The following is a 50,658-nucleotide window of genomic DNA, read 5'->3' on the forward strand; positions in this document are numbered from 1 at the left end:
GATCCCTCTTGTTTTTTAAACGGAACATTCTCTTTTTTTAGAAATCAAAAAAGTGAGGCAACAATCAGATGTATTTCTGACTATTGTCCCACTCTCTTTAAAATTTTCAACGCTTTTACGCTTGACTATATCTGGTTCGATAGAAGTAATAGGACCCCCCCATTAAGCATAGACCTATAATGAAGTATAACATTGTACCAATACCACCTGTGATTGGAATAGAAGGTGAACTGCTATTTATTATAAGTATTTGCCCCGCAGTTCCATAGCTACCTTGATTAATCACGAATGATTTAGGTCCTGAAAGCAAATTGTATCCTTGAGGTGCCTTGGTTTCTTCTAAATAATAGGTACCATATGCTAGTCCATATAATTCAAAGGTTCCATCTGATGCAGAAACAAAGGTCGTCGCTGATCCACTATCTTCTGTCCAAGACACTGTCTTATCTTGATTACGTATCAAAAACATTTGGGTATTACTGACCGTTTTATAGATAAGAAATTCCGCACCCGCTAACGCTTGGTTAGAGGGATTTTGTTTTACAAATTGTCTGCCACCCGTTTGAACATTTGGTGGACTTGCGACTCTTGATGTTGCACTTACATAACCATTATTCATAGTTAAAACAGCCGTATTGGGTATAGCAGCTCCTGGTATAGCTGTGGAATTGATTACCGTATCAAAGGTTATTTCTAATTCCTTTTTCCCTAAAAGCATCGTTTCACCGATTTCATTCATACTATCCAAAAATGTAATAGTTAGCTGCCCATTATTTACTGTTGCTAAATAATTCGTTGGATTTACTTGTACGCCATCTGCACTCACTACGAGATTACCTTTATAGCTCAATTGACTATCTAAAGTATCCGTCACAATATATTGCGTGTACTCTGCGATATCCGTTGGTACATCCGCTGTAATTTCCCATGAAACAGTCGCCCCTAAGTCACTACTAGCATTTGTTAAAAGAGTTTTATTAATTTGTGGCTGTAGAAAGTTTTGTAAACTACTGACTTTGACTTGGCTATTGATTAAATTCCCATTAGTGTCATAGGCTTGATCAGACATCGTTATAGAGAAACTACTCTTACTCTGATTCACTAAATATCCACTTGGCGCACGAGTTTCTAAGAAATAGTAGTCCCCTAATACTAAATTACCAACAATATCAGTATAGCCATCATTATGTGAAGTAAGACTACTCATCACAAGCTGATCTGGTCCTGAATCGTTTACTTTGTATAGGGAGAAAATAGCTCCAGCAAGTGGTTGATTATTGTCAGAGGTTTTCATTACCTTCGCAGCCCCTAAAAGAACTTCATTTTTCGTGTAGACATGGACTTGGTCATTCCACCCAGTACCATCTGCTAACATCATAGGCAAGCTTACGATAACTGGCGCTGCCGTTTGAATCGTTCCTGGTTCCGATTGAACGTCAATCACTAAATACTGCCCAGCAGGCAACGTCTTCGTTTCAAAAACACCATTTTCATCTGTCACACCAGTGTCTTGTGGAACATTGGCTTGTCCCTTCACACTTTGATAATAATTATTGGCATCCACTAAGCTAGGTGTTGGTCCCAAAGAATTGCCAGTAACAGCAACAACCGCTACTTCGACACCTGGAACAGGCTGTGCATTCGGTGGCAATTGTGAAAGTTCTTCGCCATTTCCCGCAATACTCGGAATCGTTGCCCCTTCTGGGAAACCAAGCTTATGAACAAATATATTCCCTTGCTTCATTTTTTCAGCATTAGAAATATCATTAAATGCTTCCACATTAACTGGACCATTACTATTTGAAACAATAGTGAAATCTATTGTATTCTCATCTCTTGCATAACCTGCTGGAGCACTAATTTCAATAAAGCTATAGTTGCCTGGTTTTAAATTATCTACTTGAATTGTTCCCTGACTATCCGTGATTAAATTCGTTTGAATCACGTTATTATTAGAATCAACAAGCTTAAATTTAGCTCCTGGTAAAAATTTTGTTTTTGTATTAATATCTGCTAATACAAGAATTACCGAACCAACATCTAACTTGTTCGTTAAAGAAAGATTACTTTGTGTACTATCAATAGAGATTGGCATTCCTGACTTTAATGCAGAGGAAATTAGATAGCCATCAGCCGCTTGAGTTTCTTTTAATAGGTAATTACCAAACCTTAAGCCTCCAAGCTGTAGCTTTCCTGACGCATCGGTTGTTCCCGTTCGAAATAGATTCACACCGGTTGAATCATACAATTGGAACTCGACACCTTCAAGAGGTAGACTGGTATTTACAGAATCACTCTTTTGAATGGTCAGTAAGCCTTGTTCGCCTTCACCCGTTCCAGTTCCTCCAGACACCTCAACGACAATATTCGAGGTAGTACTAACATTCTCCGTCGTAATATTCGACCCAGATAAGGTGACTGAATTACTTAAAGTGTCCTGATCATTAGCATCAATAAAGGTTTGATACGTAAGGATATAGGGCTTAATGATAGTGTTAGCAAACGTGATAGTCATCGTTTGTTTTCCTGTTAAGTTATCTGTCGCAACATTTAAAGAGTAATCTTTATTAACAACTAATGGACTAGCTTGAGTATAGGACCCATTACTCTGCACAGTTGTATCATATAATTGGACAGTAGAGGCTACAATCACTTGATTTTGACTAGGATTATCAGTGATTTTTGCGGCATTAATGGTAGATTGCCCTTCATTGATCGCCACTTTCCAATCTACATAGCCACCACTTTGAACTGCTGATTTATCTACGTAGACACCGCCATTTGGAACAGTGACACTTGCATTATAGGTTTCTTGCAACTGACCGCCATCACTTAAGGTGGCTGTATTACTGTATTTCGGCAACATCTTGCTATTTGAAGAAACGGTACTGTAAACAATATAGTATGCTCCTTGAGTCGGTGCATTAAATGTGACTAGAACGGACTGATCTGTAATTGCTAAAGAATAACTATTAGGATCTACCAACCCACCATCCGTATAGCCATTTTGTCCACTACTTAATTTCATCTTATGGACTTGAACAGATGTTGGAATTAGCTTATGAGTGGCATCCCAAGTATCTGATATTTTTAACTGGTTAATTGGATACAAATTATAATTCGCTCCAACCGTCCAGTTTAATTGTCTTTTTACTGCATCATAGCTTCCGCTCTTAAACCCGTTGTTTTCTGTATAGCTTCCAGGATTTACCGAAGCATTCATTGAACTCGTTTTTGGAACACCATTTGTAGACCAGGTTAAGGTTGCAGTATTCAGAAAATTCGTTCCAGAAATTAACTGTGCATAATTGAAGGTTGTATCATAGTTAAGTTGTAACGTACTAGTCATTCCACTTTGATAGCTACCAATAAATTGAATAGTAAAGCCATTGCCAGCTGGATCTGGTGTAAATACATAGTCCGTACCTTGTAATAATAACTTATTGCCTAAAAGAGTATCTTTTATAGTTACAGAATTGTTTATCAAGGATAAACCACCTGCCGTAAATTGATCCCTTAGAAACGGACTGTCCATGACATAGTTATTATTATTAATAATTTGCTGCCAACTGATTTTCTTTTGAGAATAGTCCGTTTCGGTTACACTTTTCATGATATTTCCTTGCTGAATTGAGCGACTGGCATTAGCTACTTCTTCAACACCAAAAGAGCTAACCACTTTATTATTGATTACTAGGTTTGCGAGTAAATCCGCAACAGGAACAGTCTCGTAAACAATTTGATACGCACTATTTACGCTAGAATTAAAAGATAATTTAAATCCATTGACAGATGATGTGCTGGCATCCGAAATCACATATTGATCTGAAGAAACAAGGGCGCCAATCGTTGCATTCCCACTTCCATCAATTGAAACATTCCTGACTTCAATTGAACCTGGCTGTAAAACATGCGTATTACTAAAGGTATCTGTAAAATCAGTTTTATCTACAGGAATCGTTTCCTCATCATAGTTGTATTGAATTGCCCATTCAATCGTTTGATTTTTTTGTGTATAGGTTGAGGATTTATTAATATGTTTTGCTCGATTGATACTGACTTTGGAAGTAGCATTGACAGTTGCCGTACTTTGAGCGGACATACTGATGCTATTAGTGAAACTAGTTTGGCTTAAATCCTCAATCGTCGTAGAGTAGTCAATCTGATAGGCTTGGAAAGTCGGTGACTTGAACGTCACGGTTAAATCTCCTGCACCAGAAATATTCACTGTATATTGACTAGGATCAACTACATTCCCTAGTGTATTCGTTCCATTTGTAAAAACATCTAAATAGTAAACACTCACAGAATTAGGAATGATGCTTAAACCTGCTGGAACGTTATCGCTTAATGTCAGCCCAGTTAAATAATTTTGATTCCCATTAGCATTGATTGTCCAATTAATTTGCTTTGGATTGTAGGATGTATCAGTAGTCCCTGTTTTGGTGAGACTACTTCCTCCACTAGGAACAAAATTTAAAACAACCGTCTCAGCCACCTGAATAGGAAAAGTTATTAAGACCGTGGTGCTTCCGATTATCTTTTGTTCATTGAAATTAGTTGTAAAATCCAAAGTTCCATGAACGTCAGAAGAATCCTGAGTATTTTGATTAAAGGTCATCACAACTGTTCCATCTAACCCAACAGAAAAATCCCCATATTCTCCCAAGGTTCCATTGATAGGCTCATAAATAGCAAAAACATTTGGCAACATAAAACTGTAAGTATCCCCTGCTTGTACATTTAGTTCATCTGGAATACTCCAAGTAAAATTAATTTTGACTTCCTCGGTTAAAGTCGGGCGATTTTGGTCTGTAAATGCATTTGACTTGGAATCTGTCATAGTAACATCCGTTAAAATATTGGTGGCAATTGAAGAATAAGTGGTAATACCTTTTGTTTGTTTTCCGTTTTTTAGAAACTTCTCCAAAGATGGAACAAAATTAGTTGGAGTTTCCACTTTATCCGGTGTTTTAAAAAGATCATTTAGCGACAAATTAGCAGCCTCTGTTTGCTGTGGAGAAATAAATAGGAAGCAAACAAGGAACAGTAACATAGTCAGCACTTTTTTCATGTTTTTACTCCTCCTCTTAACTATAATTAATACTAGAAAAATCTACCTAACAATTTTATTCTTCCCCTATGTACTTGAAACACATCACGTCATAAAAATTAAAATGGTGCCTTTCAACACTTCTGCTCTTATTCAGCTTCTGTTTATTCTTTTTGACCATTACTTTGAAATAATATAAACAGGTATACTCTATATTTAACACAGAAAACGTTTTTTTTAAAAAGATAGCCATCGAAAACCCGCTTTTTTATACTTACTTCTTATTATTTTAGAATTACGGAAAGGTATAGTTCTTAATTAGGACTACCTAAATTTTATTTCTAGTAAAAAAATGGAGGAACCCATTTTAAAGGTCCCTCCAATTGATATGCAGAATTGATATTTTTACAGTCGTCTATTAGAACCTCCAGGTGTTCGAGTAATCTGGGAAAGATCGGCTTTTGTAAACGATAATGTTGCTAAAAATAAGAAGAATAAGCCAAAAATAAGTACTACGATACCGCTCATCCAAGGAGTTACAATAAACCCATTAATGTCAAAAGCTAAACCTAATTTTACTTTTGCAGCATTAGACAAACCGCCTTGCTCTAAAATAATCGTTCGAAATAGCGCGGTAGTATAAGTCATCGGGTTAAAATAAGCAACAATCTGTAAAGCTTTCGGTAACAACGTCAGTGGTAAATACGCACCCGAAATAAAGGTAAAAGGAAGAACAATTGCTTGCTGAACGATTTGGAATGTTTGCGCATTTTTAACAATCGTCGCTAAAAACAGCCCAAAGCTAGAAAAAACAATACCCACACCAATCATACATAAAACAACATAAACAGGTGTTGTCCAACTGGTAAATTTCAAACCCACGAATAAACCAATAACTAAAATTAAAACGCCCTGCATGGTTGCAATTGTCGCCGCAGACAACAGTTGACCTAAAGCAATGTAAATTCTTTTAACTGGACTCACTAAAACCTCTTTCATGAATCCTGAAACAATGTCATCGATCGTTGAGGTGGCCACACTTAATGACGTTTGAAAGACTGTCGCAATAATTACTCCAGCCATTAGAAACGCGGTAGGATTTTTGACCGCATCATTTTTAAAAATTGAACTGAACACATAGATAAAGAAAAATGGAATTAAAATTGAAAAAATTAATCGCACACGATCACGTATAAAGTTTTTCAAATTTCTTATCCATAACGCTTGAATGGTTCTCATGTGTTACCCCCCTCTCTAATATCCTTGCCAGTAATCGCTAAAAAGACATCATTCAATGTACCATTTTCAATCTCTAAATCTATAATATCTTGTTTAATAACCGATAGAATGTCTATTAATGCACTAACCTCTTTAACTTCCACCGTATACAGCTCTTCTTTTTTAGAGAAATCCATTTGTTCTCTTTTTAAAATTTCTTCTAATGCTTGTGGATTAGAAGTTGTAATGTACGCTTCATCCTTTGTATATTTTCGTTTGAGTTCCTTCGGTGTATCATTAGCAATGATTTTTCCACCATCCATAATCGCTACTCGATCACAGATTTCTGCTTCATCCATGTAGTGAGTCGTTAAAAATATCGTAATATTTTTTTCTTTTTGTAGCTTAACAATGTATTCCCACATCCGATTGCGTGTTTGCGGATCTAATCCTGTTGTGGGTTCATCTAAAAATAGCACTCTTGGATAATGACACAAGGCACGAGCAATCTCGACGCGACGTTTCATTCCGCCAGAGAGACTACCCACAGGAGCATCTTTCCAGTCAATTAAATCCACTAATTCTAAAGAAAACGTCACTCTTTCATCTACTATTTTTTTGGGTACGTCATAAAATGTACAGTGCATCTTTAAGTTTTCCGCAACCGTCATTTTCTGATCGAGTGTCGGGTCTTGAAAGACAATGCCAATGGCTTTTCGTACGGCATCTTTTTGCGTTTCTAAATCTTTACCGTCAATTGTTAACGTTCCCGAAGTTTTATCTAAAATCGTACATAGTGTATTAATCGTCGTACTCTTCCCAGCGCCATTAGGACCTAGAAAAGCAAAAATAGATCCTTCTTCAACTTCAAAAGAAACATCATCAACAGCAACAAAATCGTGGTATTTTTTTGTAAAATGTTTGACTTCAATAATTGGTTTCATTTTCACACACCCTTCCTAAAGCTTATTCTGTCACAGAAAACTTTTTCTTTCAAAAGTTTCGACCTACCTTTAACCACTAAAAAAAAGAAAAACCACAGAAAGAATTTTTGCATTCTCTCTGTAGTTGCTACTCCTATTTATTTTTTACTCGTTTATTCCATATAAAACGAATCAGAAGGTACTACTCTGGCACCAAACGGCATTAATGCTAATTTTGCTAATTTAAAAGATTGCATGCCAAAAGGAATCCCGATAATCGTTACACATAGGATTATTCCACTGACACAATGCACCAACGCTAACGGTAGTCCACTAATAATCAACCAAATAATGTTTACCAAAACAGAAACGGTGCTAGTGCTATATACTACTTTCTTACCAAATGGCCAGAAACTCAATCCTGCCAATTTAAAACATTGCATTCCTATAGGAATCCCAATAATCGTTACGCACCAAATTGCTCCTGCGAGTAACCAGCCTAGCCCCGAAATAAAACCACCGAAAATAAACCAAATGATATTACCTAAACAACCCATTAAAAAAACCTCCAATTTCATTCATTGTTTTTTAGCAACACCTTCTAATTATACTATAACAAGTAAAACAATAGCTATTTTTTGCTGTTGCACAAAGGTAACATAGGTTATATAGGTATAAAAGAGTGTAGTATCGCTAATTTAGCACTGCTTCACTCTTTTTGCAACTACTGTTCTCTATTAGGGCCATTCATCTCTTAAAAAATATAACCCCAAATGTAGAGTTGATTTATCTTGCTATGGAAGCTCAAAAATAACCTTCAGGTCTCCTTTGTAGGCAGCATCTTTCTTGAAGTGACTTTTTTGAGCAACTAAATCAAAGTCAACGCTTGTCTTCGATTTTGTCAAATCAGTTAACCATTCCCCCTTCTTCAAAGGGGTGTTATTTTTATAAACATTCAAATCAACAGTGTCGTCCCCTTGATCTGTTTTTAATTTAATGATTGGAGCTGTTTTAACTGTAATCGTTACATCCTCATCGCCACTATAACAGACTTTCCCAGTGCCTTTAACAATTCTATCTTCCGCTCTCAATTCAATTTTTTCGGTAACACTGACATAAGTTAGAGGCGCTTCAATGACCTTTACGGGTACTTTTACTTCTCCCTCAACACCAGTTTTCTGGCTTTTTACTTTAACCCTCACTTTTGTTTCACCTAGCTTATTAAATTCTACTTTTTCACTAAATCCTACTACTTCTATGTTGTCAAAAGGCAACATGCTTTTTAAATCTTTGACAAAATGGTTAGCAACATAATTATCGGTAGTCGTTCCCCGATCCACAACTAATTTATCCACTGTTCTTCCTGTTGGCGGTAACATTGATACTAAGGCAAAATCTTCATTCCTTTGCTCTTCACTAGTATGATTAATGACTTCAACAGGAATCTTAAACTGCTTTTTTACTGAATCATAGCAAGCCATGACTTTCTTGTCCTCAATTAGTGGGGCTTCAATTTCAATCCTTAAAACAGTACTTCCACTTGTCTTTCCTATACTTCTTAGCATATCTTTTGACAGCCTAAATTTTATTTCGCCATTTTTACCTAGGGATATGTTCCTTTTCATCTTAGCTTGTCTATTCCACTCTTTATCATCTACTTCAGATATAACTTTGATTTTCGTATTTTCAGTGGTCATGTTTCTAGAGAAATAGTCACTTTTCACTGTTATTTCAAGCTCTGATGGAACAGACTGCTTGCGCGAACGCTCTGGTAAATATTGAAAAACAACTGCTTGAACTGTCCCTGTTTTCAAGTTTTCTTTCCCCTCTACTTCCAATGACTGCAAGTGATTATCCGCCTCATTTGCGTATCCCACTATGGATAACTCCAAAAAAAGCAAAATGCATAGCAGACTGACAATAATAAAATGGTAATTAAATTGAAATGATTTATTTCCGATCCTTGGGTTCATTTACTCTACTCCAGTTTCTTAATAATTTTTATTTTTTCACTACCTTAAAATTTGCTTTTAAAATTACTTTTTCATAAATAGTATTAATTGATCCTATCTACCAAAGTAGAGGGAAATTGGGATGCTTTTTACTCGGTTGTTACCAAAAAAATTTTAGAGCATATTTATAGAACCCTACTGATAATCTATGATATAATGCCTGTTCAAAACTACGTAATATCAGAAAGCGCACAACAACGAATATTTTCATGATTCATATACCATTCGTCGTTAGTAATACTCTCTTAATGGATTTTATAGAATTTCCACTTCCATTTACAACAATTTGAAAGAGGAACAAAATGGATAAGCTAAGCTACAAATTAATTATAGATAAAATCAATAAACGTCACGTGGATCTCCTGCATTTAATGTTAGAATCGAATAAACCAATTTTATTAACCACACTAATGAACTACTGTAAAGTCTCAATGAGAACCATTAAATCAGACTTTGAATTTTTTAAAGAAATGTTTCCAGATAACATTTACTTTACAAAGTATCATGGTCATCTAGCTATTGAGCTAATTGGTACCCTTGACCCCATTGAAGAATACCAAAAAAGCTTAATCGAAAATAACCCATTGTTTTTAGTTATCGAGAACTCTTTCTTTTCTGAACACGAAACGGTAGATTCTTTAGCTGAAGAACTTTTCATTTCTAGCTCTACGCTCCGAAAATATCTCAATCACTTAAAAAACGTTTTGTCAGATTATGATTTATCTCTAAATTTGAATCCCATTCAAATTACTGGGAATGAATTCAATATTCGCTTTTTTTATTTTTCTTATTTCGAGCAGCACCCAGAGGCGCGAAAGCTTAATGTTCTCTCAGCAGAAAAAACAGCCTATAATACAATCAGCTTGCTGACTGAACGATTTAAAAAAATTCTAACTATTGACTATCATAGACTGACTAATTGGCAAATTATCGTTGAACACCGATTGGCTCAAAAAAGATATGTTCATTTTGACGAAACAGTCTATTTAAATTATTGTAATGACCAAGCGTTCATTATGTTACATGAAGCCCTGCAAGAAACATTCAGCGAACATATTCTAGGCGAACTCAATAAACACGAAATGCTGTATTCTTATTTGATTATTCTCGATACCGTTCTCTACGATAAAGAGGCTTATTTTTTTGTAAACGACTTTTTTGAAAGATTAATCGTTTTTGAACCCATGACTACTGCATTTTTTAAAGAAAGTAATTTACCCTTTAGTTCCCATATGGAGTTAAAAACTATGCTACAAGCCTTCTTAGCTAATTTAACCGCTCTAACAGACTTAACCCCTCTATTTCAAAAAAATGATGCTCAGTTGACGATTTTTGCAAAGGAGAAGTATCCAGAAATAATGAATAGGTGGTTATCACTACTTAATATATACTCGACATTTGTTTATAAAGAAGAGGTTGCTGTTAGTTTGACCATCTTAACAATTGCAAACATAAAAAGAAACAAGCGCGTATTGCTCTCCTTATCAGGCACACCTGCTACGATCAATTATTATAAAATACTTGTTGAAAAACTTTTACCTAGAGAGGTCGACTTGCTCTGTCATTCAAATCAACCTTTAGATAACTCTTTAATAAAAAAAATGGAAATTGACCTCTGTATTTATAACTATAAACCTGAAGCGCCGATTACATTTTGTAAAACCGTAGACATCTCAAAAATGTCTTTAAAATCTGAACTAGAAAAACCAGAACTCACTTCGTATTTCTATAGTTTATAGGTAATAAAAGAGGTGGAGATAAACCTCTTTTAGGTTTGAACAATTGGATAAAAAAACGAGCAATACGCTTTTTAGTATTGCTCGTTTTTGCGGAATTGTCGAAAAAACTGACTTGTGGCCACTGTTTATTAAGAGATAAAACTGGTCTTTAGCTTTGTCCTGGACTCGGCTTTTTTACAACAATCCCCTCGAAATTATTCATTCATACTCCTCTAAAAAAGCAATTTCACTTTAATTCAGTAGCATAAAAGTGTGATGTGAAGATCCTCTCTCTCATCGATTTTCTTCAGCTAATCTCTGCAAAAGAGTTGGCAAGCATTTCAATACTTGCTAGACAATCTTTCTGAGTTTCTCTAAAATGTCGTTTCTTTTCATATTGCAAGTTTTTCTCTGATTCCATTTGATTTTCTAAAAATTGTTGTTTCAAATGCAATAGCTTTTTCTCACATGTGCTGATTTTTTTCATAAGTTCCCATTTATAGGTCTTGTTCTCGTTCCCAATTTCTTCTATTGCAAAAAGAGTCGTTTTATTTAAATGGAATTTTTTATGAAGGCTCTCAAATGTTTCAAGTTCTCCAGATACTGGATTCTTTAAACTGTCATAACAAGCGTAGACAGAATCCATCAACTCTATGAAGGAGTTACGCCATCTTCTTTTCTCATCAATTACAGATGTTTTAGACTCGAACGTCGGTTTTGTTGTTATGGATACTGTTTCTTTATTAAAAGTCATTAATTGTAACATTTCTTGTTCAAATAATTTTTGCTTTTTTTCGACTACATTGAGCTTAGCAATAAAATAAATAACTAGTACCGATAAAACAGAGCTCACGGCAAGATAAAAAATAGACATCAAAAACTCTCCTTTTTTGCATATATACGGTCAGGTAACCAAATTACCTGCAACTATTAATCAATAATTTTTTTCTGTTTTAACAAGATTACTAATGATTGAGCGACTCATTCGCTTAAAATCATTTCGGTTTTTATTATCCATTACCTTTAGCAATTAAAAACTAACCACGGCTTATCTTCTCTAAAAGATGGTTTTCTCTTTGAATTAAGTCAAAATAAGAAGCTTTATTGGTTAAGCTGTCGAAATCCATTTTCATTATGCGGACACTTGGTTGGACAAACCACCAACCTTTTCTAATTTTTACTCTAGACTCAATAGACTTGCATTCATCCAATAATAAGTATATTTCATTCGTTGAAATTTCCTGTTTTAAGGATCGGATTTGTTCTCGTTCATAAATTAGTTTTTTCTCTTGGATGGTTACTTTTTCTGATTCTTTAATCAGCTCATGATTCTTAACCCAAGTCTGTTCTAAAAACTTTGCTTTTCTAAGTAATAAGGAATAAACTTTTAAGTCAATAGACATCATCTGATGCCAGTCATCTGATTTTCCTAACACTTGTTTCTGAAACTGCTTGATAGCAACAGAAGCATTATATCGTTCCATTTGCTCAATCAATGTTTCCAATTTTTCATTGGCGATGGATAAGTGCTCCGTTTTATGCTGTTCTTTTTTTAGCTCCCTTTGTAATTTTGCTACTTTTGTCTCCATGACTTCAATTAGATTAGCAGACTCTTTCAAAGTTTCATCCAACAACAAGTGTTCGTCTGTATCAGAATTAAAATAGTCTATCTTTAAAAGATGTTTGGAAATCAGTTCCTTGATTTCTTCGAGAAATAACTTAGCGAGCTCTTCCTTGTGGTCAGGATACATTTGTTGTAACGACAAAGTATAATTAATCGTAAAAGGGAATGTTTTCTCACGATAGGCCACAGGAATAAAATCAAAATAGTAAATAACTTTATTCTTTTTTTTCTCTTTTGAAGCACCCGTCCAAGCAATTTGCGGAAAAGAAGCGATTAGTTCGTTGGAAAATTTTTCCCAGTTCAACTCTGCTCCTTGTATCTGTATCTCCATATGTCTAAAAAAAGAAATAACTGTATGAAACTCTTCAAAATAGTCTTGTACCTCTTGCTTAGGGTAAGAGACATCTTTCTTTCTTTTTTGAAAAATCTCTTCACAAATATAATTTATATCTTTTAGAATATCATCATCAAAAAGACGTTGTCCGACAGCAGGTGCGGCAGATTGATAAATATCTACTAAAATGTTTTTATCTATCATTCCTACAACTCCTTTCAACTGTTATATCGTTCTTTTAGATAAATAGTTGGATTTTTCTAACAATTCGGTCATTAATTCGCTTGTCTCTTCTTGAACCCTAAGAATTCTATCATGGTAGGCTGAAGCCTTTCGATTAATATCATTTAACTCAACAGATGCATCGGAAATTGTTTTTTGGACTTGATCTTTGGCTGACTCAACAATTGTGTTCGCTTCTACATTGGCTTTTTCAATCATTGAATTGGCTTTTGCTTTAGCATCAATTAGAACTTCTGTAATTTGATTTTTCATCGTGTATTGGCTAGTTAACTCTTGTTTCATTCTTATTCCCGCAGCCTGTTCTTCTTCCAATTCTTCGGTCTTTTTGAAAAGCTCAATTTTTAGTTCTGCCAGTTCTTGTTTCAGATTTGTATATCGATCTCCTTCATCCAAAACTTTCTCTAATTCTTGCTGAGTTCGTTCCAATTCATTTTGTTTTGACTGAATATCATTTTGTCGTTGTTCTAATACAAGACTCAACTTCTCATTATCTTCAATAATATTTTTATAGGTTGCTTCATCGGCTTCTCTTTGCGCTCTTTCTGTTTGCAACTGCTCTTCTAAAGCCTTGATTGTTTCTTTAGCTTTTGCTTGGCTAACCAATTGTTCAGATAGCTCTTCTAGCTCTTCTTGCTTGCTATCAAGTTCGTTTCTCAAACGATCTGCTAAAGAACTGTAATATTCTAATTCCTCTTGCAGATTTCTTTTTTCTTCTGATAATTTTTTTACTCTATTTTTAGAGTTGGGGCGTACAATCCTTAATGATTCTGAACCTTCTAATTCTTCATAATCGTCATATTCCTCATATTGACCAACAGCTATATTTTTTTTTCGATTAAACATCTATGATTCCTCCTAATTTTTTACTCTCCTATTACTTCACTCTTAACGATATTCCAGGAAGTATAGTATGATCATTTAGATTGTTCATTTGCATCAAAGTGGTTAATGATAGATTATTTTGTTCTGCAATTCTCGATAAACTATCCCCTTCTTTTACAACATAATGAGCAACCTCTTGTTGTGTACTACTTGACTCTGGATGATTATTATCCTCAAGAGCTGATTCTACCAAAGGAGCTGATTCTTGCGAATTCACATGACTCGTCTCTTGATTTTGACGATCTTTTTCATCTATTATTGGCTCTTTATTTTGTTCAGCAACAGAAGGATTTTCTTGATTCGAAAAATTTGTCAGACTAAAATTATTTAATTTTTCTTCAAATTCCGCAATTTTATGATTATGTATTTTCATATTTTCGTAAAAAAAGAGCAACACAAGAAAAATCCCAAGATAAGCTAAGCTATTCCCCAGAACAATCAATAGATACTGTCTAGCTTTAGATTTTTTCATTACTGCTATATCTTTTTGATATCTGTCTCTTCTTGTACTATTTTTGTTTTCCATAGAAGAATCATCCTTTACATTCTTTAAAACCAATTATTTTCTAGCACTTTTAGATCATGATATTTGTTATTTTGTGTAGGCCTACCGAAAAATATACCTTACTTCCATCGCTTTTTCTTATCAAAAAAATCCAAAAATTCTATTAAAGTTAAAAAAAACCATTAAGGCTTGATACTAAAAGGTTTCCAAAAAAGATGAAGCGCTTCCTAAAAAAATCAATCTTAAAGACCCTCTGAAACCAACCTAATTTTAATCATTTTGCAATCAAAAACACATTTTAAAACACGTTTTTTCAATTTATTCTGTTTTTTCATGAAAAATTTTTGTAATTTTTCTGATATTATATCCTTATAATAAAGAAGGAGTCTGATACATGAATGAATGAATTGAACTATCAATTATTGTTTGATAATACTCTCCGTAGAAGAGTAAAAATATTGTTACTTATCCTTGAGACTTCTAATCCGATAGAGATTACCTTTTTACAAGCACACTGCCGTTCTACCAAAAAAACAATTTATCAAGATTTACTTTTTTTGACTGAAGAGCTCCCTAATAGTGTAATCATTATTGAAAGCAAAAAAGTTTATGTCAAAAGAAATGATAACACCGCTGAAATTATTACGTTTCTGAATTCTATCAATATAAATAATCCCTTGCACATCATCATTGAATCTATATTTGAGAACTCTGGGGACACTATCTCAACCTTTTCTGAGAAGCTATTTGTTTCAGAGTCAACGATTAGAAAATACTTAAACCTACTAAAATCTGTCTTAAAGGAATATCGTTTGTCCGTTCTCACAAAGCCTGTAGAAATCATCGGAAATGAATTAGATATACGTTACTTCTATTTTCACTATTTTAGAAACATGAATATTGTCAATCGTGACTCTTCTTTAGCAACAGAGAGTAAAAAATTTTATGAGATAATCAATTATGTAGAGAATCGCTGGGGATTTATTCTTACGCTAGACTTTTACCGGATGATTCATTGGTGGACCATTTTCAAAAAAAGAATTGCTCAAAATAAAGTTGCTCACTTCGATTCCGCTATACTTGAAAAATATCGTAATACATCAGGATTTATTACCTCAAAAAACATCTTGTTAGATTTTTTCCCCGAGCTATTCTCTGAGAATTACTTAAATGAACATGAAATTTTACTTGCCTATATCATTATCTTAGACTGCGTTATTTATGGTTCAGGAAACAGATTTATTACAAATGATTTTTCAAAACATTTAGTTCAATATAACTACCTAACTACTGCTTATTTTGAAAAAGAAAAACTAGATTTTTGCTCATATAATGATTTCAAAATAATTATTGAAGCTTTTTTAACAAATTTGGCCATTTTGTCTGAGTTCTCGCCATTATTTCAAAAGAAAGAAAAAAGTATTACACAAATGGTTCTATCTAAATACCCAAATAAATTCAAAATCTGGTTGGATCTTTTAGAACATGAACCAACTTTTTCTTACAAAGAGGATGTAGCTGTTAGCCTAACCTTACTAACAGAAGCAAATTCCAATCAAATTATCCGAGTATTATTTGCTTTTACCGCTGAACCAGTATCTATTAATTACTATAAATCAATGATTTTGAACACGATTCCTCAAAACATAGAGGCCCATTTTCTATTTAACCAACCTTTGGATGCAAAAACGATTAAGAATCTAAAAATTAAAGTTTGTGTTTGCAATTTTAATTTTGCCTATGTTCCTGATACAGTTGATTTGATTCAATTACCTAACAATCCTTCAGAATCAGAATTTAAAAATCTAACTAGTAAAATTCTAAATTTAGCTAACAAGCTAGAACCTAAACGTTTTGCTTTAGAAAATAACTAACTACTTTGCCTCCTCATCATACTTAGTGTTTACTCTTTATTATCTCAACATTGATTTTTTGAGTAAGCCTCAACAACAGTTAAATATAAGAAAACTAAAAAAGTAAGAAAACATTGTAATTCGGTGTTTTCTCACTTTTTTATTCTTTTTCACCCCTTATCCTTCTAATAAGTCTAGAAAAATGGTTAAATTCCGTTTTTATCCATGTTTTTTTGTTTATCTTTTGTCTTTCATCAGTTACACTTTTAAGTGAGTATGCTAAATTAGTATATAGGAATCAATTATTTTGTTGCGAGGTTTATTATGAAGAAAAAAATGCAGTTATTTTTTAAAGAAAACTGGCCTTACATGGTCGCTAGCTTTTTTATTCCTTTCTTGATTATGGTCATTGTGTTTTTAAGTATCGGAATCTATCCTGGTAGCAGCCGGAGCGTGATGGCCAGTGATGCTTTTTCACAGTTTTCAAATTTTCACGCAAGCTTTAATAATGTTTTACATGGAAAACAGAGTATTTTTTATAGTTGGAATGCTTCATTAGGGTTAAATTATCTTTCCTTGATTTCTTATTATCTTGGCGGTTTATTTACACCACTTGTCCTATTTTTCAACAATCAAAATATTCCTGATGCATTGTATCTTATTACACTGCTAAAAATCGGTTCAGCGGGATTAGCCTTTTGGTTCTTCGCTAAGGAGACCTATAAAATTCCTAAATGGGCTCATGTAGCATTGAGTGTTCCTTACGCTCTAATGTCTTTTGCAACGGCACATTCAGAACTTATTATGTGGTTAGATGCGTTCATCTATTTACCTCTAGTTATTTTAGGCATCCATCGTCTGATGGATTTGCGAAAACCAAGATTGCTTTTCATTAGCTATTTATTGCTATTTGTCACGAATTTCTATATGGGTTTTATGATTGGTGTTTTCTCAGTTCTTTATTTTACCGCCCGAACATTGACGAACTGGAAACAATATAAAGGAAGAATATTACCCTATTTTATTACTTCCTTACTAGCTGGCGGTGCTTCAATGATTTTGGTTTTACCAGCTGTACTTGATTTACGAGCAAATGGTGAAACGTTGTCCAAAGTCAGTCAGTTCAAAACAGAGGCAACCGCTTTTTGGGATATTGTTATGAAAAATATGATTGGCGTGTATGATACAACAAAATATGGCTCAATTCCATTTATTTATGTTGGTTTACTTCCGTTAATCTTCTGTATCTTTTACTTTGTTACCAAACAAATTTCTTTGAAAAACAAACTTCTTTTCGGTAGCTTGTTTGTGGTCCTAATCGCTAGTTTTTATATTGTGCCACTTAACTTATTTTGGCATGGGATGCACGCCCCTAACATGTTTTTATTCCGTTACAGTTTTCTTTTCTCTTTCTTAGTTGTCCTCTTAGCTGGTTATGGTTGGGAAAAATTTGAAACAGATGATTTAGGATTACTTACAGGAACTATAATTATTATTGCCGCCGTCTTTTCCATTGCAGAAGGAACCAAAGGAACGACTAGCTATGACTATATTCCTATCTCAACGTTTATTATCACGGTAGTCTTTCTATTTCTTTACCTTGCTGGAATTGCTTTTTACCAATTGAAAAAGCTTCCGATGAAGCACTTGATTGTTTTATTACTGCTACTAGTAACTGGCGAAGCGCTGATTAATACACATTCTATGATTAACGGAATTTTAACCGACTGGAATTACGCTTCCCGTAGCTTATATTCTGAGCCTTTCCCAGATATTACTAAGTTAGTGGATAAAACAAAAAAAGAAAATGATTATTTTTATCGTTTAGAAAATTTAAATCCTGTCTCCTCCAATGATAGTATTAACTATGGATACAGCGGAGTTAGCTTATTTTCTTCTATTCGAAATCGACACTCTTCCGCTTATTTAAACGACTTAGGGTTCCGTTCTAGAGGAACCGCATTAAATATCCGTTACCCTAACAATACGTTGTTAATGGACTCTTTCGTTGGAATAAAATACAACCTTTCCGAAAATGATCCATTGAAATATGGATTCAACCAAACTGGAACAGCTGGGAAGTTTTCTCTTTACGAAAGTGACTATGCTTTACCATTAGGATTCCTAGCGAATAAAGACATCTATGATGTCAAACAACCAGCTAATGATAATTTAGGAAGTCAAACCAATTTATTCAACGCTTTATCAGAATTAGATCAAAACTATTTTACTTTTTACGAACCAACGATCATCGACCAAAAAAATGTAATCATCCAAAGAAATGGTGGCAATGTCACATACAGTGAACAACAAAATAATATCGCAAAAGATATCACTTGGACTGTTAGAGTCCCTGCAAATACGCAAGCTTACTTGAGCTTATTCCCCACTGATTTTAATCAATTGGAAAGCTCAACAGCGACCATGACTGTTAATGGTGTCAGCCAAAAATCACAAATTAACATTACTGGTCAATATTACAACATTGGCTACTATGCTAAACCAACAACCGTAACATTCAGCGTTAGCTTTTACGGAACTAAAGCAGTCAGCTTTATGGAACCTAAAGTAGTCGGTTTGAATATCGATTCCTTTGAAAATGCCATCCGAACGATTCAAAATAACGGTGCTGATTTAACCGTTGCAGGACGGAAAGCAACTGGAACTGTAACAGCTAAAAAAGATCAAGTGTTATTAACTACCATTCCTTATGATAAAGGCTGGAAAGCTTACGTAGATGGTAAAAAAGTGCCGATTAAAGCCTATAAAAAAGCTTTTGTTAGCATTCCTATCAGCGCTGGAGAGCACTCACTTGTCTTTACCTATTTACCAGAAGGATTTACTATTGGAGCAATCTTATTCGTAGGTTGTATTGGCGCTTTCGTATTTTATGAAAAAGTCATTAACAAACCAAAACTAACCTTAGTTTCTAATAAACGTAAAAAGAAAAAATCGAAACCAACTTCTTAAAACAAAAGATGATGCCGAGCTAAAAAGCGCTGCATCATCTTTTATTATTGTTTTTTGGAACATACCAATAACATTTCTAGCTTAAAATAGTTCCTGTTTCTAAAAAACTTATTGTTTCTCTCCACTTTTCAAAAACTCTTGGATCGCTTGTGCATTTTTTTCTGCATCAATTTCAATCACACTACCTGATTCAGTATAATCGTTAAAATCCCAACTTCCTTCTACAGGAACCGAAAGTGTTTCTAAGTTTTTGACTTTTCCAGAAAGAAAATCTTTAGCCAAATCAATTAACAAATCTGAAGGAATGTTGGTGTCTAAATAACCGACTGCTTCCCCAGCAATTTTTGGTAACTCTAAAATCGGTACCGCATTTTTAGCTTGTTGGGCTAACGCGTTCATGACTTGTTGTTGTCTTCTTACTCGACCAAAATCACTTTCTTCATCTTTACGGAAACGTGCATATTGAAGCAATGTGTTCCCATCCATCCTTTGTTTTCCCTTGAGAATATCGACACCGTCTAGATTAATATCTTTTTCAGCATCAATTTCTACTCCTTTTGGATAAATATCGTCAACTAATTTAACAAAATTACTGAAATCAACGACTGCATAATAATTGATTGGTAAGTTAAAGCTATCGTTTAAAACTGTTTTTGTTAACTGGGCACCCCCATAGGCATACGCAGCATTAATCTTGTCCATTCCATCATTAGGTATATTCACATAGGAATCTCGCATAATTGAAATCAACTTCGGTTGCTTCGTTTTACTGTTATAATGTCCCACCATTAATGTATCTGATCGTCCTTCATCTCCGTCATCTTTTCGTCCATCATCACCAATAAACATAATTGTGATCTCTTTTGTATTGGTCTGTTTGTCTCCCGAAAAATCATTATTGATGGTTGTATTTACTTTAGCTTCAGCACTTTTTTTCCCGATATAAAAGTTCATTGCGCTATAACTTCCTGCTGCTGAGATTACTAATAAAACCGAAAGAAAAATAACTATAACAATCTTGGTTGTCTTTTTCATTTTATGCCCTCACTTACTTGTCTAATTTACTCTTTTATTGGTCTACTTGTTTCCTATACTTCTTGTTTCACTTCTCAAATGATTTTCTTTAGCTAAGAATTAAAAAAATATACAATAAAAATCCCTTCGCTATTCAGTTGCTCAGCGAAGGGAGAAGATTTCAGCAAAAAAAGCCTGCAAGTCATCACTCTCATCGTTGAGTTTTAGCACTATACAACGTAAAAAGCCTTGCTTTTAGCTACTTTGTGAAAAGCCTTAATTCGACAATTCCTGTCCTACCCATTACTGTCTTTCGACATTTTTGAGCAGTAGCCTATGTTTGTACAGGAGCCTCACCTAACAAGTTCTATAAGTTCATTCTAAATATAGCCATTAGGAAAAATGAAGTCAATTGATTTTCATTAAGATTTTTTTAACATTCCTCTCCAAAAAAAATGACGCCACGTGTTAGAACCCTAAGAGTCCCAGTTTTTCCAGTTAGAGTAAGCATCTAGTAACTAACGAAATTTATTGTTGATTCTGCTGTTTTCTTTACCTTTTCTTAAACTTTATTCTTCTCTATTGCTTCTTGAAAAGATGCCGAAACAAGCGACTTTAAAAATTCATCGTGAATTATATCCAAAATATCCTAGTGGAATTCTGCAATAAAAGATTTGCTACAACGTAAAAGAGTAAGCGAATAGTAATCGTTTATTTTCTTTTGAAAAAAACCAGACTAAATTGGTTGCTTCCAATCTAGTCTGGGATTTAATTATTTCACTTTTTCAATACGGACACGTAAAATGGTTTTTAAATTTTCTACAGCTGTTCTATTAAAATCGTTCAGATAAATTTCTTTGTGATCTTTGCTGATTCTTTGATACCCGTTTTCTTCAAGATATTCTGCTAACTTTCCAAAGGATTCGGGTTCACTTTCAAAGCTTCCTTTATGCAAAATTTGACCTACTAGTCCTTCTTCCACCGTTTCTAACTGCAACTGATTTAGTAACAAAGTCGATACTTTCTTCTCACTTAATTTCAACGCTTCTGCAAACACTTCTGGTGTCACAAACTCGGGTTGTTTTAACATGATTTTATAAACAAGTTTTGATTTATCTAATGGACTATCTTCAATAGGATCTTTCAATGACCAAAAACCTTCTAGCGGATAAACCGCATAATCGAACGCGTCTGGAAAATGAATTCCTTTCTTCGGCGCCATTTTGATTGCATAAGCTAAAGAATACAAGGCACTAACTTTTTCTCCAAAAGCTGGTTCATTTGGATTTCCTTCGCCTTCGATAGTAATAAATGTCTGAGCTGGTAGCTGACTAATGATCGGTTTTTTGCCAGTCGGATAAATTTCTTTCTCTACTTTTTTCCATTCGTATTTTTGTTTCTTCTCCATATAAAGCACCTCACTTAATTGATATTCACAGTATAAACCCTAACCTTAAGTACGAGTCAAATAAAGTTATTGAAAAATGTTGCAGTATCTGTTTTTACGATATTAAACCACGTCAATTTATATACAACTGAGTAATTTTTACTCAAAAGAGGTTTTACCATAAGTTGCGTATCTATTTTTACGTATTTGTTCACTAGCGTTGTTTCTATACAAGAGACTAAACAATGTTTGTTCCTCTAGTTTCACCAGTTTTTTTAAAGCGTTTGCTCCCAATGAAACAGCGGAACTACTAGCAAATATTACCAGTAGCCTTAATCAGAAGCCAATGTGAATGACTTGAGCTTGCCATCTATTTAGCCTAAGTTTGAAGCTTGAAAGCCCTGAAACCTGAACTTTGGGCTCAGAGCGGTTCCTCAGTTTTTCGGTGGAAATAACTGTTGGTGTTGGAGCCTAGTCTCTCCTTTTTTATTGAAAGATCAGAATCGTTTAATCTATTTTTGAAAAAAGAAAAAGAATGATCAGATTAACTGAATTCATTCTTTTCGCTACAATTTCTTTACTTATTCAGACGAACACTTTTAAATTCGGAAGGATTGCCTTCAGGCGTTACTTGTTTGATATGCTCCAGATTCAACCAATCATCGATCTTTTTCTGTCTAGCAAAAACCATCGGCTCAATTAATTCTACCTTTTCAACAGTCACCAAACAAAGAATTTTCTTTCCGTACCAACGTTTTTTCTGTGTTTCTGATAACTGTAAGGCTTCTTGATGGCTTACTAGAATAGAAATTGATTCATCTGGTGTCATTTTTTCTGAATGAAACACACTTTGCCTCTACCTATGATACTTCCTGAACCATCATTTTGGATGAAATACAGCGTCTCTCCCGAAAAAAACACGACGATGAGGTGTTTTTCTGCCCGCTGCTCCTCGAACGGTCATGGTTTGGTGCCACTTAATAATTTATCCCAAACCTTTGATTTCGCCTCTGTATAGATTAAATGTTCCATTCAATACTCCTCCATTCACTTCAATCAAAAAACGATAGAAATAGAGACAAGTTATCTAGTGCCTTAATAATCTAGTTGTTTTAGTCGAAGTAGAAACGAATCATTCGTGTGTTTATGAATGCTGTACAATTCTTTTATATGTCTTTTCATTTTCTTTTCTTCTTTGTCCGTAGCATCAAATAAATCCATCAAAACGTTCAAGCCGTATTCAAGTAAGCTCAAAGAACCAGCCCCTCCAAGATCAACTCCCATTCGTTCGGTATCACTTAACTGACCTTTTTTCATTTCGGCAAGCTTCTCGTTAAAATCCCCTTCAACAAGAATCTCATCTGTCTTTTTAGCCACTTCTTTTTGTAACGCTTCTTTCGTTGAAACAACAACTCTTCTGATTTCCATGTCAATCAACCTTTCCAATATTTATATAGTTTAAGTTAAAATAACCTTAGAATGTATCTGAAAACTAGGGAAAATCCAGAGGAAAATCGCAACTTATATGCCCCGTAAGCGAAATTTTATAACAACCGTTTATAATACATACCTTGAAGATGGTCATTGCTAGACTTTTTGAATACCATCTAATTGAACATTGTCTTTATTTTTATTTCAAAAAGGAAGTAAATTTTTCTTTTTATTGAAAGAACACTAATCGTTCTTTTTGATATAATAAAAGTATAGAAAGATCTTCAGTTAGCACACATTTCTTTCTAAATTATCTCCCCTTCTAATAACCATTGAGGACTCTAATAGACCTTGGTGGTTATTTCCCTTTTATACTTCAAATATCACTTCTTCAACCAATGTAATCCCTTTTCGATTCCCTTTTTCAATCAATAAAGCCAACTGGACAAAAGCAAACCAAACACTACTTTGTTTAGAATACGCAAAGTAACGTGGCGACCACTGGCTAACATACCGTTCTTTTTCCTTACGAGTGTCTTGAAAACCATAAATAGTAGAATCATATTTGTAAAAAATATTCACAAAACGTTCCGCCAAAAAAGAATACTTGGTTTCACCAACATTTGCTAACGGAGAAACACCTAAATCAATCATTTGATAGTTTAGCTTTTGGTAATAAACAATGAAGTTCGTCACTAAGAAATCCAGTGCCTGTTCTGGTGCAGCCTCTGAACACCTTAATAAATCATAAGAAATTTTTTCACTAGTCTTAATTGGTTTCGATGTAATGAAACCAACAATTTCATTTTCTCCATTTCTAAGAACACCTATATCGCTAAGAAAAAGATACTCTTTTTGAAATCGCCCTCCAGAAAAACTTTTTTCTCGTTGGCTTCCTAGCCAATGATTGGAAACACGAAGCATTTCATGATACACCTCGTTGGATACACCATCCGTATACATGGTAAATGTATAGCCTTGATTTGATAAATGCTGAAGCTCCATGCTGTTTACAGTTATTTTTTTCTGAGACGCATTTTCTTGTTTCAGATCAACCAGTCCTTCTTCTCCAACTTTCATGAATTCATACCCTAAATCGTGTAAAACCATCACGTAGCTTTTCGTAATTCGATAGAAAGCAACTTGATAACCTAGCAAATCTGCCTGATCCATAAAAGCCAGTGTCGCTGCTAACCATTTTTTCTGATTCCCAATTGGGTTACCTAAGACAAAGCACTTATTCGCTTTAATTTGATAGCCAAACAACACTTGATCTTGATCTGATTCTTGGTAATAATAATAGCCATAATCTTGTAAATAAAGGAGATGGCTCCCTTCACTACCACCAAAAGTTTCGATCATCTTTGTTAGCCGCTCTTCCTGGTATGTTTCTCCCAAGGTTTCCGTTGTACTTGCTAAGTATTGATAAAGCATTACCAAACCAATCATGGAAATTCCTAAACCAATTAATCCAGAAAACCAGACATCATCAGATGGGAATAGCAAAAAAGTTTGTGGAACAGGTCCTTCCTTTTCAGGATGAGCACTATAGTAGCCTGCAACTGCATAAATGACAAACAAGCAACCAAATAAAATACTATCAATAGTCAAAGCTCCCCAAGAATATACAAATTTTTCCCGATAAAACTCTTTCCTGGCCAAAAATACTGATAGCAAAATTATAACATAGACAATAATCAACTGCCATGAGGTCGTTCTTGCTATTGTATTGACAATGCCGAAAATCAGCAAGCCAATCGTTGGTAAATAGGCCTTACGAACCTTCATAGAAATACCTCTAGCCAATCCTAGCATCAAAAAGCCAACTAACATGTTCAACGTTTGATCTAAAAAGTTAAACGAATAGGGTAATAGTATCTGAAATAGGCGACTAACATTTGATAAGTTCGTTACTGTTGACAGCAATACCATCATAATTCCAGCAAAATACAAAGCTGCCACTAAAATCGAATGCGCTATTTTTTGAGAAAATAATCGAGGTAAATTATCAAAAAAGCGATTCATTTTTACCCCTGTTTGATGGACAAATAAAACAATTCCTGTAATAAATGGTACAACATAATAAAATAGGCGATAATATAACAGCCAAACTACTGCGACTGACTGTCCCACACCTAGTTGCGACAACCCTAAAATTATTAAGACATCAAACGTCCCCATTCCTCCAGGTACCATTGTCAACATCCCAATTAACGTAGCAATCACAAACATCGGATAGACTGAAACCAAAGAAACATTAACTTTCATCAATGCACCAATCGTTAAGAAAACAACCATTCCACCTAACCACTGCCCTAATGAGGCTCCAAACAACATAAAAACGCCTTTCGGGAAAAAATCTTTAAACAAGGTGTATTTTTTTATCCGAGTAAAGAAAAACAAACTCGGCGCAATGGCGCTCCCAGCTAGAAGCCAGATCCAATACTCTCTAAATACACTCTCTGGTCGAATAAAAAAGACATCTATAAAAGCAATTGCTGACAAAATCGACAGCCCAGAAACTAGAAATAGCGCAACTTTTGACACAGTAGCTACTACTTTTTTCCGAGATACTTCTTTGCCATAAAAATTTGTTCTTAACGTCGCTCCTACGACCCCACCAAAGCCCGCTAGATTATTGATTGTATTAGTGACCCAAGCAGAGACAAAAAATTCCCAGCGATTCATTTTTTTGGCTCCTTGCTCTTCTAACACTTTAACAACAACATAATCATAAAGCAGCATAGGCAGAACGCCTAAAAGACCGATGCCAATCATCCCCGCCAAGCTTAACCGACTTTGTTGCCCCATCGTTTGAAAAACGTCTCGCCAAGACATCCCTTGTGCGATATGAGTCACTTGGTTGGCAACAAAAATTAAAACCGATCCTAAGAAAATTAATTTCAATACTAAACTGTGCTCTTTCATCCATTTCAATATCTGCGTTACTTTTTGTTTCATTGCTATGCACCTTCTTATCAGAATCCAACTACGAATAGATCAATTAAAAATTTATTCAGACACTCTTTTTATGTAAAAATAAGTCATTCTTAAATAATAAAAATACTTTACTTTATGTTAGCCTATAACGTCGCTTTTTTCCACTTTCAATTTATCCCACAGTGATTAAGAAAAAAAGAGGTGAATCGTTATTCTTTTTAAAATAGTATAAAAAGGACGGAATATCCTTAATATGCTAGAAAAATTTTTCCTTACCATTACATGCCTTTAGCTATTCTAATAAAAATGTCTGATTTTCCCAATACTGAAGTCAAGCTAATCTTGTACTCTAAAGATTGAAAAATAAAGAAAGAGGGATCGAAATGAAATTTGACAGTCCAATGATTATTTTAAAAAACATTGAAAAATCAAAAAAATTTTATCAAAATGTTCTTAAACAGACGATTAAAACTGACTTAAAAAGTTATCTTATTTGGAGCGGCGATTTTTCCATGATGAGTCAGGAGCAATGGCAAGAAGCCACTGGTTTATCTCCCTATAAAACTGCTCGATGTAATAGCTTTGAACTTTATTTCGAAGAGGAAGATTACGATGATTTTATTTTGCATCTTAATAATTATGAAGGAATTTCTTATGTCCATAGAACAAAAGAGTTCCCCTGGGGACAAAGAGGGATGCGCTTTTATGATATCGACAATCATATCATTGAGGTTGCCGAAAGTATGACTTCTGTGGCAAAAAGGTTTTTAACGCTTGGCTATTCAATAGATGAAACTGCAGAAAAAATCATGTTTCCAAGAGAATTTGTAGAAGAATGTTCAACCTTGAATAGGTAAAAAGTAACTAAAAAATCGTATGAAATCAACGATTAAACAAGTGATTTCATACGGTTTTTATTGTTGCAAATTCCAGTCTTAGATTCTTGTCACGCCTTATATACAACTAACTTAAAATAGGTCATATCCTACTTTTTTAGCAACTAACCTTTTATTTTGTTTTATATTTTTTACCAATCGCATCTGCAACGATAATTGCTGATTTTACTTGATCGATCGTCACAGGGAATGGCATAGAATGAATAGATTCTTCTGGGATGCAGGTTTTCTCGGCAACAGCCGTCAGTTCTTCATCAGAAATTTCCTTCACCCCTAAATCTTCCAAACAAACAGGTAAGCCAATTGATAAAGCAAAATCTAGCACTTCATACAGTTCTGCTTTAGGAGCATTTTCCAAAACAAGCTGACAAATCGTACTAAAAGCAACTTTCTCGCCATGTGTTGCTCCATGAGCATCGTGTAGCACAGTTAATCCATCGTGAATGGCATGAATCGCTGCTAACCCAGCACTCTCAAAACCTAATCCCGACAACAGAATATTGGCTTCAATGATATTTTCCAAAGCAGGAGTCACAACATTATTTTCAGAAGCAATTTTAGCTTCTAGACCATCTTCTAGTAACGTTTCATAACATAGTTTCGCTAAGGCTAATGCAGTATTTGTTCCTTTGGCTGGTGGGCAAACCCCTTCACGAGCACCACAAGGCAAGCCAGCGTTGACATTCGAGTAAGAATTGTGCGTCGCACGTGCTTCAAAATAAGTAGATAACGCATCACCCATACCAGAAACTAAGAAACGAGTTGGCGCGTTAGCAATGACAGTCGTATCAATCAATACCAAGCTAGGACTTTGAACAAAATAAGCGTAATCATCGAATTGGCCATCTTCTGTGTATAAAACAGCGGAGTGACTAGTAGGCGCATCGGTGGCTACAATGGTAGGAACAATGATTAGGTTATGTCCTTCAGCTACACATTTCGCCGTATCAATCGCTTTTCCGCCACCTAAACCAATGACACAATCACAAGCATTTTCTGCCGCAACTTTTTTCAAACGAGCCACTTCAATCCGTGATGCTTCGCCATGAAAGTCACTTTCAACAAAACTAATGTCAAAGGACTCCGCCGTTTTATCTAATTTGCCACGAACTCTTTCAACGTCGTCTTTTCTTGCAATAAGTAACGCTTTCTTTCCAAATGTTTTAACAAAGTAGCCTAAATTTAGTAACTCGTCTTCTCCTTGAACATATTTCGTTGGACTAATAAATGCTTTTCTCATGATTCTGATCCCCTTCTCAATTTATTTAATTTTTAAAGGAAGCAATTGTTCCTTAATGGTTTCTATGGATGTCTCTACTTGTAAAAGTGCTGCCGCTGTATACGCGCTTTCTACTAAAGCTGTATCAAATAGCAAAATTTCTTTTTCCGTCATATCCATGGCCATTTCTAAATTCATTTTGGCGCTACCTAAATCATAAAAAGCCAGTAAAGTCTCCGCTGTATTGCTTTCAAAAGCTGTCAGAATTTTTTCAAAAGAAGTTCCTACTTCTCCTTGCTCCAAACCTGCCGCAACAGTAATCGGTACATCCTTGGCAACTTCTCGAATTAAGCGCTCAATGCCTTCCCCAATCTCTTTCACATGGGAAACAATCACAACTCCATTGCTCATGAAATTACCCCCGCTTCTAATAATGACTGAAAGAAATACTTACTAGACATTGCTCCTGGATCAATATGACCTACCGAACGTTCACCTACATAAGACGCCCGCCCTTTTTTAGCAATCAACTCTTTAGTTCCTTCAGCAAAAGTTTGTAATAATTCTTCTGTTAACTGATTTTCTTTAATCGCTTCAATTGCCGGTGCCCATTCATCTAGCATTGTTTTTTCACCAGCTTCACTGCTACCGCGTTTCTGAATTCCTAAAAATCCTGCCTCTAAAATCGGAATCACTTCTGTGGTCGTTGCAGACGCTTTGGCCATTTCCATCATAGCAGTTCCATACAAAGGTCCTGAAGCACCCCCAACTTTACTAATTAAAGCCATCGCAGTTAATTTGAACACGTCCATAACGGTGTCAGGATTTTTACTTCCAAGACTTTCCGCGACCGCTTCCATGCCTCTTGCCATATTATTTCCGTGGTCTCCATCTCCAATCGGTGTATCTAATTCGCTTAAATAGTCTTTGTTTGCATCAATTTTTTCTTTAAAAAGTTCTAACGTTTTTATCAAATTTTCTGTCGTAAACATTTGAAATCCTCCTACCACGCAGCAGTATCTACTGCTTCATTTAAATACGTTAACCAATCTTCTTCCAACTTCAATAGAGTCAATGAAACGCCTGCCATTTCAAGAGAAGTCATAAAATTCCCTACTTTTGAATACGGAATACTTAGTTGATCCTGTTCCAACAAACTCAAACAATCTCTGTAAAAGATATATTGCTCCATTAACGGCGTTCCACCTAAACCGTTAACAAGAATCGCAAATGAATCTCCTTCGTTCCATTCAAAATCAGCTTTCAATTTCAAAACTAGTTCTTCAGCCATTTCTTTAGATGGTTTGATTTTTTCTCTTTTATAACCAGGTTCGCCATGAATCCCTACACCAAACTCAATTTCATCATCTGCTAAAACAAACCCTGGTTTTCCAACTTCTGGAACGGTTGCACCCGATAAAGCAACTCCGATGGTTTTTAAATTTCCCACTACACGTTTTCCTAGTTCAACTAGTTCGTCAAGGGATAATCCTTTGCCAGCAGCTGCTCCCAAAATTTTATGCACGAAAATAGTGCCTGCTACTCCTCTTTTCCCCTGGGTATAGGTACTATTTTCAACGGCAATATCATCATCTACCACAACGGTTCCAACTTGGATTCCTTCCATTTCGGCTAAATCTTTGGCCATATCAAAATTCATAATATCACCAGAATAGTTTTTTACAATCATTAAGACACCTTTACCTTGATCTACAGCTTTAATTCCTTCAAGAATTTGATCAGGGGTTGGTGACGTAAATACTTGCCCACAAACAGCTGCTTGTAACATCCCATGACCAACAAATCCAGCGTGTGCCGGTTCGTGACCGCTACCACCACCACTAACGAGAGCAACTTGGCTAGTCAGCTCCTTTTGCTTAATAACAAAAGTTTCTGGTACTTGTTCTATTTTCTCATTATGAGCACGTACAAAACCTGCAACCATTTCAGTTAGGACATCTTGAGGATGATTGATAATTTTTTTCATGTCTGTTCCTCCTACTTATTGTATACGTTTACAATACAACTTTCCCGAAAAACTTACAACGGACAAACAAATAGATGTGTCCGCTTTCATAGAATCTTTTTCAATCAGAGATAGTTTTCATAGACAAGACAGCGTATAATAAAAATAGAACTTACCAACAAGGAGAGACACTCAATGAAACAGTTTATTAGTGCTAGTGGACATATCCGCCAGCAATTACTCGCTGGGATTTCATCTGCCTATTACCAGCAATTAGATTGGATTCAGGGAACTGGAATCGTAAAAAAGAAATTGATTGATCCCAACAAAGTTGTATTAATTAGTGGTGGTGGAAGTGGTCACGAACCAGCCCATGTGGGGTATATCGGAGAAAACATGCTAGACTGTGCTGTTATGGGAACTATTTTCGAACCGCCATCCAGTAAAGAAATTTTACAAGCTATTGAAGAAACGTACAATCAGCAAGGCACTTTGCTAATTATTAAAAATTTTGAAAAAGATCTTCAGAGCTTCTTAACTGCCGAAAAGCAAGCTCAGGAAAAAGGCCTCAATGTTGCTCATGTGATTGTCAATGATGATTGTTCTGTGAAATTAGGAACCTTTGAAAAAAGACGACGGGGTGTTGCTGGAACTGTTTTTGTGCATAAAATATTAGGGGGCGCAGCATCCGCAGGAAAAAACTTACCCGTATTAACCGCGCTAGGCAACGACTGTATCCCTATGATAAAAACTTTAGGAGTAGCCTTTTCTTCAGCCACACCAGCTGGGATGGTTCCTCAACAATATGAATTAGAAGAAGATGAAATGTATTTTGGCATCGGTATTCACGGCGAACCTGGTTATCGTATTGAAAAAATGAAATCTTCTGAACGAATTGCTATTGAATTAGTGAATAAATTAAAACAACAATATGATAAGCTAACCCTCCAAAAGACGGCAATTTTAGTCAATGGCTTAGGTGGAATTCCCTTACTTGAACTGAGTGTTTTTATGAATGATGTCCAACAACTCTTAGAAATCGAAGATATTCCTGTTGCTTATTCGCGAATTGGAAATTTTTTAACAGCTTATAACACAGACGGTTTATCTTTGACCTTGCTAAATATTAAAGAAGAAGAATGGTTGAATTATTTGAAAATGCCAACCGATGCTTTTGGGTGGAAATAATTATAAAGAGCTGAAAAATGAGACGAATTCCGTCCACCTTTTCAGCTCTTTTTTACTTATTTAGTTTTTTCCTCAAATCCCATCAAGAAGGCCAATTTCATCTTTCTGGCAAATAACTCTGCACTTACTTTACAACCAGATAGCAGCCATTTAATCGTTAATGTAACAAAAGCATTCGCGTAGAACTCTTCTAAAAATTGATGATCTGATTGCTCAACTTCTTCGTTTTCTATTTTTTTCAACACAAGTACTTGATGAATTAACGCTTCTAAATGCCGAGTATAATATTCTTGAAAAGAGTTTTGACCATCAAAAAATAAAACTTTCCGATAGAAAACCTGATTTTCTTCAAAATACTTTAACAAATTCTCAACGATGATTTCCCAGCCCTCATAAGCTAAGTTATCCTCAATTTTTTCTATGGCTTCTTGTCGGAATATCCAGTCAACTAACTCATACTTATCTTGAAAATAATCGTAAAATGTTTGTCTCCGCATTCCACTAGCCAGCATTATCTTAGCAATCGTCACTTTCTCAAAGCCGATTTCAATGACTAACTGCTTAAATACTTTTGCGATTTTTTTTTGCGTAATCAATGATCCTGTCATTTTTTCTACACCTTTAGCCACCTGTATTCGTTAATTGTATTGTATCAGTAATCTTATTAATAGGGAATCTTTATTCACAATTTCGGTTTATTTCAAACTCACAAAAAAAGTGTTCCTACTGACGAGCAGAACAAATGTTCTTGTGATTGTAATTAAAAAGGAAGGGGAACGAAAGCAATGATGGATCATTTTTCAATACATGTTTGGGAGATTGAAAAGAGTAAACAATTTTGCACAGAGGCATTGATGCCTTTAGGAAATGAAATAAAAATGGATTTTGGAACGGCTGTTAGCTTTGGTAAGAAAAATAGTAATGGCGGAGATCCCGCTGGTAGTTTCTGGCTTACAGAAGGAGAACCAAAACACATTCATTTTGCTTTCAGTGCCAGTTCTAGAGAAGAAGTTGATGCTTTTTATCTTGCCGCGATACAGGCAGGTGGGATCAGTAATGGTACGCCAGGAATTCGCTCTGATTACCATGAAAATTATTATGCTACATTTATTATTGATTTAGATGGCTATAATATTGAAGCTGTTTATCATGGTCAATAAATAAATTTGACTAATAATTAAGAGAGAATCAAGAAAAGAGCTATTCGCCTTTTTCTGATCCTCTCTCTATTCTAGTTATGCTTGTCTAACCATAAAACTACTTCATCAAAAATCTCATTTTGTACCGGTTCGTTAAAAATCTCATGCATCAGTTTTGCATAAATTCTTAGTGATTTGTCTTCAGAAGCAATTTCAGCGAAAAATTGTCTAGAATCTTGTTCTGAAACTAATCCGTCTTCTAATCCATGCATCACTAAAACTGGTGCTGTGAATGCTTCCGCATTTTCTTTTAAATAATGAATTCCTTCTGGCATCATATTCATTAAGCCAATTGAAATCTTTTTCTCTACTAAAGGATCTGCGTTGTAGGCTTCTCCCACTTTTGGATCAGAACAAACGCCCGCTCCCAAGGTGTTATCTATATACGTATCTGCTGGCATATCCACTGGTAATGGTCCAAACGTTTCTTTGCTGTAGCGTGTTAAAGCTCCCGATAATACGATGCCATCCACTGCATCTGGATATTTCGTTCCAAATAAAGAAACGGTAAAGCCACCCATACTATGACCAATTAGAAAAACTGGTAATTCAGGATTTTCTGCTTTCGCTAAGTCAACAATTGTTTTTACATCTGCAATAATTTCAGTATAATCGTTGAAAAAAGCGCGTTTTCCTTCTGAACGTGCATGCCCTCTTTGGTCATAGCGATAAACTGAGTAGCCTTCTTTTAATAATCTTGCTGTTAAGTGATCATATCGATTCAAATGTTCTGCTAATCCATGGGCAATGACAATCACTGCTTTAGGCTTTTCCACTAAATCTTTTCTCATGAATAATTTTGTGCCGTCAACAGATGAAACCATTTTTTCTTTAAACATTGCAATTTCCTCCTCAAATTTTGTATACGTTTACAATAAAGCCTTTTCATAAAAACTGCAACGGACAAAAAAGAAGAACTGTCCTCTTGGTTTTTCTATCAAGATGCTTCTTTGGCGTTGCAAAGCAGGTTGATTCAGTCAACGTGACCTATTCCCCATTTGCGCCTATCATTGATAAAACTGTTCCGTAAAAATGTTAGGTAACTCAAAGACACTTACTCCACTTTGAGATAACTAAGCAATTTAAATAATGACTTGATTCCAAAACGGGAGATTGATGGGGACTAAAACGGCTTGTCCGCGAATTCTTAGCCTCTAGAAGAGGCAAACTATGAATTGAGTAATAATCCTACCCAAAAGATTATCACTTGTTAAAATGACTTTTAGAGGGGAAATTGTGGCACTCATCAAATCATTCAAATTAAAAATGAAAAAGAACCTTGGAATCAAAAAAAGAACGAAGAGTTTTTCTTCGTTCTTTTTTTGATTTAGTTATTAATTTTTTTACTTCGCGTAATCTACTGCACGAGTTTCTCGAATAACTGTTACCTTGATATGTCCCGGATAATCCAAGTCATCTTCAATTTTCTTACGAATGTCTCGTACTAAACGAACCGCTTCAAGGTCAGTGATTTCATCTGGTTTTACCATTACACGAACTTCACGTCCGGCTTGAACGGCAAAACTGGAATCAACTCCCACAAACCCATTAGAAATATTTTCTAAGTTTTCTAAACGTCTAATGTAATTTTCTAGTGACTCGCTACGAGCACCTGGTCTTGCTGCTGACAACGCATCTGCTGCCGCAACTAGAACAGAAATGACAGATGTTGCTTCCACATCACCATGATGGGATGCAATAGCATTGATAACTGTTGAATTTTCTTTGTATTTCGCAGCTAACTCAGCACCAATCTCTACGTGCGAGCCTTCAATTTCATGGTCTAATGCTTTACCAATATCGTGAAGTAAACCAGCACGCTTCGCTAGTTGAACATCTTCACCTAATTCAGCCGCTAATACACCCGTTAATTTTGCAACTTCGATAGAGTGATTTAATACATTTTGACCATAACTAGTACGGAAACGTAAACGTCCTAGAATCTTAATTAGATCTGGATGCAAGGTATGAGCGCCTACTTCAAAGGCTGCTTGCTCTCCATACTCACGAATTCGTTCATCCATTTCTTTACGAGATTTTTCAACCATTTCTTCAATACGAGCCGGATGAATCCGACCATCTTGAATCAATTTTTCTAATGTCATACGAGCAATTTCTCTTCTAATAGGATCAAACCCAGAAAGAACAACTGCTTCTGGTGTATCATCAATAATCAAGTCAATACCCGTCAAGGTTTCCAATGTACGAATATTTCGTCCTTCACGCCCAATAATGCGGCCTTTCATTTCATCATTTGGTAAGCTAACAACAGAAACGGTTGTTTCCGAAACTGAATCTGCTGCGCAACGCTGAATAGCCAATGATAATAAATTTTTTGCTTTACGATCAGACTCTTCTTTTGCACGTAGTTCAGATTCTTTTACCATTATTGTTAATTCATGACTCAATTCTTCTTCGGTCGATTTCATGATAATATCTTTTGCTTCATCTTTTGATAGTGAAGCAATACGTTCTAATTCCTGATGTTGTTTCTCTATTAATTTTTCTGCTTCCTTGTCTCGTTCATCAATTAATTGCTGTCTAGCACCAAGTTTCTCTTCTTTTTCTTCCAGTGAACTTTCGCGCTTCTCAATAGATTCATCTTTACGATCTAGTGATTGCTCTCTTTGAAGCAAACGATTTTCTTGTGTTTTAAGTTCTAATTTGCTTTCTTTCAGCTCACTTTCAATTTCTGACCGATACCTTTGGTTTTCTTCCTTAGCTTCCAGCAAAGCTTCTTTTTTCAGCGTTTCCGCTTCTTTTTTTGCCCCTTCAAGAATTCCAGCTGCCGAGTTTGTTGCACTATCTATTGCCTTTTCATGACGAGATTTTGCAGCGACAAACCCTAAACCAAGACCGACAATTAAACCGATGATAGCGAGGAGAATTTCTAAAACCATTGTTTCCACCTCCATACTATCTTTTTTAACTTTCAATATTAATGTAGTTTTCTGATAAACTATAATCCATTATCAATATGCCTACTTGCATATGTGTATTTTGCACACAACTTTATTCTAATGTTTGTGTACCAGTGTGTCAACTTAAAAAAGGCTATTACTATCGAAACAAGTCGCTAAGACTAAAATTTATTCTGAATAATAAAAAGAAGGAACAGATAAAGACATTGGACTGTCCTTATCTGTTCCTTCTTTGGTTGTTTATTCCTCATCAAGTGGCAATTCTTCTTGCCCTTCTTCTATAGTAGTGGAACCATCACCTATTCCGTAAGCATCACGTACTCGTTTTGATACTTCAGCGACCATTTCAGGATGTTCCTTCATGAAAATCTTCACGTTTTCACGACCTTGACCAATACGCTCTTCTTTATAGCTATACCATGCACCACTTTTATCAATAATATCTTTTTCAGCGGCCATATCAAGTAATTCTCCTTCTTGCGAAATTCCTTGACCATACATAATATCCACTTCCGCTACTTTAAAAGGAGGAGCTACTTTATTCTTCACGACTTTAATTTTTGTTCTATTACCGACAATGTCCGTTCCTTGTTTCAATTGCTCCGCACGACGAACTTCTAGACGAACTGTTGCATAAAACTTCAATGCACGTCCCCCAGGAGTCGTTTCTGGATTCCCAAACATAACTCCAACTTTCTCACGAATTTGGTTAATGAAAATAGCAATCGTTTTTGTTTTATTAATTGACCCTGAAAGTTTACGTAAAGCTTGAGACATTAAACGAGCTTGTAGCCCAACATGGCTAGCACCCATCTCTCCATCAATCTCCGCACGAGGTACTAATGCAGCTACTGAGTCAATAACCACGATATCAATCGCTCCACTGGAAACTAATGCATCCGCAATTTCTAGTCCTTGCTCACCTGTATCTGGTTGAGAAAGAAGGAGTTCATCGATATTAACACCCAACTTTTCTGCATATTGTGGATCTAACGCATGTTCGGCATCAATAAATGCTGCTGTCCCGCCTTGTCTTTGTACTTCCGCAATCGCATGTAAGGCTACAGTTGTTTTACCCGAACTTTCTGGTCCATATACTTCAATTATTCTTCCACGTGGATATCCACCTACACCTAATGCAACATCTAAAGCCAATGAACCACTAGGAATCGTTGAAATCTGTTGATCGATCTTCTCCCCTAGTTTCATGATTGAGCCTTTACCAAAGTTTTTTTCTATTTTCTTTAATGCAGCATCTAAAGCTACTTTACGATCATCTGCCAATCGATAATCCTCCTCATATATAAACGATTTAAATTCCTGTTAGTACATCTATCATAACTTTTTTATTTAGAAAAAGCAAGAAAAAGCGAACAAATATTCGCATCTTTATTTTTTCCCCTTTACCGATCTACGAATCAAATCTAATCCTTTCATTACTGCACTGTGACGAATGTACTTACGGTCGCGCGTAAAGTGGTGCAACTCTGCAAATGTTGGCTTATCTTTTTCAGCGATACCAATCCATACCGTTCCAGCAGGCTGGTTTTCCAATTCATCTGGACCAGCTACGCCAGTAAATGAAACACCATAATCAGCACCTGTTAATTTTCTTGCTTGTTCTGCCATAGCAATTGCACAAGCTTCACTGACAACACCATTTTTATCCAGCAGATCATGGGGGATTTTTAATAGTTGTTCTTTCATTTCCTTAGAATAAGTAACAAATCCGCCAACAAAAACTTCTGAAACTCCTGGAATATCTCCCAAAGTACTTTGAAAAAGTCCTGCTGTTAAACTTTCTGCCGCAGTAATAGTCTTCCTCTTTTCCTTCAACTGTTCAACCGTAACTTTTGCTAAACTGTTCTCATCTCCATAACCATAAAAGTACGCTCCTACTTTTTCCATAATTTGAGCCTCTACTGCTGAAAGCATGGCTTCTCCCTTTTCTTTACCAGAAACTTTTGCCGTTAAGCGCAAAGTTACTTCATTCGGTTTAGCATACGGAGCTATTGTGGGATTCGTTTGAGCATCCATTAGTTCCTTTAAATCGGTTACTAATTGAGACTCGCCAATTCCATAAAAACGTAATACTTTTGACATCAACTGTTCTTGTTGTGGAACCATCATTTCCAATAAAGGCCGTGCGTTTTGATGAAACATCGGTTTTAGTTCATTAGGTGGCCCAGGAAGTAGCAAATAACTGGTATCCCGTTCCGTAATTAACGTTCCAGCAGCCAAGCCTGTTGGATTTTGAATCACTGTCCCTCCTTCTATGATTAGTGTTTGTCTCAAATTGTTCTCTGTCATTTTACGCTTCGAGAAGGTGAAAAATTGTTTTAGTTTCTCCAACGCTTGTTGATTCTGCACTAAATTATGTTGAACATGTTTTGCTACAACATCTTTTGTCAAATCATCATCAGTAGGACCCAATCCCCCACAAAGAACCACTAACTCGCTGCGTTTTTCTGCCTCACCTAACAGCTCTTCCAAACGAGTAGGATTGTCTCCAACTACTGTATGATAATAGACTTCAATTCCTAAACTAGCTAACTCTTCAGATAGAAATGTTGCATTTGTATTTACTACCTGACCTAACAATAACTCCGTACCGACTGCAATAATTTCTGCCTTCATTTTTTTCTCCTTCTCTCGTTTAACATACGAAAAAAATTTCTCTTTTCATTTTATCACACTTGCTTTTTTTGAGGTAAATTTGCGTTTTTTCGCTTTATATAAGATATAGAAGTATTTTACCATGGGACCAAAAGTTAATTATGAAAATAATTGTGATATAATTATCCAGAAAGGGTATTCATTTTCAAAAAAAAACGTAATTGGAGGAATTAAAATGAGCTATTTGGTTTTGTTGGGAATATTTGGACTGCTAGTTGGATTTGCTTCCTTAGCGCAAGCAATCATCAAAAAGCAAGCAAAAAACAGAGGTCTAATTATTATTGGGGTTAGCCTTTTTATGATTATCGGAGCAGCAATAGCTACACCTACCTCGCCAAAGATTGAACTTACCGAAAAAGTTATTGAAACGAATTCAAAAGGTGTAGCTCTTATTAAAGGAACAACAAATGAGCAAAGTACTATCCGCATTGATGATAAAAAAATAGCAGTCAAAAATGAAACCTTTGCTTATTCTATTCAATTAAAGGATAAAAATGCAAAAAAACTTACCTTCGTAGCTTCTATAAATGATAAGGATAAAGTAGCCACCATCGAAGTTAAGCCGTCAAAAGAATTTCTTGCTTTCCTTGATGAAAAAACTCAGACCGCTGAAAATTTGACTAAAGTAAAAACTGCCCTTGCTCTAGCTGAAAATGAGCCGACACAAAAAAATTATGATGAGGCTGCTACTTTGGTGGCTTCGCTATCCAGAAATCAAAAAGAAGACCAGAAAAGGTTAGCGATTGTTAAAGAGCACATTCCAATTTACACAGCCGTTAGTTTAGCGGAGCAAGAGCAAACCAAAGAAACACTTGACTCTGCTACCGCATTCGTTGAAAAAGCAACTTTAAATAGAGCTGATTTAGCCAAACGTTTGACGAAACTCCAACAAACAATCACTGAAAAAGAACTAGTTGCTTCGGCTAAAGCAGCCGTTGAACAAGCAGAAAAGGACCCGACAGACAAACATTATTCACAAGCTATTGAAAAAATCAGCGCCCTTCCAAATGGAAGCACCGCTTTTTCTGAACGGATAAACAAAGTAAAACAAACCATAGAAACACAAAAAGAAGCTGCTAAGCAACTGGCAGAAGCACAAAAGAAAGCCGAAGCTGAAGCTATCGCGGCACAAGCTGAAGCAGAAAAAGCACAAAACCAAGCTCCGGCAGTTGGGCAAACTGTCTTAATCACCCCTACTGGAAAAAAATACCACACCTATAAATGTGGCAATGGTGATTATTTTGAATCTACCTTAGCTGAAGCACAGTCAAATGGCTTGACACCTTGTGCTAAATGTTATTAAAAAAGTGTCTGTTACCAAACTTAATGCGTTTGGTAACAGACACTTAATATAGAAATATTGCATTCCCCTCCTATTTCTAACTCAAAAGACTTTCTTACAATCCAACTAACTACTTCTTACCATAACCTTGTTCATTTATTTTTTCTGAGGCCAAGTATCCAGATTGAACAGCTGCCTCAAAGGTTGGATAGACCATATAGTCCCCCGCTAAAATCAACGACCCTTCATTCAACTCATGTAATTTTAATAGTCTCTCGTAAGCTCCTGGATTCATCACTGGATAACCATAAGTGAATTTTTTGATGTCATGTCCTGTTATTTTGCTACTTGCTGACTCAAAGATTTTATCTAAATCTCGGTAAATATTTTCAAGCAACTCTTGATCACTAATTGTGTCTAATTCGTGATTACTACTTGATTCAGGTGCAACATAAACTGACATAATATACCCGTCAGCATTTTCTTTCGTTTCATCATATGCTCTTTCCACCCAAGTCGCATCATATACATCTGTAAAATAGTAGCCATCTGGAACAGCTAAATCAAAGGCTTTATTAAAAATTGGTTCATCAGAAAACAGTGCTACAGTTGCATAAGAAGCATACTCAATGTTTTTCATGATGTCCTTTTTCTCTTTTGAAATTACATCAGCCGCTATTCGCAAGGCCTCTGGTGCTGGCACTGCTAAAATAACGTTTTTCCCACGAACTTTCTTCTCTTTTCCATCATTTTGAGCATAGGTGATTACGTACTCTTTTCCATCTTTAGAAATATTAGTAACGGTACTACTTGTTCTAACTTTATCACCTAGTACGTCTCCTAACTTGTTCGTAAGTTCAGTCAATCCTTTCGTAAAAGAATAAGAACCAGATTCTTCTTTCTTGGCATTTTCATATTCTTGTCGGATAGCTTCTTCAGTGTTTCTTGCTGCAAAAGCCTCTTCTGTTAATTCCTCATCTGTTTCATCGTAATCAAAGGCCACTTCCGGTATTAAATTTAACGCAGAGATTTCATCAATAGTAGCGCCAAACAATCCTTTTGCTGTAACATTGTATTTTTTACTGTAGACTTCTGGAATATCATTGTCTTTCAACCATTTACTTGCAGTAATATGATCTAATTGCTTCATTCGTTTATTATAGTCTAGTTCTGGTAGCTCATCATAATTTTGATACTCATCTGCAATAAGTTTTGTAAATTTTTTGTAATCATCAAAACTACTGTTGTTTATTAAATAGCGCTCAACACCATCGTGACCATAATAAAACTCTTTTCCATCAAAGTAGGCATCCATCGGTGAAGGAATTTCTTTTGGTTCTAATCCTAACTCATCAATCATCTGAGCTAAAGTTGACTCAGGTGTGCCAAGGTACTCTGTTCCTTTAGCATAGCTGAAATCTTTGTGAACCTCAGAAACTGTTCGACCACCCACTGTATTGCTTTGTTCTAGAAGAATGAAATCTTGTTCTTTCAAATAATAGCCACTTGTTAAACCAGTGATTCCGCCACCAACAATGATGGTATCATGTTCTTCAATTTCTTCATCTGTCTTGTCTGCCATATTTTCCACTTTCGAATTTGGAAAAGCAAACTTGCCACAACCACTCATTATTAGATACAACACCAACATCATTGATGCAATTTTTAATTTAAATATGTTCATTTTCAAAAACCTCCAGCTCCTATTAATTTAGAAATTTTTCAACAAAACTCATATGATAATCACGAACAATCTCTTTTACATGGCGCTAACTTTTCTTACAATGTTTGCCAACATAAATAGATCAATAAATTTGGCAATGAAAAATTGGAACGCAACAATAATTCCCGGATAAACTGGGTAGCGATAAAAGATTGGGAAAACTGTATATAAGACTGTTCGGATATCTTCTAAATAAGAAGTCCGATTGTTAAGAAAGTTCATTGCCACTTCCTGTGGAACAATATTGTACGCTTTAGAAGATATATAATAACAAAAAAAGATAAATCCTAGCTGCATCATCAGACTTAAATACGCCAATAAGCTATAAAAAATACTGAATATTTTATTAACGAAACTCGGTTCTTTAAAACTGTTAAAACCAACATTGATCAATTTATAAACGATAAAAATGTTTAGTAAACAAGAAATCACAATTAGTAATCTCAAATCGATTATTTCATATTCAATAATCGAAGATTGAACAAAAAACAATGAAAAATATAACAAGATAAAAAATATAGGCTTAATCATTTTTTTTAGTTCGAACCAATTTACTTTATCCATTTTATAGAACAAACTCATCACCCCTCCTTTGATTTCTTTTTACTACTTATTGACAAATCGCTGATAGTTAGTTGAAAAACAATGCCTTGTTCTGAGGTATCTATGCTAGCATTAGGCTTAGTTAGCGCAAATTCAGCACGTACTTGAAATCCATAACGCTCATAAAATTTCCAATTGCAGTCGGTAGTGGTCCAAAGAAATACTTTCTCCACCCCTCGCTTCCGGCAAAAATCAAGGTATCTCTTCATCAATTGTTGCCCATACCCCTGTCCTCTTAACTTCGGAGAAACAATGAACAAGTTAATTTCACCGTCAAACTCTTTTGCCAAAGCTTCACCATCTCTGTCATAGCTTTGCATCTCTTGATATACTTTACGCGCTTGCTTTTGATCCCCCAAATCTCCTAGTAAAATATGCCACCAGATTTCAAACTGGTTTTTCCAGTTAACAAGAGCATAAAGAAATGATTGCAAATACCCAACATCTTCGATACTTCCAAAGAGAATCCCTTGTACTTGGTCATTTTGATCTACTAGGAGATCTAAGTGCTGTGACCAGTTTACACAGTTTAAAACATAATACTTGTAAATGTATTCTGGATGTTTCGGCGCGGCAAAATCTTCTTCAAAGAGCCAGGTACTTTTAATTAATGCCATGCAGCTTTCCAGATACTTCTTTTCAAATTTTTTATGGCTTACTTTCATTTAGTCACTCATTTCTTCTATGATGATAGCTAGCGTAGACTCAAACTGCTCAAGATCTTCCTTTCTTACTCTATTTCGAACATTTTTAACAACTTGCTCTAACAAAGAATCATTTACACAATAATAATCCATAAATTTTTCAGTTACATTCAAAAAATAGCGGCGTTTATCAGTAGGATCTTGTTCCCTTTTCAGATACCCTTTTGTGATTAGCTTGTTGATTCGATAGTTGGCATTTGAAGTAGAAATTTTCAAAAAATCAGTTACTTCTGAATAAGTTGGTCGGTTTAAAAGATAAACAATCTCTAGTGTTGACATATCTGTAGAGCTCAAAGTAGATACCCCTTCAAACTTCTGATGCTCTATTGCATTTCGATAAAAATTTATGGCCAATTTGTTATAAAATTCATCAATCAATTCTGGTAGCATCTAAAAGTGCCCCTTTCAAATTACCTCAAAAATTTTAGCTAATTTTTTGTATATATTTAATATACTAAAAATGAAATAATTGTCAAGCTAAAATACTTCATAATTTAACGCCAAAATCAAAAAAGAGAGGACAGACAAACCGAAAAATCAGTTTTGTCTGTCCTCTTAATCCGAATAAATAGTGGTCAAAAAGGATCGATCATGGGAAATCCACCTAAGACCATTTAACTCATAATGTATCTACTAGTTTTTAGAGAGGCAACTCTGCTCAAAAAAACTTGTTTCATGCTTACTGATAAACACTAATTCGTTGATTTGGATGATTAGCGCTCTGAATTTCATCCAGCATAGCAATTGCATAATCTGCATAACTGATGTAGCTTTTCCCTTCAGCATTTACCGTAAACTCTTCCCCTGCAACTGAATATTCTCCTGTTTCTACACCTTCCGCGTCAAATTCTGCTGCTGGGCTAATATAAGTCCAATGAACCTCTGTTGCAGCTTTCAACAAATCTAATCCTTTGCCCATTGCTGTTGCTAATGGTTTGAACGCCTCTGGGAAATCTGGTGTATCCTTTAGCTGTATGTGATGCTGTTTATCTACGTATAGACTCCCAGCGCCACCAACAACCAGCAATCGCGTTTTTTGCCCTTTTAGAATAGCAATCAAGTGCTGCGTCGATCTAGTAAATTCCTCTACATCTTGCCAAAAACCTAACGCACTAACCAAAACATCGAAGCCTTCGACATCTTCTGACGTTAGTTGATAAATATTTTTTTTAACTACTGGAATGTCACTTCCTAACGTTGAAACATTACGAACAATTGCTGTTACTTCTAAGCCACGTTTTTGGGCTTCCTTTAAAATAAGTGAACCTGCTTTTCCATTGGCACCTAAAATTGCGATTTTCATTTATATTCTTCCTCTCTTAAATAGAACTTTTTTTGTTACATTTGATTTTAAAAAGCAAGAGGCATTTTTAGCCTCTTTTTCCAACCATTTGTGCAATAACTTCTGATAAATAAATATGCGCTAACTCTTCTTCCATTCGCTGTTGCACTTTAGAAAATTCATTCTCTAATGTCACTTGAATAGTTGCTCCTACGACACAATTAGGATTAGGATTTTGATGAATATTAAACACCTCTCGATCCAATTCAACTGCTTCATAAATAGCATACAGAGAAATTTCTTGCGGTTTTTTCAACAGATAATTTTTACTTAAACCTCGTGATGTTTGAATTAAACCAGCTTTTTTTAATTTGCTCATTAATCGTCTCACTACTACGGGATTCGTATTCACACTAGATGCGATAAACTCCGAAGTCACTAGCTCTGGCGGTCCTATTTCAATCAAACTTAAAATATGAATCGCAACACTTAATTTTGTCGACATGGCCATGTCCTTCACTCCAAACTAATGTAACGATTTTAGTTACATATTTATTTTACAATTTAATCTAGAAAAAGTCAACTATTTAAAATATAAAAAAATAAAAAACGACAAGTATGCAATCGCTTCCAAACTCGATGATTTATATTCTCTTTAATGATAGAATACTATTATAACGAAAGGAGCGACTAACTGTGAAAAAATATGAATTTGTCTCAATTAAGCCCATATCCAAAGGAGGCGTAATCGGTGAGCTCACGGAACATCGTCAAATCATCTCTGATTATGCTTCAAAAGGTTATACCTTTATCACAGCGATTCCTGTTGAAACCAATGCTAGTGGCTATCCTAGAAAATTTGATCTTGTCTTTGAAATCGAGAGTGATTGAAATCCTCTCTTTTTTATTGTGAGTCCTGTCAGGCACAGACTTCCAAGTCATTAGAAAGAAAACTGAGTCTCTTACTAATCTACATTCAACTGATTATTTTGATACATAGCGAGTATTTTTCTTGCTAGAGGTTCCAGTACTAACCATTGCAAAGTCAGAGCCATAATAATAGATTTAGCAAAAACAGTTAGGTATATCTGAAAAATATTTCCTGAAAACCACCCTTTGTTATTAAACCAAAAACAGACATAAAATAACCATACCAAAAACCTTAGAACCTGAGATAGCTAAAATAACTTGGACAGGATTTTCTTTATTGATTGGTAATTTAAAAGCAATTTTTGACCACAGGAGCACCGATAACTGCATCAACAATAAAAGCGACTATAAATCCTGGAAGAAACAAAAAAATAACTGATTGTATCAATTCTTTACTAAAACCTTCCACTGATGCTGTATTGTAAATAGTCATTCCAAATGCCATCATACTTCACATCACCGTTGTAAACATAAGACCTTCTTTTTTATTTCTTGGCATTCTATTCCACTCCATTTTTAATAGATTTTGACACAATTCTCATCGTAGCATAACAAAAATATTTTCGTAAGTTAAATTTTCACTAGAAATAATCTCTAAAAATTTCTTTTACTATTTTCTTTAAACTACTATCTCTGTTATCTTTTACAAAACAAAAAAACAGTTTCATCAAAGATTGTTTATGCTAGTCAAAATGATTCTTCATTCATCTAACTTAAAGTCTTATGATGTCACTGTTATTCTTCATTCCAAGTAAATTTATTTCAACCCTTTTTCAACATCTTGAATCATCAAGTGTGTTGACTCTATGCCACCACCACTTAAATACCAAACATCTGGTTGTAAGAAAATAACTTTGCCCTTCTTACCAGCGTTTGTTTGTTTCACTAATTCATTCTCTTGAACATTATTATTCGTATCGTCCCCACCAATCGCTCTGGTACGGTCAATCACAAACAATACATCAGGATTTTTTTCTAAAACATATTCATAGGATACACTTTGCCCATGAGTAGAAGCTTCGATATTTTCGTCTGCTAGTTTGAATCCAAAGGTATCGTGGATAATGCCAAAACGAGAGCCTTTCCCATATGCAGATAGCTGTCCTTCATTTACTAAAACCACTAACGCTTTTTCTTCACTTTTTTCAGCTTTGGCTTTCACATCGGTAATTTCTTTTTCTAATTCGCCAATCTTTTTATCCGCAATCTCTTTCTTATCAAAAATCGTCCCTAAAGTTTCAATATTTTGTTTCGTCGATTCCCAAGTATTTTTTGCGTCTACTGCTAAATAAATTGTGGGTGCGATTTTGCTTAACTTATCTTGAAAGTCCTGTTGTCTGCCAGAGATAATAATTAAGTCTGGAGCTAGCTGATTAATTTTTTCTAAATCTGGTTCTTTAATCCCACCTGCAGATTCTACTTTAGTGTATTTTTCTAAATATTTCGGTAAATTCTTTGTTGGAGCTCCTATCACTGTATCCCCTTCGCCTAAATCATCAATGGTGTCTAGTGACCCATTATCAAAAACAACGACCTTTTTGGGATTTTTCGGCACTTCAACAGAGCCATTTGAATCTTTTACTGTAATGGTTGTTGCTTTTTCAGAACTCTTGTCCGATTCTTCCGTTGTCTTTTTACTATTACCACAAGCTCCTAAAAGTACTAAACTAAGCAACGATACTGTTGCTACTGCTAAAAATTTCTTCATTTGTAGTTTCCTCCAATAAATTTCATTTATGATAAAATTTAAACTTAATTAAAATACATGCAGAATCGCTTGCCTTCAATTTCACAGATCCGAATATTCATACCATAAAGTTTGTTTAAAACTTCCGATTGAATCACATCATCTGTTGTTCCATGCGTGAAGAGCTTACCATCCTTCATGGCAACAATTTCATCAGCATAGCTAGCGGCAAAATTGATATCATGAAGCACGATAATAACTGTCTTACCAAATTCATCTACCAATTGACGCAAGGTTTGCATCATCTGAACCGCATAATTCATGTCCAAATTATTTAATGGCTCATCAAGAAGAATATAATCTGTATCTTGTGCTAGAACCATCGCAATGTAGACTCTTTGAAGCTGTCCACCAGAGAGTGTATCAATCATCTCGTCAGCTAGCTCTAATAAGCCGAGATTTTCCATCGCCGTTTCTACTTTTTGATGGTCTTCTTTCTTCAATCGTCCTTTTGTATACGGAAAACGACCAAAATTGACTAATTCACGGACCGTAATTTTTAAATTGATACCATTTGCTTGTTTTAAGATAGAGAGCTTTTTTGAAAGTTCACTGGATTTCCAGGCTTTTACTTCATTATGATCCAAATATATTTCACCAGTATCTTTAGGAATCAAGCGACTCATCATGGAAAGAAGCGTACTTTTTCCTGCACCATTTGGGCCAATAAAGGCTGTTAATTTTTGCTCCGACACTGGTAACTGTATTTCTGAAACAACTACCTTTTCACCATATTTCTTGGAAACATTTTTTATTTCAATCATGTTCGCTGCTTCCTCTCACTGATAATTTTTCCAACAAAGTAAATCCCTCCACCAAATTCAATGACAATACTTAATGTGGTATTAAGTTGAAAAATTTGCTCTACAAGAAACTGACCTAAAACTAATAACAAAATGGCTAACAAACTACCACCGATAAATAGATCTCTATGTCGATAAGTTCCCATAAATTGATAACTCATATTGGCCACAATAAAGCCTAAAAAAGTTACGGGTCCAACTAAAGAAGTAGACAACCCAACTAAAGCACTAATCACAATCAACAAAATCGTTTGAAAGCTTGAGACATTAATTCCTAAATTCACTGCTTGGTCATTCCCCAAATGCAGAACGTCTAGCGCAGGACTTTGTACCCATAGGAAAAGGGCTAACCCAACAATCCCAAGACCTGCAATGATTAAATACTGACTATTTACATTTCCGAAACTTGCAAACAACTTTCCTTGTAATAAATCATACTCATTCGGATCCATAACAACCTGCAAAAAGGTACTGATACTATTAAAAAATGTTCCTAAAATAATCCCAATCATTAATAGTAAAAATAAATCATTGCCACTTCTTTTTAACAGTAGTTTTGCCAGTGAAAAACCAGCTATAACCATTAATAAGACATTTAGAAAAAAAGTACCCATAGAATCTTTTCCCAACAACTGTTGCCCTCCTAAAAAGAAAAACAACAAGGTTTGGACAAAGACATAAAGTGAATCTAACCCTAAGATATTAGGCGTTAAAAAATGATTTTGTGTCATTGTCTGAAACGAAATGGTCGAAAATGCTGCCGCAATTCCCACAAATACAAATGCTAATAACTTCTTCCCTCGTAATTCTAATGCAAAAGCCCAGTTTCCATAGGTCTTATAGGATAAATATAAGAGACATATACCTAGAACAGCTAAAATCAAAACAAGGATTTTAATCGCTGGTCGTTGAAAATATTTTTTCATGCAGGCTGCCTCCTCATTAATAAAGCAATAAAGATCAAGCTACCTAAGACACCTACAACGACACTAACCGGAATTTCATAAGGCGCAATCACAACTCGTGCTAAAATATCACAGATAAGAAGGAAAATCCCTCCAGCCATTGCAGTAATCGGTAGGGTGTTCTTCATATGATCGCCATAACGCATAGAAACGAGGTTAGGAACAATTACCCCCAAGAAAGGAATACTTCCCACCATAATCAAGACAACCGCACTAGCCAAAGCTACAATGCTTAATCCAAGCATTTGAATCCGCCGATAATTCATTCCTAAATTAACCGCCAAGTCCTCACCCATTCCAGCTACCGTAAATTGATAAGCAAACAAATAAATAATCACTAGCAGTGGAACAGTCAAATAAAGCAATTCATAGCTTCCTTTCATAACTGTAGAAAAATTCCCTTGTAGCCACGAAGACATATTTTGAACTAATTGAAACTGGTAAGCAAAAAAAGTAGCGATTGATCCAACAATATTTCCGAACATCACACCAACTAAGGGAATCATTACTTGATTCTTAGCAGGTAGAAATCTAGTAATATAAATAAAAATCATCGTTCCACCTAAAGCAAATAAAAAAGCGACAAAGGAACGGAATAATAAAGGTGCTGTCGGAAAAAATAACATTACAACTAAAATCCCCAGTCTAGCACTATCCATCGTTCCAGCCGTACTAGGTGAAACAAATTTATTTTGTGTTAAATGTTGCATAATCAACCCTGAAACACTGATCGTACTTCCAGCAATGACTAAACTAACGGTTCTAGGAACCCTCGTTGTTAATAAAACCAATTGCTGTTGATAATCCCCATGCAAAATTTCTGTCAGAGAAATATTCTTTACGCCAACAAAAATGGACAACACAGCTAAAAGGAGTAAGAAAATAAATAGGCCTATCTTTTTCATAAACGCACTCCATCTTTTCTAATTGAGAATGATTTTCATTCTTGATTATTAGTTTATGCGAATTCAACCAGAAAAGCAACTCTTTTTTCATTCTATTTTAAATAGGATCTTAAATTCTCTGCTAATTATTTTTTGAAATTATTCTATGCTATAATTTATCTATAGATATGAGACCGAAGGAAAGGAAGCGAGTGAAAAAAGAATGGCGCAAGATGATTTACAAAAAAGATTAGACAACTCTATGTATGGAACCCCTTTAATAAAACCTGAGGAACAAAAAAAATATCTGGGAACCTTCAGAGAACGATGCTACCTTACAATGAACGTTCGTCAAATGGCAAAACCAGAATTGAGAGCGGATTTAATCACGGAATTAAGGAAGTATCCAGAGGCTTCTGTATTATTAAATGGCACCCTTACCAGCCAGTTACAAGCCACTTATATCAAACTACTGACGGATATAGGAGCAAAATTTACGATTATTAACGATGGTGTTACCAACACTCCTGAATCAGTCGGACTGATTCTAGCTGCAAAAGAAGCGGTGAATCAAGATATCATAGATATCGAAGAAAAATATCCTAAACAGATCAATGAACAAGAAAAACCAGAGAAAAAAAGTTTTTGGGGCAAATTGTTCCATTAAAAGGAGAGAATTAAAATGATCGAAGCAAAATTTTTAAAAGAAGATTTAGCTAATGCCTTGAATGTTCACATTACCCTTTTAAAAGATGTCGATTCAATTGATAGTGACCACTTAGATGCTTTCATTTTTATGATGCGGAGTTTTGGCTTTATGTTCGATAGCGCCCCTAAAGTTTTGATTAACAGCGATGAGGAAGAATTGAAATACATGATGTTTCAATATTACAGCTTACTGAACGAGTTAAAGTACAACATTTTTCTTAATTTTCCTTACGCCCATTTACAAGGAAGGAAATTAATCGAGATTGTTGATGACTTTCCGACAACTTACGAACGAGAAATGAAACAATGGTGGGAAAATATGACTGGATTGGAAATTGAAGAAACAAAACAAACCATTGCAATTAAAGAATTAGAGTATTAAAGCGTATGATTTAGGCTCATTGTCAACTAGTGTTGGTGAAGAAAAACCAATAGAATAGTGTGAGTTAGAAAAAGTTTGTAGAGGGATCATTTCTCTACAGGCTTGTTCTTTTTCATGGGATTGAAAAGGGTGGTTCCTAGAGTTAATAGAATTCTCAGTTTGAAGTTATAGAAGCTTCTAAAGCCATACGCATTTCGTTTCAATACTTTAATGTGATTGTTCAAACACTCTAAGGAACCGTTAGAATATGGCTGTTCAAGTGCGTTTAAAATGCCTTCTTGATACTGTTTAAACGTCTTAATGGTTGTCGCATATTTCTCTGATAGATGAGAATAGTTTTGTTTTAAAAGCTCTTGAAACCAGTGAGAATCTTTCGTCCGAACCGCTGCTAGAAAATCTTGGTAGACACCATATCCTTGCTTGAGTTCTGGGCTATAGGAAAGCAAGCGGTCAACGACTTCTGATTCAGTCAA

Annotated in this window: 45 protein-coding genes and 1 riboswitch; of the genes, 10 read left to right on the forward strand and 35 right to left on the reverse strand. The window is 35.2% G+C overall.

Translation table 11 applies throughout. The annotated features are described in order from the left end of the window. Window positions 1-115 precede the first annotated feature (115 nt). From BCR26_RS07740 to BCR26_RS07760, 5 genes are all read right to left on the reverse strand, one after another. Complete coding sequence (locus BCR26_RS07740) at window positions 116-5,074, reverse strand: SpaH/EbpB family LPXTG-anchored major pilin (RefSeq protein ID WP_069698411.1); 4,959 nt, start codon at window positions 5,072-5,074, stop codon at window positions 116-118. Between the two features lie 384 nt (window positions 5,075-5,458). After that, window positions 5,459-6,292, reverse strand: coding sequence for an ABC transporter permease (locus BCR26_RS07745; protein ID WP_069698412.1), 834 nt, complete (start codon window positions 6,290-6,292; stop codon window positions 5,459-5,461). After that, window positions 6,289-7,215 carry an ABC transporter ATP-binding protein gene (locus tag BCR26_RS07750; RefSeq protein ID WP_069698413.1) on the reverse strand — a complete coding sequence of 309 codons (927 nt, stop codon included), beginning with the start codon at window positions 7,213-7,215 and terminating at the stop codon, window positions 6,289-6,291. Before BCR26_RS07750 ends, BCR26_RS07745 begins: the two co-directional genes overlap by 4 nt. Before the next feature lie 152 nt (window positions 7,216-7,367). Continuing rightward, window positions 7,368-7,751, reverse strand: a complete 384-nt coding sequence (locus BCR26_RS07755) for a YccF domain-containing protein (protein WP_069698414.1) — start codon at window positions 7,749-7,751, stop codon at window positions 7,368-7,370. 237 nt (window positions 7,752-7,988) lie between these two features. Next, complete coding sequence (locus BCR26_RS07760; RefSeq protein WP_069698415.1) at window positions 7,989-9,071, reverse strand: hypothetical protein; 1,083 nt, start codon at window positions 9,069-9,071, stop codon at window positions 7,989-7,991. A 437-nt stretch (window positions 9,072-9,508) separates the two neighbouring features. Here BCR26_RS07760 and BCR26_RS07765 point away from each other — a divergent pair, with 437 nt between their 5' ends. Continuing rightward, the gene (locus BCR26_RS07765; protein ID WP_069698416.1) at window positions 9,509-10,945 is read left to right on the forward strand and encodes an AcpB/EbpR/MafR family transcriptional regulator; all 1,437 of its coding nucleotides are present in this window, start codon (window positions 9,509-9,511) and stop codon (window positions 10,943-10,945) included. 286 nt (window positions 10,946-11,231) lie between these two features. Here BCR26_RS07765 and BCR26_RS07770 read toward each other — a convergent pair whose 3' ends face one another. The 4 genes from BCR26_RS07770 to BCR26_RS07785 form a co-directional block, all read right to left on the reverse strand. Continuing rightward, window positions 11,232-11,798 (reverse strand): hypothetical protein, encoded by a 567-nt coding sequence (locus BCR26_RS07770; protein WP_069698417.1) that lies wholly within the window; start codon window positions 11,796-11,798, stop codon window positions 11,232-11,234. A gap of 163 nt (window positions 11,799-11,961) precedes the next feature. Then, window positions 11,962-13,086 (reverse strand): hypothetical protein, encoded by a 1,125-nt coding sequence (locus BCR26_RS07775; RefSeq protein ID WP_069698418.1) that lies wholly within the window; start codon window positions 13,084-13,086, stop codon window positions 11,962-11,964. A 21-nt stretch (window positions 13,087-13,107) separates the two neighbouring features. Continuing rightward, window positions 13,108-13,968: a hypothetical protein gene (locus BCR26_RS07780; RefSeq protein WP_069698419.1), complete on the reverse strand. Its 861-nt coding sequence runs from the start codon at window positions 13,966-13,968 to the stop codon at window positions 13,108-13,110. 31 nt (window positions 13,969-13,999) lie between these two features. Beyond that, the gene (locus tag BCR26_RS07785; RefSeq protein WP_069698420.1) at window positions 14,000-14,533 is read right to left on the reverse strand and encodes a LysM peptidoglycan-binding domain-containing protein; all 534 of its coding nucleotides are present in this window, start codon (window positions 14,531-14,533) and stop codon (window positions 14,000-14,002) included. A gap of 377 nt (window positions 14,534-14,910) precedes the next feature. Between BCR26_RS07785 and BCR26_RS07790 the strand changes: the two genes are divergently transcribed. Next, the gene (locus BCR26_RS07790; RefSeq protein WP_069698421.1) at window positions 14,911-16,386 is read left to right on the forward strand and encodes an AcpB/EbpR/MafR family transcriptional regulator; all 1,476 of its coding nucleotides are present in this window, start codon (window positions 14,911-14,913) and stop codon (window positions 16,384-16,386) included. Between the two features lie 303 nt (window positions 16,387-16,689). Then, the gene (locus BCR26_RS07795) at window positions 16,690-19,335 is read left to right on the forward strand and encodes a YfhO family protein (RefSeq protein WP_069698422.1); all 2,646 of its coding nucleotides are present in this window, start codon (window positions 16,690-16,692) and stop codon (window positions 19,333-19,335) included. A gap of 108 nt (window positions 19,336-19,443) precedes the next feature. On the opposite strand, the gene BCR26_RS07800 is transcribed toward BCR26_RS07795, so the two are convergent. The 5 genes from BCR26_RS07800 to mprF form a co-directional block, all read right to left on the reverse strand. After that, window positions 19,444-20,370, reverse strand: coding sequence for an LCP family protein (locus BCR26_RS07800; RefSeq protein ID WP_069698423.1), 927 nt, complete (start codon window positions 20,368-20,370; stop codon window positions 19,444-19,446). A gap of 182 nt (window positions 20,371-20,552) precedes the next feature. Next, window positions 20,553-20,721: riboswitch (M-box (ykoK) riboswitch) on the reverse strand. A 400-nt stretch (window positions 20,722-21,121) separates the two neighbouring features. Further along, entirely contained in the window at window positions 21,122-21,757 is a 636-nt protein-coding gene (locus BCR26_RS07805) for a GyrI-like domain-containing protein (RefSeq protein WP_069698424.1), read from the reverse strand. A gap of 556 nt (window positions 21,758-22,313) precedes the next feature. Continuing rightward, the gene (locus BCR26_RS17980; protein WP_084387063.1) at window positions 22,314-22,583 is read right to left on the reverse strand and encodes a hypothetical protein; all 270 of its coding nucleotides are present in this window, start codon (window positions 22,581-22,583) and stop codon (window positions 22,314-22,316) included. 248 nt (window positions 22,584-22,831) lie between these two features. Continuing rightward, on the reverse strand, window positions 22,832-23,164 hold the full coding sequence (locus BCR26_RS07815; RefSeq protein WP_069698425.1) for a hypothetical protein: 333 nt from the start codon (window positions 23,162-23,164) through the stop codon (window positions 22,832-22,834). A 372-nt stretch (window positions 23,165-23,536) separates the two neighbouring features. Then, window positions 23,537-26,128, reverse strand: a complete 2,592-nt coding sequence (mprF, locus tag BCR26_RS07820; RefSeq protein ID WP_069698426.1) for a bifunctional lysylphosphatidylglycerol flippase/synthetase MprF — start codon at window positions 26,126-26,128, stop codon at window positions 23,537-23,539. A 362-nt stretch (window positions 26,129-26,490) separates the two neighbouring features. On the opposite strand from mprF, the gene BCR26_RS07825 reads away from it, so the two are divergent. After that, window positions 26,491-26,964, forward strand: a complete 474-nt coding sequence (locus tag BCR26_RS07825) for a VOC family protein (RefSeq protein WP_069698427.1) — start codon at window positions 26,491-26,493, stop codon at window positions 26,962-26,964. 151 nt (window positions 26,965-27,115) lie between these two features. Here BCR26_RS07825 and BCR26_RS07830 read toward each other — a convergent pair whose 3' ends face one another. The 4 genes from BCR26_RS07830 to dhaK are packed head-to-tail and all read right to left on the reverse strand — an operon-like array spanning window position 27,116 to window position 30,209. Further along, window positions 27,116-28,243 (reverse strand): glycerol dehydrogenase, encoded by a 1,128-nt coding sequence (locus tag BCR26_RS07830; RefSeq protein WP_069698428.1) that lies wholly within the window; start codon window positions 28,241-28,243, stop codon window positions 27,116-27,118. 21 nt (window positions 28,244-28,264) lie between these two features. Next, window positions 28,265-28,633: a dihydroxyacetone kinase phosphoryl donor subunit DhaM gene (dhaM, locus tag BCR26_RS07835; protein ID WP_069698429.1), complete on the reverse strand. Its 369-nt coding sequence runs from the start codon at window positions 28,631-28,633 to the stop codon at window positions 28,265-28,267. Beyond that, window positions 28,630-29,214, reverse strand: a complete 585-nt coding sequence (dhaL, locus tag BCR26_RS07840; protein WP_069698430.1) for a dihydroxyacetone kinase subunit DhaL — start codon at window positions 29,212-29,214, stop codon at window positions 28,630-28,632. Before dhaL ends, dhaM begins: the two co-directional genes overlap by 4 nt. 11 nt (window positions 29,215-29,225) lie before the next feature. Further along, the gene (dhaK, locus tag BCR26_RS07845; RefSeq protein WP_069698431.1) at window positions 29,226-30,209 is read right to left on the reverse strand and encodes a dihydroxyacetone kinase subunit DhaK; all 984 of its coding nucleotides are present in this window, start codon (window positions 30,207-30,209) and stop codon (window positions 29,226-29,228) included. Window positions 30,210-30,383: 174 nt separating this feature from the next. Between dhaK and BCR26_RS07850 the strand changes: the two genes are divergently transcribed. Further along, window positions 30,384-31,376, forward strand: coding sequence for a dihydroxyacetone kinase subunit DhaK (locus BCR26_RS07850; protein ID WP_069698432.1), 993 nt, complete (start codon window positions 30,384-30,386; stop codon window positions 31,374-31,376). 56 nt (window positions 31,377-31,432) lie between these two features. Here BCR26_RS07850 and dhaS read toward each other — a convergent pair whose 3' ends face one another. Continuing rightward, window positions 31,433-32,005: a dihydroxyacetone kinase transcriptional activator DhaS gene (gene dhaS / locus BCR26_RS07855; protein ID WP_245676937.1), complete on the reverse strand. Its 573-nt coding sequence runs from the start codon at window positions 32,003-32,005 to the stop codon at window positions 31,433-31,435. Between the two features lie 156 nt (window positions 32,006-32,161). On the opposite strand from dhaS, the gene BCR26_RS07860 reads away from it, so the two are divergent. Then, window positions 32,162-32,536 (forward strand): VOC family protein, encoded by a 375-nt coding sequence (locus BCR26_RS07860; RefSeq protein ID WP_069698434.1) that lies wholly within the window; start codon window positions 32,162-32,164, stop codon window positions 32,534-32,536. Between the two features lie 71 nt (window positions 32,537-32,607). Here the strand turns inward: BCR26_RS07860 and BCR26_RS07865 are convergent, their stop codons facing one another. From BCR26_RS07865 to BCR26_RS07880, 4 genes are all read right to left on the reverse strand, one after another. After that, on the reverse strand, window positions 32,608-33,414 hold the full coding sequence (locus tag BCR26_RS07865) for an alpha/beta hydrolase (protein WP_069698435.1): 807 nt from the start codon (window positions 33,412-33,414) through the stop codon (window positions 32,608-32,610). Between the two features lie 504 nt (window positions 33,415-33,918). Beyond that, window positions 33,919-35,475: a ribonuclease Y gene (gene rny, locus BCR26_RS07870; RefSeq protein WP_069698436.1), complete on the reverse strand. Its 1,557-nt coding sequence runs from the start codon at window positions 35,473-35,475 to the stop codon at window positions 33,919-33,921. Between the two features lie 261 nt (window positions 35,476-35,736). Beyond that, on the reverse strand, window positions 35,737-36,780 hold the full coding sequence (recA, locus tag BCR26_RS07875; RefSeq protein WP_069698437.1) for a recombinase RecA: 1,044 nt from the start codon (window positions 36,778-36,780) through the stop codon (window positions 35,737-35,739). Between the two features lie 105 nt (window positions 36,781-36,885). Beyond that, on the reverse strand, window positions 36,886-38,133 hold the full coding sequence (locus tag BCR26_RS07880) for a competence/damage-inducible protein A (protein WP_069698438.1): 1,248 nt from the start codon (window positions 38,131-38,133) through the stop codon (window positions 36,886-36,888). Between the two features lie 214 nt (window positions 38,134-38,347). Here BCR26_RS07880 and BCR26_RS07885 point away from each other — a divergent pair, with 214 nt between their 5' ends. Then, a complete protein-coding gene (locus BCR26_RS07885; RefSeq protein ID WP_069698454.1) occupies window positions 38,348-39,475 on the forward strand; it encodes an HlyD family secretion protein in 1,128 nt (375 codons plus the stop codon). A 109-nt stretch (window positions 39,476-39,584) separates the two neighbouring features. On the opposite strand, the gene BCR26_RS07890 is transcribed toward BCR26_RS07885, so the two are convergent. The 6 genes from BCR26_RS07890 to BCR26_RS07915 form a co-directional block, all read right to left on the reverse strand. Further along, window positions 39,585-41,138: a flavin monoamine oxidase family protein gene (locus BCR26_RS07890; RefSeq protein ID WP_069698439.1), complete on the reverse strand. Its 1,554-nt coding sequence runs from the start codon at window positions 41,136-41,138 to the stop codon at window positions 39,585-39,587. 75 nt (window positions 41,139-41,213) lie between these two features. After that, the gene (locus BCR26_RS07895; RefSeq protein WP_069698440.1) at window positions 41,214-41,759 is read right to left on the reverse strand and encodes a hypothetical protein; all 546 of its coding nucleotides are present in this window, start codon (window positions 41,757-41,759) and stop codon (window positions 41,214-41,216) included. After that, complete coding sequence (locus BCR26_RS07900; protein WP_069698441.1) at window positions 41,759-42,445, reverse strand: GNAT family N-acetyltransferase; 687 nt, start codon at window positions 42,443-42,445, stop codon at window positions 41,759-41,761. Before BCR26_RS07900 ends, BCR26_RS07895 begins: the two co-directional genes overlap by 1 nt. Beyond that, on the reverse strand, window positions 42,446-42,874 hold the full coding sequence (locus BCR26_RS07905) for a winged helix DNA-binding protein (RefSeq protein ID WP_069698442.1): 429 nt from the start codon (window positions 42,872-42,874) through the stop codon (window positions 42,446-42,448). Window positions 42,875-43,163: 289 nt separating this feature from the next. Further along, entirely contained in the window at window positions 43,164-43,787 is a 624-nt protein-coding gene (locus BCR26_RS07910) for an NAD(P)-dependent oxidoreductase (protein WP_069698443.1), read from the reverse strand. A 67-nt stretch (window positions 43,788-43,854) separates the two neighbouring features. Next, window positions 43,855-44,277, reverse strand: a complete 423-nt coding sequence (locus tag BCR26_RS07915) for an Rrf2 family transcriptional regulator (protein WP_069698444.1) — start codon at window positions 44,275-44,277, stop codon at window positions 43,855-43,857. Window positions 44,278-44,462: 185 nt separating this feature from the next. On the opposite strand from BCR26_RS07915, the gene BCR26_RS07920 reads away from it, so the two are divergent. Beyond that, on the forward strand, window positions 44,463-44,657 hold the full coding sequence (locus BCR26_RS07920; RefSeq protein ID WP_069698445.1) for a DUF4177 domain-containing protein: 195 nt from the start codon (window positions 44,463-44,465) through the stop codon (window positions 44,655-44,657). Window positions 44,658-44,985: 328 nt separating this feature from the next. Here BCR26_RS07920 and BCR26_RS18930 read toward each other — a convergent pair whose 3' ends face one another. The 5 genes from BCR26_RS18930 to fitA all read right to left on the reverse strand — a co-directional run bounded on the left by BCR26_RS18930 (window position 44,986) and on the right by fitA (window position 49,116). Continuing rightward, window positions 44,986-45,144 (reverse strand): DUF2798 domain-containing protein, encoded by a 159-nt coding sequence (locus BCR26_RS18930; protein ID WP_084387064.1) that lies wholly within the window; start codon window positions 45,142-45,144, stop codon window positions 44,986-44,988. Between the two features lie 309 nt (window positions 45,145-45,453). After that, window positions 45,454-46,404: an iron chelate ABC transporter substrate-binding protein FitD gene (gene fitD, locus BCR26_RS07930; protein ID WP_069698447.1), complete on the reverse strand. Its 951-nt coding sequence runs from the start codon at window positions 46,402-46,404 to the stop codon at window positions 45,454-45,456. 44 nt (window positions 46,405-46,448) lie between these two features. Then, window positions 46,449-47,207: an iron chelate ABC transporter ATP-binding protein FitD gene (gene fitC / locus BCR26_RS07935; RefSeq protein ID WP_069698448.1), complete on the reverse strand. Its 759-nt coding sequence runs from the start codon at window positions 47,205-47,207 to the stop codon at window positions 46,449-46,451. Continuing rightward, the gene (fitB, locus tag BCR26_RS07940) at window positions 47,204-48,172 is read right to left on the reverse strand and encodes an iron chelate uptake ABC transporter family permease subunit FitB (protein ID WP_069698449.1); all 969 of its coding nucleotides are present in this window, start codon (window positions 48,170-48,172) and stop codon (window positions 47,204-47,206) included. The genes fitC and fitB overlap by 4 nt, the downstream gene beginning before the upstream one ends. Continuing rightward, window positions 48,169-49,116 (reverse strand): iron chelate ABC transporter permease FitA, encoded by a 948-nt coding sequence (gene fitA / locus BCR26_RS07945; protein ID WP_069698450.1) that lies wholly within the window; start codon window positions 49,114-49,116, stop codon window positions 48,169-48,171. The genes fitB and fitA overlap by 4 nt, the downstream gene beginning before the upstream one ends. A gap of 202 nt (window positions 49,117-49,318) precedes the next feature. Here fitA and BCR26_RS07950 point away from each other — a divergent pair, with 202 nt between their 5' ends. Both BCR26_RS07950 and BCR26_RS07955 read left to right on the forward strand, forming a co-directional pair. After that, window positions 49,319-49,762 carry a YueI family protein gene (locus BCR26_RS07950; RefSeq protein WP_069698451.1) on the forward strand — a complete coding sequence of 148 codons (444 nt, stop codon included), beginning with the start codon at window positions 49,319-49,321 and terminating at the stop codon, window positions 49,760-49,762. A 15-nt stretch (window positions 49,763-49,777) separates the two neighbouring features. Beyond that, complete coding sequence (locus tag BCR26_RS07955) at window positions 49,778-50,185, forward strand: hypothetical protein (RefSeq protein ID WP_069698452.1); 408 nt, start codon at window positions 49,778-49,780, stop codon at window positions 50,183-50,185. 86 nt (window positions 50,186-50,271) lie between these two features. Here the strand turns inward: BCR26_RS07955 and BCR26_RS07960 are convergent. Then, window positions 50,272-50,658: transposase (locus tag BCR26_RS07960; RefSeq protein ID WP_211272291.1), on the reverse strand; the 387-nt coding region annotated here is incomplete at its 5' end.

Source organism: Enterococcus rivorum (genome assembly GCF_001742285.1).
Classification (GTDB): Bacteria; Bacillota; Bacilli; order Lactobacillales; family Enterococcaceae; genus Enterococcus_L; species Enterococcus_L rivorum.

Bases quoted from the DNA above. Each gene is read 5' to 3' on its own strand.
- BCR26_RS07785 (WP_069698420.1), bottom strand. From the start codon at position 14,533: ATGGAAAACAAAAATAGTACAAGAAGAGACAGATATCAAAAAGATATA.
- BCR26_RS07905 (WP_069698442.1), bottom strand. From the start codon at position 42,874: ATGCTACCAGAATTGATTGATGAATTTTATAACAAATTGGCCATAAAT.
- dhaL (WP_069698430.1), bottom strand. From the start codon at position 29,214: ATGTTTACGACAGAAAATTTGATAAAAACGTTAGAACTTTTTAAAGAA.
- BCR26_RS07865 (WP_069698435.1), bottom strand. From the start codon at position 33,414: ATGTTTAAAGAAAAAATGGTTTCATCTGTTGACGGCACAAAATTATTC.
- BCR26_RS07890 (WP_069698439.1), bottom strand. From the start codon at position 41,138: ATGAACATATTTAAATTAAAAATTGCATCAATGATGTTGGTGTTGTAT.
- BCR26_RS07910 (WP_069698443.1), bottom strand. From the start codon at position 43,787: ATGAAAATCGCAATTTTAGGTGCCAATGGAAAAGCAGGTTCACTTATT.
- BCR26_RS07900 (WP_069698441.1), bottom strand. From the start codon at position 42,445: ATGAAAGTAAGCCATAAAAAATTTGAAAAGAAGTATCTGGAAAGCTGC.
- dhaM (WP_069698429.1), bottom strand. From the start codon at position 28,633: ATGAGCAATGGAGTTGTGATTGTTTCCCATGTGAAAGAGATTGGGGAA.
- BCR26_RS07770 (WP_069698417.1), bottom strand. From the start codon at position 11,798: ATGTCTATTTTTTATCTTGCCGTGAGCTCTGTTTTATCGGTACTAGTT.
- BCR26_RS07830 (WP_069698428.1), bottom strand. From the start codon at position 28,243: ATGAGAAAAGCATTTATTAGTCCAACGAAATATGTTCAAGGAGAAGAC.
- BCR26_RS07955 (WP_069698452.1), top strand. From the start codon at position 49,778: ATGATCGAAGCAAAATTTTTAAAAGAAGATTTAGCTAATGCCTTGAAT.
- BCR26_RS07780 (WP_069698419.1), bottom strand. From the start codon at position 13,968: ATGTTTAATCGAAAAAAAAATATAGCTGTTGGTCAATATGAGGAATAT.
- BCR26_RS07815 (WP_069698425.1), bottom strand. From the start codon at position 23,164: ATGGAAATCAGAAGAGTTGTTGTTTCAACGAAAGAAGCGTTACAAAAA.
- BCR26_RS18930 (WP_084387064.1), bottom strand. From the start codon at position 45,144: ATGATGGCATTTGGAATGACTATTTACAATACAGCATCAGTGGAAGGT.
- BCR26_RS07775 (WP_069698418.1), bottom strand. From the start codon at position 13,086: ATGATAGATAAAAACATTTTAGTAGATATTTATCAATCTGCCGCACCT.
- fitD (WP_069698447.1), bottom strand. From the start codon at position 46,404: ATGAAGAAATTTTTAGCAGTAGCAACAGTATCGTTGCTTAGTTTAGTA.
- BCR26_RS07805 (WP_069698424.1), bottom strand. From the start codon at position 21,757: ATGGAGAAGAAACAAAAATACGAATGGAAAAAAGTAGAGAAAGAAATT.
- BCR26_RS07765 (WP_069698416.1), top strand. From the start codon at position 9,509: ATGGATAAGCTAAGCTACAAATTAATTATAGATAAAATCAATAAACGT.
- BCR26_RS07745 (WP_069698412.1), bottom strand. From the start codon at position 6,292: ATGAGAACCATTCAAGCGTTATGGATAAGAAATTTGAAAAACTTTATA.
- fitB (WP_069698449.1), bottom strand. From the start codon at position 48,172: ATGAAAAAATATTTTCAACGACCAGCGATTAAAATCCTTGTTTTGATT.
- BCR26_RS07790 (WP_069698421.1), top strand. From the start codon at position 14,911: ATGAATGAATTGAACTATCAATTATTGTTTGATAATACTCTCCGTAGA.
- BCR26_RS07795 (WP_069698422.1), top strand. From the start codon at position 16,690: ATGAAGAAAAAAATGCAGTTATTTTTTAAAGAAAACTGGCCTTACATG.
- mprF (WP_069698426.1), bottom strand. From the start codon at position 26,128: ATGAAACAAAAAGTAACGCAGATATTGAAATGGATGAAAGAGCACAGT.
- BCR26_RS07750 (WP_069698413.1), bottom strand. From the start codon at position 7,215: ATGAAACCAATTATTGAAGTCAAACATTTTACAAAAAAATACCACGAT.
- dhaK (WP_069698431.1), bottom strand. From the start codon at position 30,209: ATGAAAAAAATTATCAATCATCCTCAAGATGTCCTAACTGAAATGGTT.
- fitA (WP_069698450.1), bottom strand. From the start codon at position 49,116: ATGAAAAAGATAGGCCTATTTATTTTCTTACTCCTTTTAGCTGTGTTG.
- BCR26_RS07885 (WP_069698454.1), top strand. From the start codon at position 38,348: ATGAGCTATTTGGTTTTGTTGGGAATATTTGGACTGCTAGTTGGATTT.
- BCR26_RS07880 (WP_069698438.1), bottom strand. From the start codon at position 38,133: ATGAAGGCAGAAATTATTGCAGTCGGTACGGAGTTATTGTTAGGTCAG.
- BCR26_RS07915 (WP_069698444.1), bottom strand. From the start codon at position 44,277: ATGGCCATGTCGACAAAATTAAGTGTTGCGATTCATATTTTAAGTTTG.
- BCR26_RS07860 (WP_069698434.1), top strand. From the start codon at position 32,162: ATGATGGATCATTTTTCAATACATGTTTGGGAGATTGAAAAGAGTAAA.
- BCR26_RS07740 (WP_069698411.1), bottom strand. From the start codon at position 5,074: ATGAAAAAAGTGCTGACTATGTTACTGTTCCTTGTTTGCTTCCTATTT.
- BCR26_RS07755 (WP_069698414.1), bottom strand. From the start codon at position 7,751: ATGGGTTGTTTAGGTAATATCATTTGGTTTATTTTCGGTGGTTTTATT.
- fitC (WP_069698448.1), bottom strand. From the start codon at position 47,207: ATGATTGAAATAAAAAATGTTTCCAAGAAATATGGTGAAAAGGTAGTT.
- BCR26_RS07825 (WP_069698427.1), top strand. From the start codon at position 26,491: ATGAAATTTGACAGTCCAATGATTATTTTAAAAAACATTGAAAAATCA.
- BCR26_RS07895 (WP_069698440.1), bottom strand. From the start codon at position 41,759: ATGAGTTTGTTCTATAAAATGGATAAAGTAAATTGGTTCGAACTAAAA.
- BCR26_RS07950 (WP_069698451.1), top strand. From the start codon at position 49,319: ATGGCGCAAGATGATTTACAAAAAAGATTAGACAACTCTATGTATGGA.
- BCR26_RS07850 (WP_069698432.1), top strand. From the start codon at position 30,384: ATGAAACAGTTTATTAGTGCTAGTGGACATATCCGCCAGCAATTACTC.
- BCR26_RS07800 (WP_069698423.1), bottom strand. From the start codon at position 20,370: ATGAAAAAGACAACCAAGATTGTTATAGTTATTTTTCTTTCGGTTTTA.
- rny (WP_069698436.1), bottom strand. From the start codon at position 35,475: ATGGTTTTAGAAATTCTCCTCGCTATCATCGGTTTAATTGTCGGTCTT.